This window comes from Microbacterium sp. MPR-TSA4 (genome assembly GCF_058792815.1).
The window spans coordinates 15,417-59,197 of the sequence record NZ_JBXAFF010000019.1 but is presented as its reverse complement, the minus strand read 5'-3'; the positions used below and the strand labels follow the sequence as shown (position 1 = coordinate 59,197).

38 protein-coding genes are annotated in these 43,781 nt (G+C 71.7%); 23 read left to right on the top strand and 15 right to left on the bottom strand.

The window, feature by feature from the left end:
• From AC1Q49_RS09750 to AC1Q49_RS09730, 5 genes are all read left to right on the top strand, one after another.
• Nucleotides 1-1,669: EI24 domain-containing protein (locus AC1Q49_RS09750; protein ID WP_492491890.1), on the top strand; the 1,669-nt coding region annotated here is incomplete at its 5' end.
• Nucleotides 1,669-2,136: a hypothetical protein gene (locus AC1Q49_RS09745; RefSeq protein ID WP_191008309.1), complete on the top strand. Its 468-nt coding sequence runs from the start codon at nucleotides 1,669-1,671 to the stop codon at nucleotides 2,134-2,136. The genes AC1Q49_RS09750 and AC1Q49_RS09745, both read left to right, overlap by 1 nt.
• Entirely contained in the window at nucleotides 2,133-2,795 is a 663-nt protein-coding gene (locus AC1Q49_RS09740) for a hypothetical protein (protein ID WP_060959317.1), read from the top strand. Before AC1Q49_RS09745 ends, AC1Q49_RS09740 begins: the two co-directional genes overlap by 4 nt.
• Before the next feature lie 21 nt (nucleotides 2,796-2,816).
• A complete protein-coding gene (gene hrpA, locus AC1Q49_RS09735) occupies nucleotides 2,817-6,833 on the top strand; it encodes an ATP-dependent RNA helicase HrpA (protein WP_492491888.1) in 4,017 nt (1,338 codons plus the stop codon).
• 51 nt (nucleotides 6,834-6,884) lie between these two features.
• Nucleotides 6,885-7,826, top strand: coding sequence for a quinone oxidoreductase family protein (locus tag AC1Q49_RS09730; protein WP_492491886.1), 942 nt, complete (start codon nucleotides 6,885-6,887; stop codon nucleotides 7,824-7,826).
• Nucleotides 7,827-7,836: 10 nt separating this feature from the next.
• On the opposite strand, the gene AC1Q49_RS09725 is transcribed toward AC1Q49_RS09730, so the two are convergent.
• Nucleotides 7,837-9,180, bottom strand: coding sequence for a M20/M25/M40 family metallo-hydrolase (locus AC1Q49_RS09725; RefSeq protein ID WP_191008306.1), 1,344 nt, complete (start codon nucleotides 9,178-9,180; stop codon nucleotides 7,837-7,839).
• 36 nt (nucleotides 9,181-9,216) lie between these two features.
• Here AC1Q49_RS09725 and AC1Q49_RS09720 point away from each other — a divergent pair, with 36 nt between their 5' ends.
• Both AC1Q49_RS09720 and AC1Q49_RS09715 read left to right on the top strand, forming a co-directional pair.
• Nucleotides 9,217-10,248, top strand: a complete 1,032-nt coding sequence (locus AC1Q49_RS09720; RefSeq protein WP_191008305.1) for a Gfo/Idh/MocA family protein — start codon at nucleotides 9,217-9,219, stop codon at nucleotides 10,246-10,248.
• Nucleotide 10,249: 1 nt separating this feature from the next.
• Complete coding sequence (locus tag AC1Q49_RS09715; protein ID WP_492491883.1) at nucleotides 10,250-11,143, top strand: NYN domain-containing protein; 894 nt, start codon at nucleotides 10,250-10,252, stop codon at nucleotides 11,141-11,143.
• A gap of 31 nt (nucleotides 11,144-11,174) precedes the next feature.
• Here AC1Q49_RS09715 and citH read toward each other — a convergent pair whose 3' ends face one another.
• Nucleotides 11,175-12,713, bottom strand: a complete 1,539-nt coding sequence (citH, locus tag AC1Q49_RS09710; protein WP_060959416.1) for a citrate transporter CitH — start codon at nucleotides 12,711-12,713, stop codon at nucleotides 11,175-11,177.
• A gap of 139 nt (nucleotides 12,714-12,852) precedes the next feature.
• Here citH and AC1Q49_RS09705 point away from each other — a divergent pair, with 139 nt between their 5' ends.
• The 5 genes from AC1Q49_RS09705 to AC1Q49_RS09685 all read left to right on the top strand — a co-directional run bounded on the left by AC1Q49_RS09705 (nucleotide 12,853) and on the right by AC1Q49_RS09685 (nucleotide 19,134).
• Nucleotides 12,853-14,523: a sensor histidine kinase gene (locus AC1Q49_RS09705; protein WP_492491881.1), complete on the top strand. Its 1,671-nt coding sequence runs from the start codon at nucleotides 12,853-12,855 to the stop codon at nucleotides 14,521-14,523.
• Nucleotides 14,520-15,176, top strand: a complete 657-nt coding sequence (locus tag AC1Q49_RS09700) for a response regulator (protein ID WP_492491879.1) — start codon at nucleotides 14,520-14,522, stop codon at nucleotides 15,174-15,176. The genes AC1Q49_RS09705 and AC1Q49_RS09700 overlap by 4 nt, the downstream gene beginning before the upstream one ends.
• 110 nt (nucleotides 15,177-15,286) lie before the next feature.
• The gene (locus tag AC1Q49_RS09695) at nucleotides 15,287-16,669 is read left to right on the top strand and encodes an MFS transporter (protein WP_060959413.1); all 1,383 of its coding nucleotides are present in this window, start codon (nucleotides 15,287-15,289) and stop codon (nucleotides 16,667-16,669) included.
• A 48-nt stretch (nucleotides 16,670-16,717) separates the two neighbouring features.
• Nucleotides 16,718-18,010 (top strand): DUF4921 family protein, encoded by a 1,293-nt coding sequence (locus AC1Q49_RS09690; RefSeq protein WP_492491876.1) that lies wholly within the window; start codon nucleotides 16,718-16,720, stop codon nucleotides 18,008-18,010.
• Nucleotides 18,007-19,134: a class I SAM-dependent methyltransferase gene (locus tag AC1Q49_RS09685; RefSeq protein WP_492491874.1), complete on the top strand. Its 1,128-nt coding sequence runs from the start codon at nucleotides 18,007-18,009 to the stop codon at nucleotides 19,132-19,134. Before AC1Q49_RS09690 ends, AC1Q49_RS09685 begins: the two co-directional genes overlap by 4 nt.
• A gap of 30 nt (nucleotides 19,135-19,164) precedes the next feature.
• Here AC1Q49_RS09685 and AC1Q49_RS09680 read toward each other — a convergent pair whose 3' ends face one another.
• The 6 genes from AC1Q49_RS09680 to nrdH form a co-directional block, all read right to left on the bottom strand.
• Nucleotides 19,165-19,575: a MarR family winged helix-turn-helix transcriptional regulator gene (locus AC1Q49_RS09680; RefSeq protein ID WP_060959411.1), complete on the bottom strand. Its 411-nt coding sequence runs from the start codon at nucleotides 19,573-19,575 to the stop codon at nucleotides 19,165-19,167.
• A 97-nt stretch (nucleotides 19,576-19,672) separates the two neighbouring features.
• Nucleotides 19,673-20,140, bottom strand: a complete 468-nt coding sequence (locus AC1Q49_RS09675) for a DUF3817 domain-containing protein (RefSeq protein WP_060959405.1) — start codon at nucleotides 20,138-20,140, stop codon at nucleotides 19,673-19,675.
• 164 nt (nucleotides 20,141-20,304) lie between these two features.
• Nucleotides 20,305-21,285, bottom strand: a complete 981-nt coding sequence (gene nrdF / locus AC1Q49_RS09670) for a class 1b ribonucleoside-diphosphate reductase subunit beta (protein WP_005052315.1) — start codon at nucleotides 21,283-21,285, stop codon at nucleotides 20,305-20,307.
• A 31-nt stretch (nucleotides 21,286-21,316) separates the two neighbouring features.
• The gene (gene nrdE / locus AC1Q49_RS09665) at nucleotides 21,317-23,473 is read right to left on the bottom strand and encodes a class 1b ribonucleoside-diphosphate reductase subunit alpha (RefSeq protein WP_492491871.1); all 2,157 of its coding nucleotides are present in this window, start codon (nucleotides 23,471-23,473) and stop codon (nucleotides 21,317-21,319) included.
• The gene (gene nrdI / locus AC1Q49_RS09660; protein ID WP_101305969.1) at nucleotides 23,455-23,886 is read right to left on the bottom strand and encodes a class Ib ribonucleoside-diphosphate reductase assembly flavoprotein NrdI; all 432 of its coding nucleotides are present in this window, start codon (nucleotides 23,884-23,886) and stop codon (nucleotides 23,455-23,457) included. The genes nrdE and nrdI overlap by 19 nt, the downstream gene beginning before the upstream one ends.
• Before the next feature lies 1 nt (nucleotide 23,887).
• The gene (gene nrdH, locus AC1Q49_RS09655) at nucleotides 23,888-24,121 is read right to left on the bottom strand and encodes a glutaredoxin-like protein NrdH (RefSeq protein ID WP_005052310.1); all 234 of its coding nucleotides are present in this window, start codon (nucleotides 24,119-24,121) and stop codon (nucleotides 23,888-23,890) included.
• Nucleotides 24,122-24,525: 404 nt separating this feature from the next.
• Here nrdH and AC1Q49_RS09650 point away from each other — a divergent pair, with 404 nt between their 5' ends.
• Entirely contained in the window at nucleotides 24,526-25,749 is a 1,224-nt protein-coding gene (locus tag AC1Q49_RS09650) for an MFS transporter (RefSeq protein ID WP_205282614.1), read from the top strand.
• A 180-nt stretch (nucleotides 25,750-25,929) separates the two neighbouring features.
• On the opposite strand, the gene AC1Q49_RS09645 is transcribed toward AC1Q49_RS09650, so the two are convergent.
• Nucleotides 25,930-26,334 (bottom strand): pilus assembly protein CpaE, encoded by a 405-nt coding sequence (locus AC1Q49_RS09645; protein ID WP_101305967.1) that lies wholly within the window; start codon nucleotides 26,332-26,334, stop codon nucleotides 25,930-25,932.
• Between the two features lie 218 nt (nucleotides 26,335-26,552).
• Between AC1Q49_RS09645 and AC1Q49_RS09640 the strand changes: the two genes are divergently transcribed.
• On the top strand, nucleotides 26,553-27,713 hold the full coding sequence (locus AC1Q49_RS09640) for an acyl-CoA dehydrogenase family protein (protein WP_492491867.1): 1,161 nt from the start codon (nucleotides 26,553-26,555) through the stop codon (nucleotides 27,711-27,713).
• A gap of 165 nt (nucleotides 27,714-27,878) precedes the next feature.
• Here AC1Q49_RS09640 and AC1Q49_RS09635 read toward each other — a convergent pair whose 3' ends face one another.
• Nucleotides 27,879-28,151, bottom strand: coding sequence for a metal-sensitive transcriptional regulator (locus AC1Q49_RS09635; protein ID WP_060959399.1), 273 nt, complete (start codon nucleotides 28,149-28,151; stop codon nucleotides 27,879-27,881).
• Between the two features lie 34 nt (nucleotides 28,152-28,185).
• Between AC1Q49_RS09635 and AC1Q49_RS09630 the strand changes: the two genes are divergently transcribed.
• The 4 genes from AC1Q49_RS09630 to AC1Q49_RS09615 all read left to right on the top strand — a co-directional run bounded on the left by AC1Q49_RS09630 (nucleotide 28,186) and on the right by AC1Q49_RS09615 (nucleotide 31,249).
• Entirely contained in the window at nucleotides 28,186-29,457 is a 1,272-nt protein-coding gene (locus AC1Q49_RS09630) for a DUF445 domain-containing protein (RefSeq protein ID WP_101305965.1), read from the top strand.
• A gap of 75 nt (nucleotides 29,458-29,532) precedes the next feature.
• Complete coding sequence (locus AC1Q49_RS09625; protein ID WP_101305964.1) at nucleotides 29,533-29,877, top strand: gamma-glutamylcyclotransferase family protein; 345 nt, start codon at nucleotides 29,533-29,535, stop codon at nucleotides 29,875-29,877.
• Entirely contained in the window at nucleotides 29,877-30,785 is a 909-nt protein-coding gene (locus tag AC1Q49_RS09620; protein WP_492491864.1) for an agmatinase family protein, read from the top strand. The genes AC1Q49_RS09625 and AC1Q49_RS09620 overlap by 1 nt, the downstream gene beginning before the upstream one ends.
• Nucleotides 30,782-31,249 (top strand): SixA phosphatase family protein, encoded by a 468-nt coding sequence (locus AC1Q49_RS09615; RefSeq protein WP_492491862.1) that lies wholly within the window; start codon nucleotides 30,782-30,784, stop codon nucleotides 31,247-31,249. The genes AC1Q49_RS09620 and AC1Q49_RS09615 overlap by 4 nt, the downstream gene beginning before the upstream one ends.
• A gap of 222 nt (nucleotides 31,250-31,471) precedes the next feature.
• Here AC1Q49_RS09615 and hutI read toward each other — a convergent pair whose 3' ends face one another.
• The 3 genes from hutI to hutH are packed head-to-tail and all read right to left on the bottom strand — an operon-like array spanning nucleotide 31,472 to nucleotide 36,040.
• Nucleotides 31,472-32,680 carry an imidazolonepropionase gene (gene hutI, locus AC1Q49_RS09610; RefSeq protein ID WP_492491860.1) on the bottom strand — a complete coding sequence of 403 codons (1,209 nt, stop codon included), beginning with the start codon at nucleotides 32,678-32,680 and terminating at the stop codon, nucleotides 31,472-31,474.
• Nucleotides 32,677-34,407 carry a urocanate hydratase gene (gene hutU, locus AC1Q49_RS09605; RefSeq protein ID WP_492491858.1) on the bottom strand — a complete coding sequence of 577 codons (1,731 nt, stop codon included), beginning with the start codon at nucleotides 34,405-34,407 and terminating at the stop codon, nucleotides 32,677-32,679. Before hutU ends, hutI begins: the two co-directional genes overlap by 4 nt.
• A gap of 16 nt (nucleotides 34,408-34,423) precedes the next feature.
• Entirely contained in the window at nucleotides 34,424-36,040 is a 1,617-nt protein-coding gene (gene hutH, locus AC1Q49_RS09600) for a histidine ammonia-lyase (RefSeq protein ID WP_492491856.1), read from the bottom strand.
• A 51-nt stretch (nucleotides 36,041-36,091) separates the two neighbouring features.
• On the opposite strand from hutH, the gene AC1Q49_RS09595 reads away from it, so the two are divergent.
• Complete coding sequence (locus AC1Q49_RS09595; RefSeq protein WP_061782109.1) at nucleotides 36,092-36,871, top strand: IclR family transcriptional regulator; 780 nt, start codon at nucleotides 36,092-36,094, stop codon at nucleotides 36,869-36,871.
• Between the two features lie 29 nt (nucleotides 36,872-36,900).
• Here AC1Q49_RS09595 and AC1Q49_RS09590 read toward each other — a convergent pair whose 3' ends face one another.
• Complete coding sequence (locus tag AC1Q49_RS09590; RefSeq protein WP_240191224.1) at nucleotides 36,901-37,917, bottom strand: LacI family DNA-binding transcriptional regulator; 1,017 nt, start codon at nucleotides 37,915-37,917, stop codon at nucleotides 36,901-36,903.
• Nucleotides 37,918-38,085: 168 nt separating this feature from the next.
• On the opposite strand from AC1Q49_RS09590, the gene AC1Q49_RS09585 reads away from it, so the two are divergent.
• Genes AC1Q49_RS09585 through AC1Q49_RS09570 form a run of 4 tightly spaced genes read left to right on the top strand, consistent with a single transcriptional unit; the run spans nucleotide 38,086 to nucleotide 43,256 of the window.
• The gene (locus AC1Q49_RS09585; protein WP_492491853.1) at nucleotides 38,086-39,345 is read left to right on the top strand and encodes an extracellular solute-binding protein; all 1,260 of its coding nucleotides are present in this window, start codon (nucleotides 38,086-38,088) and stop codon (nucleotides 39,343-39,345) included.
• Nucleotides 39,346-39,382: 37 nt separating this feature from the next.
• Entirely contained in the window at nucleotides 39,383-40,462 is a 1,080-nt protein-coding gene (locus AC1Q49_RS09580; RefSeq protein ID WP_492491892.1) for a carbohydrate ABC transporter permease, read from the top strand.
• On the top strand, nucleotides 40,459-41,364 hold the full coding sequence (locus AC1Q49_RS09575) for a carbohydrate ABC transporter permease (protein ID WP_492491851.1): 906 nt from the start codon (nucleotides 40,459-40,461) through the stop codon (nucleotides 41,362-41,364). Before AC1Q49_RS09580 ends, AC1Q49_RS09575 begins: the two co-directional genes overlap by 4 nt.
• Nucleotides 41,361-43,256, top strand: coding sequence for a glycogen debranching N-terminal domain-containing protein (locus AC1Q49_RS09570; RefSeq protein WP_492491849.1), 1,896 nt, complete (start codon nucleotides 41,361-41,363; stop codon nucleotides 43,254-43,256). Before AC1Q49_RS09575 ends, AC1Q49_RS09570 begins: the two co-directional genes overlap by 4 nt.
• 6 nt (nucleotides 43,257-43,262) lie before the next feature.
• Here AC1Q49_RS09570 and AC1Q49_RS09565 read toward each other — a convergent pair whose 3' ends face one another.
• Complete coding sequence (locus AC1Q49_RS09565; protein ID WP_101307190.1) at nucleotides 43,263-43,739, bottom strand: YbaK/EbsC family protein; 477 nt, start codon at nucleotides 43,737-43,739, stop codon at nucleotides 43,263-43,265.
• Between the last annotated feature and the right edge of the window lie 42 nt (nucleotides 43,740-43,781).

Here is a 43,781-nt window from a genome sequence, read left to right as displayed (position 1 = left end):
TCCCGACGCCGACACCGGGCCCGGCACCGACGCCCCCGACGGACGGAGACCGCTGATGACCCTTCCCGGCAACCCCGACGCGCTGGCCGAGCGCGCGGCGACCTACGTCTCGTCCGCCAGCCGCATCGAACGCGCCGCCGACGACCTCCGGGCGCTCGCGTATGCGAGCACCGCCCGCTCGCTGGACGCGATCCGCGAGCGCAGCGGCCAGGTGGCCGGAGACCTGAGCGCCGCCCACGGCCGTTACGCGGGCACGGCGCACGCGCTGGTCGAGTATGCGGCGGCGCTTCGCGACGCCCACCGCAAAGCCGACGAGGCCGACGCGAGCGAGGCGTACGCCGAGCGGCACGCCGGCAGCGCGGGCACGCAGGTCTCCGCGCTCGACCGGCACGTGCGCAGCCTGGAGCAGTCGGCCGCGCCCGCCGCGAACATCGAGACCGCGGAGCGTCAGCTCGCCGACGCGCGCGCCGCGGCCCGACGGTACGACGACGCCGCCTCGGCGGCCCGCGAGGCCCACGAACAGGCGCGACGCGACATGGAGGAGGCGGCGCAGCGCGCGATGGCGCTCATCGACAGCGCCATCGACGCGACCAACGAGGGGTGGCTCGATCGCGTCGGCAACTTCTTCGAGGGTCTCGGCTCGTTCTTCGCCGATCTGGCGAAGTGGGTCGGCGACTTCCTTCAGGATCTGTGGGACGAGCTCCAGCGACTCGTCTCGACCGTGCTCGCCCTGGTGGGGACCGTCCTGATCCTCGCGCTGGTCTATGCGCTGCTCTCGCTCATCCCCGTGATCGGTCCGCTCATCGCGGCCCTGGTGGTCGGACTGCTCGCGGGGTTCCTCCTCTCGAGCATCCTCTCGGACGTCCTCAAGCCCACCCCGCAGGTGAGCGAGTACGACCGCACCCGGCGGGAGAAGCGCGATTCGCAGGGCGAGCCCACCGATCTCGCGCACGCCATCAAGGATGCCGGCTACGTCGACTCCCTCGGCCACTACACCGCCGACAGCGCCGACGAGACCGTCATCAAGGTCACGAAGGTGGTCGACGCCGACGGGGTCGTGCGGTGGCGTGTCGCGCTGCCGAGCACGCAGGAGTGGCTCTCGCGGTTCAACGGCGACCAGGGCGCGGTCAACGACCTCGACAGCAACCTCGCCCTCATGCTCACGCCCTCCCTGCGCTCGCAGTACGAGCGCGCGGTCCTGCAGGCGATGCAGCAGGCCGGGGTCGGGCCGGACGACCCGGTGATGCTCGTCGGCTTCAGCCAGGGCGGGATCATGGCGGGCCACCTCGCGGCCTACAACTCCGACTACAACTGGGATGCGGTCGTGGTCGCCGGCGCACCGATCGACAGCATGCCCATCCCGTCCTCGACGACCGTGGTCTCGGTGCAGCACGACGGCGACCCGGTGCCGCGCCTCGACTCGGTGATCTCCCTCGGCACCGGCGGATACGCGCAGCAGCGGCCGAACTGGACGACGATCAACACGCCGTCGCCTCTGGCGGCTCAGGGCGTCGGCGGCATCCACAACGCCTCCGCCTACAACTCGACGCTGCAGAGCCAGATCGATCGGGTGCCGCCCGCCACGCAGGACGACCTCAACGCGTACTTCATCGGCGACGGCAGCACGTACGGTTATGACACGACCTACTACTCCTGGCAGGAGAAATGATGCCCGGAACGACTCGACTCGCCGTCGCCGCGGCCGCCGCGGTCCTCGCGGTGGCGGCGCTCACCGCATGCACCGGCGGAGGCGGCGCGCCCGCCGCGTCCAGCGCCGCACAGGAAGGAACCGACGTGGATCTGCAGAGCGTCTACGCCGCCGTCTCGGCGGCCGATCCGGGGGTCGAGGATCCGCTGGGCACCGTGAGCACCTCCGGCATGGCGAAGACCCTGTCGGTGAGCGTGCTGGTGCCCGCCGACGAGCCGGTCACCGCCGAGCGCCTCGTGGCGATCTTCGTCGCGATCCGCGACACCACGCCCGCGAGCATCGAGACGGTCACCGTGATCGCCCGCGATGCCGCGGACGAGGAGAAGATCGTCGATCTGTCCGCGGCGGTCGCGGGACTCCCCGACGATGTGACGGCGCTGCACGACGGCGGCGTCACGCTCAGTCGCGTCGACCTCGAGAAGCTGTGAGCGACGACGCCGTCCCGGAGCTCGTGTTCCGCCTCGTCGGCACCTGGTGGCCCGTGGCGCTGGACAGCGACGAGGAGGCGCGCGCCTCGGCGACCGACGTCGCCCGTGGCACGCTCGGCACCGCCGATCAGCACGCGACGGCCCGCCGTCGGATGCGCGACGACCTCGTGGAGGCGGCGCGGGCCGCGCGCGAGGCGCACGGACGACTGCTGCTGCTGCAGACGGAGCTCGGTCCCGGCGAGCCGATGTCGGCCATGCTGACGCTGTTCGACGACGATCGCCTCCGCATGAGCCCGTCGATCGGCACGAACCCGCAGCACGTGCTGGCGGTGCTCGAAGAGGCCCTGCCCACCATCGCGCCCGACATGGCCGCGACCGCCGTGCGACGCCCGTTCTCCGACGGAGAGGTCGTGCGCGCGCATCGCGTGGACGAGTCGGTCGAGTTCGAGGACGGTGCCCCGTTCACCCAGCGGCGGCTCGTCGCCCAGTACTGGTATCCCGTGCCGGACTCGAAGAAGCTGAGCCTCGTCGTGCTGTCGACCCCGCTCGGCGACATCCCGAACGCGCTCCTCGCCTACTTCGACGCGATCGTCGAGGTCTCGGGGTTTCGCCCGGCATCCGCGCCCGTCGTGGACCACGCGGGCACCGTGGCGCGCTGACGCGCAATACGATGGAGGGCTATGCCTCCCGTCGTCCCCGTGATCTCCTACCCCCCGGAGCTGCCCGTCAGCGCCGCGCGGGAGGAGATCTCGCGCGCCATCGCGACGCATCAGGTGGTCATCGTCGCCGGCGCGACCGGTTCGGGCAAGACGACGCAGCTGCCGAAGATCTGCCTGGAGCTCGGCCGCACCCGTATCGCCCACACCCAGCCGCGACGCATCGCCGCACGCACGATCGCGGAACGCATCGCGCACGAGCTGCAGGTGCCCCTCGGCGGCGCCGTCGGCTACAAGGTGCGCTTCACCGATCACGTCTCCGATGAGACGCAGGTCGCTCTGGTCACCGACGGCATCCTGCTCAACGAGATCCACCGCGACCGGTTGCTGCGCCGCTACGACACGATCATCATCGACGAGGCGCACGAGCGGTCGTTGAACATCGACTTCCTCCTGGGCTACCTCGCCCGGATCCTCCCGGAGCGTCCCGATCTCAAGGTCGTGATCACGTCGGCGACGATCGACCCGGAGAGCTTCGCACGGCACTTCGCGGATGCCGAGGGCACCCCCGCGCCGATCGTCGAGGTCTCCGGCCGCACGTACCCGGTCGAGATCCGCTACCGTCCGCACGTCCCCGAGGCCCCGGCCGTTGAGCGAGGCCCGAACGCCACCCCGGCCGCCGAGCGAGGCCCGAACGCCACCCCGGTCGTTGAGCGAGGCCCGAAGGGCCGAGTCGAAACGCCCGCCGACGGCGACGACGTCGACGCGCTGCTCGCCGCGCTGCGCGAGCTCGATCGCGAGGCCGACGGTGACGTGCTCGTCTTCCTGCCCGGTGAAGCCGAGATCCGCGACGCGATGGATGCCGTGCGCGGCATGTACGCAAGAGACACCCGCCCGACCGAGGTCCTCCCCCTCTACGGCCGTCTGTCGGCGGCGGAGCAGCACCGCGTCTTCGAGCCGTCCGGCGTCGCCGGGGTGCGGCGCCGGGTCATCCTCGCCACCAACGTCGCCGAGACGAGCCTCACCGTCCCCGGCATCCGCTACGTCGTCGACGCGGGCACCGCGCGCATCTCGCGCTACAGCGTCCGCTCCAAGATCCAGCGCCTGCCGATCGAGGCCATCTCGCAGGCCTCGGCGCAGCAGCGCTCCGGCCGTGCGGGACGCACGTCGCACGGCATCGCGATCCGGCTGTACGGCGAGGACGACTTCCGCTCGCGGCCGGAGTACACCGAGTCCGAGATCCTCCGCACGTCGCTCGCGTCGGTCATCCTGCAGATGCTCTCCCTCGGATTCGGCGACATCGAGGACTTCCCGTTCCTGACCAAGCCCGACAGCCGCGGGGTCAAGGCTGCGTTCGACCTGCTCACCGAGCTGCGCGCCGTCACGCCGTCGCGGCGGCTGACGTCGCTCGGACGCGAGATCGCACGCCTCCCGATCGATCCGCGGTTCGCGCGCATGCTGATCGAGGCGCGGCGCCTGCAGGTGTTGCCCGACGTCTTGGCCATCGTGGCCGGGCTGTCCATCCAGGACGTGCGCGAGCGGCCGTCGGTGGAGGACGGCGCCGGACGCGAGCAGGCCGATCGGCTCCACGCGCGGTTCACCGACCCGACCAGTGATTTCCTCACCCTGCTCAACCTCTGGAACCACCTGCAGCAACAGCAGCGTGAGCTCGGGTCGAGCGCGTTCCGGCGGTTGTGCCGCAGTGAGTTCCTGAACTACGTCCGCGTGCGCGAGTGGGTCGACGTGCACCGACAGCTGCGTCAGCTGATGGGCACGTCCTCGCGCACCGCCGCGGGCGACTCGCCGCGCACCGACGGGAGCGCCGCCGATCCCGCCCTGGTCCATCGCGCCATCCTCGCGGGGCTGCTCTCCCACATCGGCATCCTCGACACCCGCTCCGTGGCGGCGAAGGCCAGCGGCCGGCCCGCCGACAAGCGCAAGCCGATCCCGGTGTTCCGCGGCGCACGCGGGAGCGCGTTCGCGATCTTCCCCGGTTCGGCGCTGCGCAAGGCCACCCCCGACGCCGTCATGGCCGCCGAGCTCGTCGAGACGTCGCGTCTGTTCGCGCGCACCGTGGCGGCGATCGATCCGGCGTGGGCCGAGGAGCTCGCCGGCGATCTCGCCCACCGCCAGCTGAGCGATCCGCACTGGTCGAAGGATGCCGGCGCCGCCGTCGCCGCGGAGAAGGTCACGCTCTTCGGCGTCGAGATCATCCCCCGCCGGCGGGTGCAGCTGGCGAGGATCGACCGGCCGCTGGCACGCGAGCTGTTCGTGCGGCACGCGCTCGTCGACGGCGACTGGAACAGCCAGCACCTCGACAAGCGGCTGACGGCCTTCGAACGGCGCAACCTCGACCTGCGTCGCCGCCTCGAGAAGGTGGAGGAGCGCGAGCGCCGCCGCGACATCCTGGTCGGAGACGAGGCCGTCTTCGCCTTCTACGACTCCCGCCTGCCGTCCGACGTGTTCGATGTGCGCTCGTTCGAGTCGTGGTGGCGCGACGCCTCGGCGCGCACCCCGCGGCTGCTCGACATGACCGAGGCCGACCTGCAGGGCGACGCGTCGCGTTCCGATGAGCGCGCGTTCCCGGGCCGGTGGCATCAGGGCGATCAGGTGCTCTCCCTCGCGTACCGCTTCGAGCCGGGCGATCCCGAGGACGGCGTGAGCGTGGTCGTCCCGCTTCCGCTGCTGGCGGGGCTCCGACCGGACGGCTTCGACTGGCAGGTCCCGGGGCTGCGCGCGGAACTGACCACCGCGCTGCTGAAGGCGCTGCCCAAGGCGATCCGCCGCCACGTGGTGCCGGCCGCCGACTGGGCGGCCCGCCTCGGCGAGGAGCTCAGCGACGCCGGGCCCGAGCATCACGACGGGCTTCCGCCGCAGACGCTGCGCGCCGCCCTCGCGACCCGCATCCAGCGCATCGCGAACCAGCCGGTGACGGTCGCCGATTTCGACCTCGACCGCGTGCCCTCCCACCTGCTCGTGACGTTCCGCGCCGTCGACCACCGCGGCCGCTCGGTCGGCACCTCGCGCGATCTGGGCGAGCTGCAGGATCGGCTCGCGAGCCGTGCCCGTGAGCAGGTGGCGCGCACCCTCGCGCGCGAGACGCCGCCCGCGGCCCGCGTCGCACGGGCGGCGGCCGGCGCGCCGCCCGCCGCCGCGGCCGCCGCGGCCCCCGCTCTCGCGGAGCGCACCGGCATCCTCACGTGGGACCTCGGCACGCTGCCGGAGGTGGTCGACACCAAGGTCGCCGGCGGCGTCGTGCGCGGCTACCCCGCTCTCGTCGACGAGAAGGATGCCGTCGCCCTGCGCATCGAGGCGACGCCGGAACGGGCCGAACGCCTGACCCATGCCGGCGTGCGCCGGTTGCTGCTGCTGGCCGTCTCCTCCCCCAGCGCCTACGTGCTCGATCACCTCACCGCGGCCGAGAAGCTCTCGCTGGCCGCGTCCCCGTACCCGTCGGCCAAGGCTCTCATCGAGGATGCGCGCGTCGCGGTCGCCGACGCCGTGCGGGACCGCGTGGCCCCCGGCGGCGTACGCACGCCGGAGCAGTTCGCGGCCGTCCGCGACGCGTTCTCGGCCGCCGTGGTCGACGAGCTCTTCCAGGCGGTGTCGCTCACGGCGCGCATCCTCACGCTCCAGCGCGACGTCGACAGGGCGATCAAGGGCCAGAACTCGATGACGCTGCTCACCGCGCTGGGCGACGTGAAGGGGCAGCTGGCGGGACTGATCTTCCCGGGGTTCGTGTCGCGGTCCGGTCTCGACCGCCTCCGGCACCTGCCGCGTTACCTGCAGGGCGCGCTCGAACGAGTCCGGACCCTCGCCGACAACCCCGGCCGCGACCGGCAGCGGCTGACCGAGTTCGAGCGCGCCGCCGCGCTCTACGCCGACGCGGGGGGCACGCTGCCCCTGCCCGCCGACGCGACGCCGGCGCTGACGCACGCGCGGTGGCTGCTGGAGGAGTACCGGGTGAGCCTGTTCGCGCAGGCGCTCGGCACCGCCGAGCCGGTCTCGCTCCCCCGCATCACCAAGGCGCTCAGCGCCTGATCCGGCCGCCCCGGCGCGGAATACGGGCCGGGCGGGGCCGTTGCATCCCGCATGAGCACCGCGATCGTGTACACCGAGTTCGGAGGACCCGAGGTCCTCACCGTCGCCGACGTCGAGGTGCCCGCCCCCGGGCCCGGAGAGGTCACCGTCCGCATCGAGGCGGTTGGCGTCAACCCCATCGACCACAAGCTGCGCTCGGGCCTGCGCGCATCGGACCCGATCGTCGAGCCGCGCCGCCTGGGCTCGGATGCCGCCGGCATCGTCACGGCGGTCGGATCCGAGGTCGAGGGCTTCCGGGTCGGCGACCCCGTGGTCGTCTTCGGCGCCGCCGGCACCTACGCGAGCGCGCTGACGACCTCCGCCGCGCACGTCTCACCGCGTCCCCCGCAGGTGTCGGCCGCCGAGGGGGCCGCCCTCGGCATCCCCGTCGGGACGGCGTACCAGACGCTCCGCTCGCTCGCGGTGGGCGCCGAAGACACCGTGCTCATCCACGGCGGCTCGGGAGCCGTCGGGCAGGCCGCCATCCAGCACGCGGTGCTCTCGGGCGCGACCGTGCTCGCGACGACGAGCGACCGTCGGGCCGACCGGGTGCGGGCGCTCGGCGCGCATCCCCTGCCCTACGGCGCCGCCGTCGTGGACGACGTGCGCCGGCTCGCGCCGCAGGGCGTCACGGTCGCCATCGACCTCGCCGGCACCGACGACGCACTGCAGCAGTCACGCGAGCTCGTCGCCGATCATCGCCGCATCGCGACGCTGGTGCGCGGGAAGGATGCCGCAGCCCTCGGCATCCGGGCCTTCAGCGGCGGCAGCCCCGTGCCCTTGACGGCGCAGGAGCAGGCGTGGCGGGCCGAGGCCGTCCCGGTCACGGTCGCCCTCCTCGCGGCCGGACGGTTCCGCATCGAGCTCGGACCGCGGCTGCCGCTGGCCGAGGCGGCGGAGGCGCACCGGCTCGTCGCCGCCGGCGCCGACGGCAAGATCGTGCTGGTGCCCTGACCCTCCCGGCTCAGCTGGCCGCGATGAGGGCCCGGTAGAAGCGGATGCCGGCCAGCCACGACGCGACCCGGATGCGCTCGTTGTGCGAGTGCAGAGCGTCGCGTTCGGCGCGCGTGAGGTGGAACGGCGTGAAGCGGTAGACGTGCGCGCTGATGGCGGTGAACCACCGGCTGTCGCTCGCACCGAGCTGGATGTAGGGCGTCGTGACGACCTCCTCGCCCAGCGTCTCGCGGACCGCCGTGGCGATGCGCCGCCACGGCCGTCCGCGCCACGGCGAGACCGGCGACGGATCGGACCCGTGCCGCACCTCCACCTCGACATGCGGGTCGGCGACGACGCGGCGGATCCGCGCCGTCGCGGAGGCGACCGTGTCGCCCGTGAGCAGGCGGACGTTGACCGCGGCGCGCGCGGTCGTCGCGAGGACGTTCTCGCCCGGGGCGCCCGACAGCTCGGTGGCGACGGCGGTGGTGCGCACCATCGCGTTCATCTCCGGCCCGAGCCGGGGGAAGACCCGCGCCACCACCGGCGCCAGCAGGCCCAGATTGGCGAACACCGTCCGCAGCGGCTGAGCGGCGTGCGGGGCGAGGGTGGCGAAGAGCGCCCGCACCGGCGGCGCGATGCGGGCGGGGAACGGGTGCCGGTGGATGCGGTCGATCGCCCGGGCCAGGCGCGCCGTCGCCGGGAAGGCCGGCGGCGTCGACGCGTGCCCGCCGCCCTCCCGGGCGGTGAGACGGAGCGTCATGACGCCTCGCTCGGCGACACCCACCATCGCGGTGGGCACCGAGATCCCCGGCACGACGCCCTCCACCACGGCGCCGCCCTCGTCCAAGACGAGACCGGGCTCCACGCCGCGCTCGCGCAGCAGCGCGACGATCGCCCGGGCGCCCCCGCCGGCGGTCTCCTCGTTGTGCCCGAAGGCGAGATAGACGTCGTGCTGGGGTGAGAAGCCGTCGGCGACGAGCGCCTCGACCGCTTCGAGGATGGCGACGAGCGCGCCCTTGTCGTCGATCGCTCCGCGCGCGTGGATGGCCGCATCCGCGCCCTCGCCGGCGATCTCCGCGGCGAACGGCGGGAGATCCCACTCCTGCTCGACCACGGGCACGACATCCAGATGCGCCATCAGCACGAGCGGGTCCGCCCCGCCGCGGGCGCCCGGCCAGCGGTAGAGCAGCGAATGCCCGTCGACGACCTCGCGCTCCAGCACGGCATGCAGCGCCGGATACAGGCGCACAACCGCGTCGAGCAGCCGGTCGAAGGGCTCCCAGTCGATGAGGCCCTCGTCGGCATGCGAGACGGTCGGAATCTGCAGCAGCTCACGGAACCGGGCGATCGAGGCGGCGTTGTCGGCACTCACGGCTCGAGCCTACGCGGCCGCCGATAGGCTCGAGGCATGACCGACATCGCTCCCGGCAGCCCCGGCGCCGCCTCCCCGATCCCCGGCGCCCCCGTCCGCTGGGGCATCCTGGCGACGGGCGGCATCGCCCACGCCTTCACGAAGGATCTCCGGACCGCGGGGCTGACGGTCACCGCGGTCGGTTCGCGTCGCGCCGAGTCCGCGGAGGCGTTCGCGCAGGAGCACGGCATCCCCCGCGCCCATGGCTCGTACGAGGAGCTGGTCGCCGACCCCGAGGTCGACATCGTCTACGTCGCCTCGCCGCACAGTCATCATCGCGAGCACGCCGTCCTCGCTCTCGAGGCCGGAAAGCACGTCCTCATCGAGAAGGCGGTGACGCTCGACGCCGACGAGGCCGTCGCGATCCGCGACATCGCGGCCGGCCGCGGACTGCTCGCGATGGAGGCGATGTGGACGCGGTACCTGCCGCACATGGTGCGCATCCGCGAGCTCATCGCCGACGGGACGATCGGCGAGGTGCGCACGGTCGTGGCCGACCACACCCAGTCGCTCCCGCTCGATCCCGGCCACCGCCTGAACGCCCTCGAGCTCGGCGGCGGTGCCCTGCTGGACCTCGGCATCTACCCGGTCTCCTTCGCATGGGACGTGCTCGGACCGATGACCGAGGTGCGCGCGGTCGGTCGGCTCGGCGAGACGGGCGCCGACACCGAGGTCGCGATCGCCGCCGTCCACGAAGGAGGCGCGGTGTCGTCGCTCGTCACGAGCTCGCGCGCCGCCGGACCGAACGCGGCGCACGTCATCGGCACGGCCGCCCGCATCGACATCGACCGCGTGTGGTACGAGCCCACCTCCTTCCGCGTGACCGCGACCGACGGCACGGTCATCGAGGAGTACCGCTCCACCGTCGACGGGCGCGGCATGCAGTTCCAGGCTCTGTACGCCGAGGCGCTGCTGCGCGCGGGACGCACCGACAGCGACCTCCTCCCGTTCGACGAGTCGATCGCGATCATGGCCGCCCTCGACGGCGTGCGAGCCCAGCTCGGCGTGACCTACCCGAAGGGGCACTGACATGGCCGAGCTGCAGGGCAACCGCGTCGCGGTGTATCTCGACTTCGACAACATCGTGATGAGCTGGTACGACCGCGTGCACGGGCGCAACTCCTACGCGGCCGACCGGCAGAAGATCATCGCCGACCCCGACGCGCCCGAGATCGCCCAGCGCCTCAAGGACGCGACGATCGACGTCGGCGCGATCATCGACTACGCGGCATCCTTCGGCACCCTGGTGCTCACGCGGGCCTACGCCGACTGGTCGTCGCCGGTGAACGCGCTGTACCGCTCGCAGCTCGTCGCGCGCGCCGTCGACCTCGTCCAGCTGTTCCCGGCCGCCGCGTACGCGAAGAACGGCGCCGACATCCGCCTGGCCGTCGACACGGTCGAGGACATGTTCCGCCTGCCCGACCTCACCCACGTCGTCATCGTGGCGGGAGACAGCGACTACGTGCCGCTCGCGCAGCGCTGTAAGCGTCTCGGCCGGGTCGTCGTCGGAGTCGGCGTCGCCGGGTCGACCGCGAAGTCGCTCGCCGCGGCATGCGACCAGTTCGACGCCTACGACTCGTTGCCCGGCGTCGTTCCGCCGGCGGCGGCCGCCACCGCACAGAAGAAGACGGATTCCGCGGCCACGACGTCTTCCCGCCGCCGCAAGAAGGCGGAGGACCCGACGGCCGAGCTCCTGGGCCGCGCCCTGCGGCTGGAGCAGGAGCGCACCGACGACGAATGGGTGCATCTGTCGGCCGTGAAGAACCTCCTCAAGCGGATGGACCCCTCGTTCAGCGAGAAGGCTCTCGGCCACCGGTCGTTCTCCGACTTCGTCAAGGCGCACCCGACCGTCGCGGACATCGACGAGACCACCAACATCGTCCGCGTGCGCCCGCACACGACCGACACGGCCGACGAGGGCTGACCCCCGCCGGCCGCGCCGGACGGACGAGCGGTCAGCCGGCGAAGGGGATCGCCCCGACCAGGACGCCGACCGCGAGCATCGCGAGCGAGACGAGCGTCGCCCGCCACAGCACCTTCTTGTGGTGGTCGCCGAGGTTGACGTTCGCGAGGGACACGAGCAGCAGGATCGCCGGCACGAGCGGGCTCTGCAGGTGCACCGGCTGGCCGGTGATCGAGGCCCGCGCCATCTCGACGGGCGCGATCCCGAAGTGCGACGCGCTCTCGGCGAGCACCGGCAGGATGCCGAAGTAGAAGGCGTCGTTCGACATGAAGAACGTGAACGGGATCGACAGCACTCCCGTGATCACGGCGAGGAACGGGCCCAGCTCGGCGGGGATGACCGAGGTGATCCACGAGGCCATCGCGGTCACCATGCCCGTGCCGTTGAGCACGCCCACGAGCACGCCCGCGGCGAGCACCATCGACACCACGCCGACGATCGACGGGGCGTGGGCGACGATCTCGTCGGCCTGGCTCTTCAGCTTCGGGAAGTTCACGATCAGCGCGATCGCCGCTCCCACCATGAAGACGAACGCCAGCGGGAACAGGTCCAGGATCAGCAGCACCATCACCGCGACCGTCAGCGCGAGGTTGAACCAGATGAGCCGCGGGCGCAGCGTGGGCCGGTTCGGATCGAGCATCGTGTCGGCCATGGCGGTGTCGGCGGCATCCACGAGGGCGGTCGCCGCGACGGCCTCGCGGGCGCCGCGCACGGTCACGATGTTGCCGGTGCGCAGCGTCGCCGCGGCTCCCGGCTTGGGCTCGGCCCCGCGGAACAGGCGCGGCGCGCCGAAGATGCCGTCGCCGCGGGTCGCCTCGATCCGCGTGGTGTCGACCACGCCGGCGAGGCGGCGGCGCTCGCTCAGGCCGAGGAACCACGCGAAGGCGAGGGAGATCACGAGACCCGTCGCGAGCGAGGGCAGCATCGGCACGAAGATGTCGGTGGGCTCCAGTGAGAGAGCGGATGCCGCGCGCACCGTCGGCCCGCCCCACGGCACGATGTTCAGGGTGCCGTTCATCAGCCCCGCCACGCACGTGAGCACGACCGGGCTCATCCCCAGCCGGAGATAGATCGGCAGCATCGCGGAGGTGGTGATGATGAAGGTCGTCGATCCGTCGCCGTCCAGCGACACGGCCCCGGCGAGCAGCGCCGTGCCGAGCACGACCTTCGCGGGGTCGTCCCCCAGCACCCGCGTGATGACGCGGATGAGGGGGTCGAACAGCCCGACGTCGATCATGATGCCGAAGTACATGATCGCGAACATCAGCAGCGCCGCGGTCGGCGCCATCGATTTGATCGCGTCGATGATCATGTCGCCGAGCCCGAGACCGGCACCGGCGAACAGGCCGAAGATCGTCGGCACCACGATCAGCGCGACCATCGGCGTCAGGCGGCGCGTCATGATCAGCGCCATGAAGGTCAGCACCATCGTGAACCCGAGCACGACGAGCACCCCGTCCGAGGGCGTGAACGCCAGATCGTAGCCGTCGTCGGCGGCGGCCGCGACGAGACCGAGGGGAACAGGGGGCATCTCGACTCCTTCGTCAGCGGCCGACGTTCGTCGTCGACCGGATGCCGCGAATCTAGGGACCGCGCCGCGGCGGCGCGCGCTATCTCTCATTCCCGCGACTTCTGCGCGAAGCGCGAGTTCAGCGCATTATGCTCACCAGATGAGATTCGCGACGCGCGCGGCGCTGCTGCTGCTGGCGACGGTGGTCGCCGTCGTCGCGGTGTGCGTCGTGGTCTTCGTGATCCTCGGCGTCCAGCTGCTGCGCGCGGAGGCGGAGACCTCCGCGCTCAACATCGCCCGTACGATCGCCGTCGATCCGCAGGTGCGCGCCGAGGTCGCCGCGATCAGCGCCGATCCGGGCACGCCCGACGGTGCCGAGCTCCGCGACGGAGAGCTGCAGCGCCTGGCCGACGCCGTGACGGCGCGCACCGGGACGCTGTTCGTCGTCATCGCCGACGACCACGGCATCCGTCTCGCCCACCCCGACCCCGACCAGCTGGGCCGGCCGGTCAGCACGGACTACCGTCAGGTGCTCGCCGGCAACGAGGTCGTGACGTGGGAGGAGGGGACCCTCGGCGTCTCGGCGCGCGCGAAGGTGCCGATCCTCCCGCCCGACGGCGAGGGCACCGCCCCCGTCGGCGAAGTGAGCGTCGGATTCGAGCCCTCGAGCGTGTTCGACGACCTCCCGGCGCTGCTGGGCGGCATCGCCGCCGCGGCCGGCGCGGGGATCCTGGTGGCCGCGCTCGCCGGACTGGTGCTGCGACGGCGGTGGGAACGAGTGACGCTGGGCTTGCAGCCGGAGGAACTGGTCGCCCTGGTGCAGAACCAGGCCGCGGTGCTCGACGGTGTGGGCGACGGCGTCGTCGCGCTCGACGGGGAGGGGACGGTGCGCCTGTGCAACGAGACCGCCCGCCGGCTCCTCGATCTCGACGCCCCCGAGGGGCGCACGCTGGAGGAGCTCGGGGTCGCACCGGCCATCCTCGTCGCCGTGCGCGAAGGGACCGCGGGCGACGGGATCGTGGTGGGCGATCGGGTGCTCTATGTCGACGCCCAGCCGGTCCGTCGCGAGGGGCGCGACCTCGGGGCCGTCCTGATCGTGCGCGACCGCACCGACATCGTGGCCCTCACGGAGCGGCTCGACACCGTGCGCGCGATGACCGGCGCGCTGCGCGTCCAGCGACACGAGTTCGCCAACCGCCTGCACGTCGCGGCCGGCCTGCTCGACGCGGGGCGCGACCGCGAGGCGCGCGAGTTCCTGGGCGATCAGCTGCAGCGCGGCCCGGTGGACTATCCGGTCGAGAACCTCGATCTGATCGGCGATGCCCTCCTGCATGCGCTCATCGGCGCCCACGCGCTCGAAGCCGGCGAGCGCGGCGTCCGCGTGTCGATCGATCCCGACTCCCTGCTGCTGTCGCCGCTGCGCGACGTCGAGGACGTCGCCGCCGTGCTCGGCAATCTCGTCGACAACGCCGTGCGGGCGGCGGTCGCCGGTCCCGAGCCGCGGGAGGTGCGGATCGGCTGCTTCGGCGACGGCCCGGACCTCGTCCTCACGGTCGCCGACTCGGGCGCGGGCGTCCCCGACGACGCCGACCTCTTCCGTCGCTCCGCACGGCCCGCCTCCGATCTCGACCGCGTGCACGGGCTCGGCGTCGGCCTTCCGCTGTCGCGGGAGCTCGCCCGGCGCCGCGGCGGCGAGGTCTGGCTGATCGATCCCGGCGGACGCGGCCCCGCGGGCTCGGGCACGGGGGCCGTGTTCGGCGCGCGTCTCGTGGACGTGCTGGACGCCGGCACCGCCGCGGACCCCGCATCCGGAAAGGACTCCGCCCGATGAGCTCACCCGTCCGCGTCCTCGTGGTCGACGACGACTTCCGGGTCGCCGGCCTGCACCGCGACATCGTCGCGGAGCGTCCCGGCTACACCGCGCTGGAGCCGGTGCGCACCCTCGCCGCGGCGAGCGCCGCCGTGCGGGCCGACCGGCCCGACCTCATGCTCGTCGACGCGTACCTCCCGGACGGCGACGGCATCGGCTTCGTGCAGGCCTGCGGCGTCGACGCCGTCGTCCTGTCCGCCGCCGCGGACGCCGCGACGGTCCGCCGCGGGCTGCGCGCGGGGGCGCTGGGCTACCTCGTCAAGCCGTTCGAGCGCCGCGCGCTGACCGACCTGCTGGATCGCTATCTGCGCTTCCGGAACCTGCTCGACGAGTCGCGCACCGTCTCGCAGGAGGAGATCGACCGCGCGCTGGCGCTCCTGCGCGCCGGCGGCGAGACCCCGTCGGTGTCGCGGTCGGCGACCGAGCAGGTGATCCTCGAGGCGCTCGGCGACGACGAGTCGTCGGCGTCGGAGATCGCCGACCGTGCCGGCGTCTCGCGCGCCACCGCGCAGCGGCATCTGTCGGCGATGGCGGCCCGCGGAGTCGTGGACGTGCGTCTGCGCTACGGCACCACCGGTCGCCCGGAGCACCGCTACCTGCGCGTGCGTGCGTGAGCGCACAGGAGCTGTGCGGCACTGAACCTTGTACCTGAATCACTTTTCAGGTAGCGTCCACGTCGCGGCATCCCCCCGCCGCACCGCGCTCTACAAGGAGGTATCAGCGCATGGCTTCAGCCACCCCGCCAGACACCACGCAGCCGTCGTCCGGGCTCCGCCGGGTCGTCAGCGCCTCGATGGCCGGCACGATCGTCGAGTGGTACGAGTTCTTCCTCTACGCCACGGCCGCGACGCTCGTGTTCAACCTGATCATGTTCCCCCCGTCGGACGATCCGTACGCGGGCATCATCGCCGCCTTCGTCACGTACGCCGTCGGGTTCGTCGCGCGCCCTCTCGGCGGCATCGTCTTCGGCCACTTCGGCGACAAGTACGGACGCAAGAAGCTGCTGCAGCTCGCGATCATCCTCGTCGGCGTCGCCACCTTCCTGATGGGCTGCCTGCCCACCTTCCAGCAGGTCGGGTACTGGGCTCCGGCGCTGCTCGTGCTGCTGCGCTTCGCCCAGGGCTTCGCCGTCGGCGGAGAGTGGGGCGGCGGCGTGCTCCTGGTGGCCGAGCACTCCCCCGACAAGACCCGCGGCTTCTGGGCCTCGTTCCCGCAGGCGGCCGTCCCCATCGGCAACCTCGTCGCCACGATCGTCCTGCTCGTGCTCAGCCGCACGCTCTCCCCCGAGGCCTTCCTGGCGTGGGGTTGGCGCGTGGGCTTCTGGCTCTCGGTGGTCATCGTCGCGATCGGCTACTACATCCGCACGAAGATCACCGACGCGCCGATCTTCCTCGAGGCGCAGAAGGAGGTCGAGGAGCAGAAGCACGTGCGCTACGGCGTCTTCGAGGTGCTGCGCCGCTACCCGCGCGGCGTGCTGACCGCGATGGGCCTGCGCTTCGCCGAGAACATCATGTACTACCTCGTCGTGACGTTCTCCATCACCTACCTGAAGATCGCACTCGGCGTCGACACGGCCGAGATCCTCGGGATGCTCGTGATCGCCCACATCGTGCACATGATCGTGATCCCCCTCGTGGGCGGCCTCGCCGACCGGATCGGCCGCAAGCCCGTCTACGCGATCGGCACCGTCGGCGCCGCCGCCTGGGGCTTCATCGCCTTCCCCATGTTCAACACGACGCAGCCGCTCATCATCATCCTGGCGATCTGCCTGGGCCTGGTCATCCACTCGTTCATGTACGCCCCGCAGCCGGCGATCATGTCGGAGATGTTCCCGACCCGCATGCGCTACTCGGGCGTCTCGCTCGGGTACCAGGTCACCTCGATCGTCGCCGGCTCGCTCGCCCCGATCATCGCGACCGCGCTCCTGTCGGCCTACGGCACCTACATCCCGGTCGCGCTGTACCTCGCCGTCGCCGCCGCCATCACGCTCGTCGCGGTGGTCTCGATGCGCGAGACGAAGGGCAGCTCGCTCCACGAGCTCGACCGCGTCGACCGCGAGCGCCTGGTGGCCGAGACCGGCACGGTCCGCGTTCAGGCCGGCCGCTGACCGCGGACGTCGAGGGGCGGATGTCGGCCGCGTCGGTAGGCTGAAGGGATGAGCGACGGTGCGGCACGAGCGATCCGGCGCCTCCCCGACGGCACGGTCAAGCAGATCGGCCCGCTGACCGGGACGCGGGTGTGGACGGTCCCGGGGCGGGCGAGTCGGCCTCTGGGGCTCGCCCGCGACGACACCCGCCGGCTCGGCCCGGGCGAGGATCGGCGGCTCTGCGCCTTCTGCGTCGACCGCTACTTCGAGACCACGCCGGAGAAGGCCCGCCTGGTGGGACCGCACTTCGAGGAGCTGCGACGCGTCCCCGCCTCCGCACTGAACGACACGGTCGCCGAGTTCCGGCGCTTCGCGAACCTCTTCGAGATCGTCTCGGCGGAGTACTGGCGCGAGAACCACGGCTTCCGTCAGCCCGCGCACGTCTTCCGGTGGGCCGAGGAGTACCTGTCCGACCCCGTCGGGCGCGTCCACCTCGAGAAGCTCGCCGAGATCCGCGCGCAGGCCGCGGGCACCGAGACCAGCCTCGAAGAGGCGGCTCTGGATCTGCTCGGCGGCTCCCACGACGTCGTGGTGGCGCGACGCCATGTCGTCGACGGCGCGACCACCGACGCCGAGCTGGCCTCCTCGGGCACCCTCACGCCCGACGAGCACGCCGCGTACGTCGCCTTCACGGTGCGGGCCCTCGCGGAGATCCAGGCCGCGCAGCCGCACGCCGCCTACGTCAGCGTGTTCCAGAACTGGCTGCGCCCCGCCGGCGCCTCCTTCGAGCACCTCCACAAGCAGCTCGTCGCGATCGACGAGCACGGGCCGCAGGTCGACCACGAGCTGCGGCTGCTCTCCCACGATCGCGACCTCTACCAGCACGAGATCGCCGACCTCGCCGTGGCCGAACGCCTCGTCGTCGCCGCGAACGACGGTGCCGTCGCGTTCGCCGGCGTCGGCCACCGCTATCCCGCCTTCGAGATCTTCTCGACCTCTGACGCCAATCTGCCGCAGGACCATACGGATACCGGCATCCGCGCCGTGTCCGACCTGCTGCACGCTCTGCACGCCGCCACCGGCGTCCACGTCCCGACCAACGAGGAATGGCACTACCGACCGCCGGGTGCACCGTGGCCCATGCCGTGGCGGGTCGTGCTGAAGTGGCGCATCTCGACGCCCGCCGGATTCGAGGGCGGCACGAAGATCTACGTCAACACGATCGACCCGTGGGAGCTGCGCCGCCGCGCGGTCGCGACGCTGCACGGGCTGCGCGACGCGGGCGCCCTGGCCACCGGCATCCGCATCGGCGATGAGTGCACGCCGGACGACGCCGTGCTGCACTATGCGGACCCGGCGTGAGCTTCCCGTTCGAGCGCCTGCGTCGCGCGCCCGACATCGAGGGTGAGGGTCTGGTCGCCGCGGATGCCGCGGACCGGCTCATCCTCGACGAGTCGGCGGCGCTGCGCACCGCGGCGGGGCCGGGTGAGATCGTCGTCATCGGGGACGGCTACGGCGCCCTCGCACTCGGCGCGGCCTTCTCCGGCGCGCGTGACGTGCGGGTGCACCAGGACGCGCTCTCGGGCGAACGCGCGCTCGGCGCGAACGCGCAGGCGCTCGGCCTGGACGACCGGGTGTCGTCGGGTGCTCTGGACGCGGCGCTGGTGTCGGGGGCGCGCGTCGTGCTGCTGCGACTGCCGCGCGCGCTCGATGCGCTGCGCGACATCGCCGGGCTGATCGCCGCACACGCGGCATCCGATGTCGTCGTGGTCGCCGGCGGGCGGCTCAAGCACATGACCGTCGCGATGAACGACGTGCTGCGCAGCGCGTTCGACACTCTCGACGTCACGCATGCGCGGCAGAAGTCGCGGGTGCTGATCGCCCGCGACCCGCGCGGCGGCGGCGATCCCGTGCCGGCCGCGGCGCGCATCGACGGGCTGGAGGTGCGGGCGTTCGGCGGCGCGTTCGCCGGCGCGCGACTGGACATCGGCACGCGCGCGCTGCTGGCGGCGCTGGACGCGGCGCCCGCCGCCCCGGCGGGCGGCACCCCCGACGATCCCTGGATCGACCTCGCGTGCGGCACCGGGATCATCGGCGCCTGGCTCGCCCGGCGGCATCCGGCGGCCCACGTGTACGCGAGCGACCCGTCGGCCGTCGCCGTGGCATCCGCCCGGGCGACGGCGGCCGCCAACGGCCTCGCTGACCGCGTGATGGTCGCTCGTGCCGACGGTCTGGAGCAGCGCGCGGACGCGTCCGCGTCGTTCATCGCCCTGAACCCGCCCTTCCATTCCGGCGCCGCGCTGACCGCGGGCATCGCCGAACGCCTGTTCGCCGACGCGGGACGGGTGCTGCGCCCCGGCGGCGAGCTGTGGTGCGTGTGGAACTCGCCCCTGCGATACCGACCCGCACTGGATCGGCTGGTCGGTCCGACCCGTCAGATCGCGCGCGACGCGAAGTTCACGGTGACGGTGTCGACGAGGCGCTGATCCCGCCGGAGCGAGCGACGGGCCGCCCGCTCAGACGATGCCGGCGCGGATGCCGTCCAGCGAGTCGGCGACCTTGGGGAGGCGCTGAGCGAGCACGCCGTCGAGCTCGAACAGGCGCTCCCGGGCGTCCTGCAGGACGCGGGCGCCCTTGGAGGTGACGTGGAGGTCGCTGGCCGCTCCGGCGTGGGCCGTCGCATCCTGGACGAGGCCGTCGTCGACGAGCGTGCGGACGGCGGTGTGCGCCGACTGCACCGTGATGTGAGAGCGGCGGGCGAGCTCGGAGAAGGAGATCCCCGGCTCGGCGTAGATGTGCCCGAGGAGGCCGAACTTGCGGGTGCTGATGCCGAGGTCCTTCAGGATCGCCGCCAGCTGCTCCTCCCACATCGCCGAGACCGCGAGCAGCGCGATGACCGGACTGAAGCGGGGGCTCTCTTGGGTCATGGCCCCATGCTAGCGAGCCACCGGCGTGCCAGAGGGTCGCCGTACCGTGACTGTTCCCGACCGATCCTCGCCGTTCGCGACTCACCCCTCCGGATCGTCAGCCCTTCGCGCCGCCGGGAGGGCCGAGGATCAGGAGCACCGCGAAGATCGCGACGACCGCGACGAGGATGCCGACGAACAGCAGCCAGGGGCGGCGCAGGAACCACGCCAGCGGCGCGTCGTACCAGCGCGCATCGGTCGCGTCAGCGGCCTGCTCGACACGCCAGGTACCCGCGAGCAGGCCACGACGATGCACCCACAGCTCCGTCGGGACCGTCGCGTAGGGGATGATCGCGGAGATCAGGGCGACGGCCGTCGGACCCGCCGGCCAGCGGTTGTTCAGCGCGACGAGCACGACGGTCGCGCCGTAGGAGAGGAACACGAATCCGTGGATGCCGCCGCCGATGGTGACCGCCGGCGCCCAGCCGGTGGTCGCGCGGACGATGAGCCCCGCGATGAGCAGCGTCCACGACACGGCTTCGGCGAACGCGAGCGTGCGGAACAGGGACAGGGGTGTGCGGAGCATTCCTTCAGCATAACTGAAGGCGGGGTCGGTGCCTGAGCGCTCCCTGTGAGGCCCGGCCGGACGCCGCCGAGTCGTGACACGACGACGCCCCCTGCCGAGATGCTCAGGGAGCAGGTCGGCAGGGGGCGTGCGCGGGGCTCGGCATCCACCTCACGGTGACGCGATCAGAAGTCCCAGTCGTCGTCCTCGGTCGCGACGGCCTTGCCGATGACGTACGACGAACCCGAGCCGCTGAAGAAGTCGTGGTTCTCGTCGGCGTTCGGCGACAGGGCCGACAGGATCGCGGGGTTCACGTTGGTCAGCTGCGACGGGAACATCGCCTCGTAGCCGAGGTTCATCAGCGCCTTGTTGGCGTTGTAGTGCAGGAACTTCTTGACGTCCTCGGTCAGGCCGATGCCGTCGTAGAGGTCCTGCGTGTACTGCACCTCGTTGTCGTACAGCTCGTACAGCAGCGAGAAGGTGTAGTCCTTGATCTCGTCGCGCTCGGGCTGGGTGAGCTTCTCGAGCCCCTTCTGGAACTTGTAGCCGATGTAATAGCCGTGCACGGCCTCGTCGCGGATGATGAGGCGGATGATGTCGGCGGTGTTCGTCAGCTTCGCCTTGCTCGACCAGTACAGCGGCAGGTAGAAGCCCGAGTAGAACAGGAACGACTCCAGCAGGGTCGAGGCGACCTTGCGCTTGAGCGGTTCGTCGCCACGGTAGTAGTCCATGACGATGTGGGCCTTCTTCTGGAGGTTCGGGTTCTCCACCGACCACCGGAACGCGTCGTCGATCTCCGGCGTCGAGCACAGGGTCGAGAAGATCGACGAGTAGCTCTTCGCGTGCACCGACTCCATGAACGCGATGTTGGTGTACACCGCCTCCTCGTGCGGCGTGATCGCGTCGGGGATGAGCGACACGGCGCCGACGGTGCCCTGGATGGTGTCCAGGAGCGTCAGCCCGGTGAACACCCGCATCGTGGTGGTCTGCTCGTCGGGGGTGAGCGTCGCCCACGACTGGATGTCGTTGGACAGCGGCACCTTCTCGGGCAGCCAGAAGTTGTTCACGAGGCGGTTCCAGACCTCGAGGTCCTTGTCGTCCTGGATGCGGTTCCAGTTGATCGCCTGGACGTGATCGATGAGCTTGAGCGGCTCAGAGGGGGTCATGATTTTCCTTCAGCGGTCGTTGAACGCAGCGTCACAGCATGCAGCTGACGCACTCGGACAGGTTCGTGCCCTCGAGTGCCATCTGACGCAGGCGGATGTAGTAGATCGTCTTGATGCCCTTGCGCCACGCGTAGATCTGCGCCTTGTTGATGTCGCGCGTGGTGGCGGTGTCCTTGAAGAACAGCGTCAGCGACAGGCCCTGGTCGACGTGCTGCGTGGCCGCGGCATACGTGTCGATGACCTTCTCGTAGCCGATCTCGTACGCGTCCTGGTAGTACTCCAGGTTCTCGTTCGTCATGAACGGCGCCGGGTAGTAGACGCGGCCGATCTTGCCTTCTTTGCGGATCTCGATCTTCGACGCGATCGGGTGGATCGAGCTCGTCGAGTTGTTGATGTACGAGATCGAGCCGGTCGGCGGCACCGCCTGCAGGTTCTGGTTGTAGATGCCGTGCGCCTGGATCGAGGCCTTCAGCTCACGCCAGTCGTCCTGGGTCGGGATGTGGATGCCCGCGAACAGCTCGGCGACCCGATCGGTCTGCGGCACCCACTCCTGCTCGAGGTACTTGTCGAAGAACTCCCCCGACGCGTACGTCGAGTCGGCGAAGCCGTCGAAGGCCGTGCCGCGCTCGATCGCGATGCGGTTCGAGGCGCGCAGGGCGTGGAACAGCACCGTGTAGAAGTAGATGTTCGTGAAGTCGATGCCCTCTTCCGACCCGTAGTGCACGTGCTCGCGCGCGAGGTAGCCGTGGAGGTTCATCTGACCCAGGCCGATCGCGTGCGAGCGGTCGTTGCCGTCCTCGATCGAGCGGACCGAGCGGATGTGGCTCTGGTCGCTGACCGCCGTGAGCGCACGGATCGAGGTCTCGACCGTTCCCGCGAGGTCCTTGCCGTCCATCGCGAGGGCGATGTTCATCGAGCCCAGGTTGCAGGAGATGTCCTTGCCGATCTGGTCGTAGGACAGGTCCTCGTTGTACGTGGTCGGCGTGTTCACCTGCAGGATCTCGCTGCACAGGTTGGACATGTTGATCCGACCCTTGATCGGGTTGGCCTTGTTCACCGTGTCCTCGAACATGATGTACGGGTAGCCCGACTCGAACTGGATCTCGGCGAGGGTCTGGAAGAACTCGCGCGCGTTGATCTTCGTCTTCTTGATGCGCGCGTCGTCGACCATCTCGCGGTACTTCTCGGTGACCGAGATGTCGCCGAACGGCACCCCGTAGACCTTCTCGACGTCGTACGGCGAGAAGAGGTACATGTCCTCGCCGTTGCGGGCGAGCTCGAACGTGATGTCGGGGATCACGACGCCGAGCGAGAGCGTCTTGATGCGGATCTTCTCGTCGGCGTTCTCGCGCTTGGTGTCGAGGAAGCGCAGGATGTCGGGGTGGTGCGCCGAGAGGTAGACGGCGCCGGCGCCCTGACGCGCACCGAGCTGGTTGGCGTAGCTGAAGCTGTCTTCGAGCAGCTTCATCACGGGGATGATGCCGCTGGACTGGTTCTCGATCTGCTTGATCGGCGCGCCCGCCTCGCGGATGTTGCTCAGCAGCAGCGCCACGCCGCCGCCGCGCTTGGACAGCTGCAGTGCGGAGTTGATGCCGCGGGCGATCGACTCCATGTTGTCCTCGATGCGCAGCAGGAAGCAGCTGACGAGCTCGCCGCGCTGGGCCTTGCCGGTGTTGAGGAACGTGGGGGTCGCCGGCTGGAAGCGGCCGGAGATGATCTCGTCGACGAGCTTCTCGGCGAGCTGCTGGTCGCCGTCGGCGAGCCCGAGGGCGGTCATGACGACACGGTCCTCGAAGCGCTCGAGGTACCGCTTGCCGTCGAAGGTCTTCAGCGTGTAGCTCGTGTAGTACTTGAAGGCGCCGAGGAACGTCTCGAAGCGGAACTTCGCGCCGTACGCCCGGTCGTTCAGGCGCTGGATGAACGCGAACGGGTACTTCTCCAGCACCGCGCCCTCGTAGTACTCCTTCTCGACGAGGTAGTCGAGGCGCTCCTGCAGCGAGTGGAAGAACACGGTGTTCTGGTTGACGTGCTGCAGGAAGTACTCCCGCGCGGCGCGCTTGTCGGCGTCGAACTGGATCTGGCCGTTCTCGCCGTAGAGGTTGAGCATCGCGTTGAGGGCGTGGTAGTCCATCCCCTCGAAGCGCGCGTCTGTCTTGAATGTCGCCGGGCTCACTGCAGCTTCCACCATCGTTCCAATCCGTCGCTCACACGAACGACGTCGTCAGGCGTGCCGAAAAGTTCGAGCCGATACAAGTGCGGCACGGTGCACTTGCGGCTGATGATGTCACCGGCGCGACAGAACGACTCGCCGAAGTTGGTGTTGCCCGCGGAGATCACTCCGCGGATGAGGTGACGATGGTGCTCGACGTTGAGGAACCGGATCACCTGTTTGGGGACGGCCCCCTTCTCCTCGCCACGCCCCTGGCCGCCCCCGTAGGTCGGTGTCACGAGCACGAACGGCTCGTCGACCTCGAGGGGGGCGTCGCCAGGGGTGAGCGGGATGCGGGCGGCCGGCAGGCCGAGCTTCTCGATGAAACGCGCCGTGTTGCCCGACACACTCGAGAAGTAGACGAGCAGCGGGGCGCTCGTCAGCGTCGGCATCTCAGGCCAGACGGCTCGCGAGCTCGTCGATCTTGTCGGGACGGAAGCCCGACCAGTGGTCCTCGTCCGTGACGACGACCGGCGCCTGCAGGTAGCCGAGCGACTTCACGTGCTCGAGGGCCGCCGGGTCTTCGGAGAGGTCGAGGACCTCGTAGTCGATGCCCTTGGAGTCCAGCGCGCGGTAGGTCGCGTTGCACTGCACGCAGGAGGGCTTGGTGTACACCGTGATTGCCATGTCGTTCTTTCTCTCCCCTTGATCCCAGCGGATCGATCTCTGCGGTTGTCGTCGTCTTGTCGCCTGTGGTCCCGGCCCTGCCCCCGCCGGGAGTCCAATACTACATATGGGTACGGACGTTGGATAGCACCACAAGGGCTAGTAGTTACATCCGTGTAGTTTTGCACCGTTCTCCCCATGTACAACACAGGTTGTCCACCGTTTCATCCACAGGATGCCGAGCGATCCGGCGTCGGGAAAAAGCCTGAATCACGGGCATTTCCCCCGGGCCGCGCCCGCTCATCCACAGTTCGGACGCTAGCCGCCGCCTCCGACACTCCCGGGCCTGTGGAATGGGGTCGTCGGCGTGTCGCGGCATCCCTCGGGCGTGTCGCGATGTCGCCCCCGACGGGTAGCGTGGAGGGGTGGCGGGATACCGGGAATTGCTGCGCACGCAGGGCGTGGCTCGCATCATCGCGGCTCAGCTGACGGCACGGTTCCCGAACGGCATGACGAGCCTCGCGATCCTGCTGCACGTCGAGCAGATGACCGGGTCGTACGGAGCCGCCGGTCTCGTGCTGGCGGCGGCATCCGTGGGTCAGGCGACGGCCGGCCCCGTGACGAGCCGGTGGATGGGCCGATGGGGCATGCGCCGGGTGCTCACCCTCACGACGACCGTCTGCGCCGCCGCTCTGCTCGCCCTCGCCCTGATCCCCATGGGCGTCGTGGGTTACATGGTGTTCGGCCTCATCGCGGGCCTGTCCACGCCGCCCGTGCAGTCCGCGGTGCGCACGATCTACCCCAAGCTCGTCAACGCACGGCAACTGACCGCCCTGTTCTCGCTCGATGCGAGCCTGCAGGAGATCATCTGGATCCTGGCGCCCGTCGTCATCACGGTCGTCGCCACGCAGGTCGGCACGGTGCCGGCGCTCCTGCTCATCGTCACGATCCTCGCTGCCGGCGGCGCGTGGTTCATCCTCTCCCCCGAGGTCGGCCGGGTGCGCATACCGCGCAGCCGTCGCGCGTTCGGGAAGGTGCTCGGCAAGCCCGTCGTGCTGCTCGCCACCGTCATCGGCTTCCTCCTCATCGGCGCCTGCGCCGCGGTCGAGGCGGCCGTCGTCGCGACATTCGGACACGGCGGCCTCGAAGCCGGCCTCGTGCTCGCCGTCTTCTCCGTCGGCAGCCTCGCCGGCGGCCTGGCGTTCGGCCACATCCCCATGGGGCCGTGGGCGATGGCGCGCCGCATGAGCGTCGTCGCGGTCGGACTCGTCGCGGCGGTCTTCGTCGTGGGCGGCATCGGCGCCTCCACGCCGTGGTGGATCGGGGCGTGCCTCGTGATCGCGGGCGTCGGCATCGCGCCGGCGCTGGCCGTCATGTTCGCGATGACCTCGGCATCCGTGAAGTTCAGCGAGACCGCCGAGGCCTACGGATGGATCGGCACCGGACAGCTCATCGGCGCCGCGCTCGGCTCCGCCATCGCCGGGTTCCTCATCGACGGCACCGGCCATGCCGGGGCGTACGCGGCGGCCGCCGCCTTCGCGATCGTCGGGGCGCTGGTCGCGACCGCCTTCGTCCGCGGCTTCCCCGACCTGCGCGGCCGCGACGCGAGCCCCATCCCCGACACCGAGCCGGTCCCCGTCATCACCTGACGCCCCGCCCTGCTCGCGCGTACGAGGGTGCGGCGCCTCGCGCGTGCACGGCCGCTGACACGCGCCCGAACTGCAAGGGATGCTGCGAGACACGCCGCATCCGTGTGCGCGGAGTCGGCGTGTCGCCCGCGGGACCTTGCCGTTCGGTCGGCGCGACCCGGGCGCCGCGGCACCCGCGGCTCAGGCGATCCGGCGGAGGATGTGCAGGAGCGCGAGGGCGTACGCGTCCTCGGGCTGCGGATGCTCGAACACGTGGCGCTCGCCCGCGAACTCGATCTCGACGCGATGGGTGTCGGCCAGCCGCTCCAGGCGGCGGAACGCGCCGCGCAGCAGCTCGCGCAGCTGATCCTCGCGCGGCAGCCACAGCGCGTCGGTCTGCGCGACCGAATCCAGCGCCCACTCCGTCGTCCCGTTGAACGCGAGGATCGCACCCGTCGCGTACTGGCGGGGTTCGATCGTCATCTCACTGACGGTGAACACGTCCGCTTCGAACTCCGGCTCGTCGAGCTGGAAGCGGTCACCGGATGCCGGGCGCCACACGAGCCCCGCATCGCGGAGGGCGACGGCCAACTCGGTCGAGATCATGCCCCCATCCTCCCCCGCCCACGCCGCGGCCGGGCCATCCCGCGACGCCCCGGCCGCGCCGGGCATCGCGGCACGCCGGACCGAACTCCTCCAATCTCGTACGCCCCGGCCGCCTCACCGGCACTTGGGCCCCGGCCCGGCCCCAAGCGGAGGAGTTCGGGACACGCGACCTCGACGCCGAACGGCCCGACTCCCGCGGCGAGGGGCAGGATGGAAGGGTGAGAGACTTCGACCCGACCCCGTACCTCCCCGACGACCTGCTCGAGCGCATCCGCTCGCGCGCCGCGGCGGTGGATGCCGAGAACCGGTTCCCCGACGAGGACCTCGCCGAGCTGAGGGATGCCGGGTATCTCGCGATCCTCGTCCCGACGGCGCTCGGCGGCGCGGGACTGGGTCTCGCCGAAGCGGCGGTGCTGCAGCAGCGACTCGCGAGCGCCGCGCCGGCGACCGCTCTCGCGATCAACATGCACCTCGTGTGGACGGGGGTGGCGAAGGTCATGTCCGACCGTGGCATCGACGACCTGCGGTTCGTGCAGACCGGCGCGGTCGCCGGCGAGGTCTTCGCCTTCGGCATCAGCGAGGCGGGCAACGACCTCGTGCTCTTCGGCAGCGACACCGCCGCCGTCCCCCGACCCGACGGTTCGTACACGTTCACGGGGACGAAGATCTTCACCTCGCTCGGCCCGGTCTGGACCCAGCTGGGACTGCACGGACTCGACACGACCGACCCGGCGAACCCGAAGATGGTCTACGCCTTCGTTCCCCGCACCGACGCCGTCGACACCCGCGACGACTGGGACACCCTCGGCATGCGCGGCACCCAGTCGCGGACGACGGTGCTGAGCGGCGTCGTCGCCCCCGCCGACCGGGTCGTGCGCCGTGTCGACCCGGGCCCGAACCCCGATCCCATCGTGTTCGGCATCTTCAGCGTGTTCGAGGTGCTCCTGGCATCCGTCTATACCGGCGTCGCACGTCGGGCGCTCGATCTGGCCGTCGCCGCCGCCAAGACGCGGAGCTCGAAGAAGACCGGCCGTCCCTACAGCGACGACCCCGACATCCGGTGGCGGATCGCCGAGATGGCGCTCGCCTACGACGGCCTGCTCCCCCAGGTCGCGGCGATCGCGCACGACGTCGACGCGCTCATCGACCACGGCGGACTGTGGTTCCCGAAGCTGTCGGGCCTGAAGCATCGGGCGGTGGTGTCCGCCAAGCAGATCGTCGACGAGGCGATGCTCGTCGCGGGCGGCTCGTCCTACTTCACCCGCAACGAGCTCAGCCGCCTGTACCGCGACGTGCTGGCCGGCATGCTCCACCCGTCCGACCCCGAGTCGGCGCACGCGACCGTCGCCGCGGCCTGGCTCGGTCCGGTCGGCGCCTAGCCTCCCCGACCGCGCCCGCCGCGGCATCCACCCCGCCGCATCCGACCGAACTGCAAGGGATGCTGCGCGACGCGCCGTCGGCGGCGCGCCGGACCCCGCGTGTCGCACCGACGGCCTTGCAGTTCGGGCGCCCGACCCGGCCCGACAGCCCCGCCGACGACGCGGTCAGCGGGTCTCGAGGTCGTATGCCTTGAGCAGTTCGGCGACGGCGAGGTCGCGCTGATCGCCGCCCTCGGCGAACATGTGGGCGACGTGCGTGCGCAGGTGGTTCTCGATCAGGAGCTTGTCGAGCGAGGCCAGCGCCTTCTGGATCGCCCGGGACTGGGCGATGATGTCCATGCAGTACTCCTCGCCCTCGATCATCCGCGCGAGCCCGCGCACCTGTCCTTCGAGGATGCTGGTGCGGTGCAGGGCGCGCTTCTGGATGTCTTCGATCACGCGGCCAGGATACGCCGCGTGCGAGACTACGGGGATGGCGCCCACTCCCACGCAGCTGCTCAGCCCGGCCGATCAGGAGCGCCGGCGAGCTCTGCGGGTGATGAAGGGCGTCGCGCTGGGCGCGCTCGTGCTGATGGCGGTCGTGTTCGTCGTCGCCTTCATCCTCCAGGAACGTTATCCCTGGCTGGAATACGTCCGCGCGGCGGCGGAGGGCGGCATGGTCGGCGCCCTGGCGGACTGGTTCGCGGTGACGGCGCTGTTCCGCCACCCGCTCGGCATCCCCATTCCGCACACCGCGATCATCCCGCGGCGCAAGGACGAGATCGGCCGCACCCTCGGAGAGTTCGTCGAGACCAACTTCCTCGAGGCCGAGGTCGTGCGATCGAAGCTCGAGTCGACCCCCATCGCCCGCACCGCCGGCACGTGGCTGAGCGAGCCCGCCCACGCCGAGACGGTGGCGGGCGAGGCGTCGGCGGTGGCCTCCGGCATCCTGCGCGCCCTCAGCGACGACGAGGTGCAGGACCTCATCAGCGACCTGGCGCGCGAGCACCTGCTGAGCCCCGAATGGGGTCCGACCGTCGGCGCGTGGCTCGGGCGGGTCGTCGCGGCCGACGCGCATCGCGGCGCCGTCGACCTCGGCGTCGACAGCATCGCGACGTGGCTGCGGGCGAACCACGAGGCCTTCAGCGGGCTCGTCTCCCGGCGCCTCCCCTCGTGGGTGCCGTCGGTGGCCATGCGCCTCGTCGACGACACCGTCTACAACGAGGCGGTCAAGTTCGTCGCGGCCATCCAGGCCGACCCCGATCACCCGGCGCGGCGCGCCGTCGACGGCTACCTGACCCGTCTCGCCGAGAACCTGCAGAGCGATCCGACGACCATCGCACGCCTCGAAGACGCGAAGACCGCGGTGTTCGACAGCCCGCGCGTGCGCGAGCTCGCCGCCGACGCGTGGAACACCGCGAAGACGGGACTGCTCGCGGCGCTGGCCGACCCCGAGAGCGGTCTGCGCCGGCGCGTGACGGCGGCGCTGGTCGAGATCGGCGAGCGTCTGGCCACGGATGCCGCGCTGCAGCACCGTGTCGACGACCGGATCGCGGACGCGGCCGTCTTCGTCGTCGACCGCTACCGCCACGACATCGCCTCGATCATCACCGACACCGTCGAGAAGTGGGATCCGGCCGAAACGACCGAGAAGATCGAGCTGATGGTCGGCCGCGACCTGCAGTACATCCGTCTCAACGGCACGATCGTCGGCGCCCTGGCCGGCCTCGCGATCTTCGCGGTCGCCCACGCGCTGCTCGGCTGAGCACCCCTTTTTGACGGCGCCGACGTCGGCGGTGCCATCTGGATGCGGGCACCCGGCGCGCAGTAGCCTGACGGCATGGACGATCCGGCCGACGATCTTCTCTTCACCTACGGCACCCTGCAGTACGCCGAGGTGCAGCTGGACACGTTCGGACGCCTCATCGCCGGCGAGCCCGACGTGCTCCCGGGCTACACGATCGACTACGTCGAGATCGAGGACCAGCGCGTGGTCGACCTCTCCGGAGCCTCCGTGCATCCCGTGCTCCGCGAGACGGGCAACACCGTCGACAAGGTCGTCGGACGGGTGCTGCACCTCACGGCCGACGAGATCGACGCCGCCGACGAGTACGAGGTGTCGCTGTACCGCCGCGTCCGGGTGAGGCTCGGCAGCGGCCGGACCGCGTGGGTGTACGTCGGCTGATGGCGCTCTCCCACGATCCGCTCTGGCCGCGCGCGGGCGACTGGCCCACGATCGGCGACCTCGCCGCCGGTGATCGCCTCGACGCCGCACTGCTCGGCGCCCCCGCCTTCCGCACCTCGCTGTCGCCCACCGGGGCGCACGCGACGCCCGCGGCCGTGCGCGACGCGCTCCGCCGCTTCAGCCCGACGCTCATGGGTCCCCCGCCCGTCGACCTCGCCGACGCGCTCCGGCTCGCCGACGCGGGCGACGTCGCCGAGCCCGACGGTCCCGACGGAGAGGCGCTGCTGCGTGCGCGCGTCGGCGAGCTGCGGGGGCGCAGCGAGCTGGTGATCGCGATCGGCGGCGACAACTCGATCACCTACGCGGCGGCCCAGGGCGCGGATGCCGCCGGTCTCATCACCCTCGACGCCCATTTCGACCTGCGCGACGGCGTGTCCAACGGCTCTCCCGTGCGGCGGCTGGTCGACGGCGGGCTCGATCCGCGCCGCGTCGTCCAGGTCGGCATCGCCGACTTCGCCAACTCCGCCGCCTACGCCCGGCGCGCCGCCGACCTCGGCATCCGGGTGATCACCCTCGACGAGGTGCGGCGCCGCGGGATCGACGACGTGGTGACGGAGGCGCGCGAGATCGCGGGACGCGGGGGCGGCGGCATCCACCTCGATGTCGACGTCGACGTGTGCGACCGCGCGGTGGCGCCCGGGTGCCCGGCCTCCGTGCCCGGCGGGCTGCAGGCGTGGGAGCTGCGGGCGCTCGTGCGCGGCATCGCCGCCGCCCCCGCGGTGCGCAGCGCCGATATCGTCGAAGTGGATGCCACGGCCGATGCCCCCGACGGGCGTACGGTGCGGCTGGCCGCCCTGTGCGTGCTGGAACTGCTGACGGGCCTCCACACACGAAAGGTGTCCGCATGACGACGCTCGTCCTCGTCCGCCACGCGAAGAGCGACTGGGGAGATCCCGGCCTCGACGACCACGACCGCCCCCTCAACGCCCGCGGCCTGCGCGATGCGCCCGCCCTGGCGGCGCGGCTGGCCGGCACCGGCATCCGGCTCGAGGCCATCCTGTCGTCGACGGCGCTGCGTGCCCGCACGACGGCATCCTTCTTCGCCGAGGCGTTCGGCCTCGACGCGGAGCTGGACGGCGACCTGTACGGGGCTGCGGCGGCCACGCTCCTGCGGGCGGCCGCCGACCGCGGCGTTCCGGCCGTCATGGTCGTCGCGCACGACCCGGGGATGACCGCGCTCGCGGAGCGGCTCTCCGGCGGCGGGATCGGTCATATGCCGACCTGTGCCGTCGCGACGTTCGTGTGGGCCACCGACGACTGGGATGTCGCGACGGCGACGGATCCGGAGCAGTGGAGCTTCGACAGCCCCTGACGCGACGGGGCGCAGGGCGTTTCGACTCGCGGCGCAGCCGCTCGCTCAACGACCGGGGGCGAGACGGGGCGCAGGGCTTTTCGACTCGCGGCGGCGCCGCTCGCTCAACGACCGGGAGGCGGACGGGGCGCGGGGCGTTCGACTCGCGGCGGCGAACGACCGGGAGCGGGCGAGGATGGGACCCGGACGTTGAGCGAGGCGCGCAGCGCCGAGTCGAAACGCCTAAACGATCAGCTCCCCGCCGCGGTAGACGGCGCGCACGAGCGGCACCCCCGGGCGGTACGCGAGGTGGGTCCGGGTCGGCGCGTCCAGCATCACCAGGTCGGCCCGCGTCCCGAGGGCCAGGGTGCCGACGTCATCGCGGTCGAGGGCCCGGGCACCGCCCGCCGTCGCCGCCCATACGGCCTCGGCGACCGTCATCCCCATCTCGCGCACGGCCAGCGCGATCATGAGCGGCATCGAGCTCGTGAAGCTCGTGCCCGGGTTGCAGTCGCTCGCGAGCGCGACCGTGACTCCCGCATCGATGAGCCGGCGCGCATCGGGGTACGGATGCCGGGTCGAGAACTCCACACCGGGCAGCAGGGTCGTGACGACCCCGGCCTCGGCCAGCCGGGCGACGTCGTCGGGGTGCAGGTAGGTCGCGTGGTCGAGCGAGAACACACCCAGCTCGGCCGCGATCCGCGCCCCCGGACCGTGTCCGAGCTGGTTGCCGTGCAGCCGGGTGCCGAGACCCGCGGCCGCGCCGCCCCGCAGGATGCGGCGGGTCTCCTCCGCGGTGAACGCGCCGCGCTCGCAGAACACGTCGATCCACCGGACGTACGGGCGTACCGCGGCGAGCATCGGTCCGCAGACGAGGTCGACGTACGCCGCGCGGTCATCGACGAACTCGGCCGGCACGACATGAGCCCCGAGAAAGGTGACCTCGTCCGTCACCTCCCGGGCCAGGCGGGCGAGCCGCGCCTCGCCCTCCACCGTGAGGTCGTAGCCCGTCTTCACCTCGAACGTGGTCGTCCCCTGCGCGTGCAGCTCCGCCGCGAGGCCGGCCAGTCGCGCCCGCAGCTCGTCGTCGGATGCCGCGCGGGTCGCCGCCACCGTCCGTCGTATGCCGCCCGCGGCATAAGGTTGTCCGGCCATCCGCGCCTCGAACTCGTCCGCCCGGTCGCCGGCGAACACGAGGTGCGTGTGGCTGTCGACGAAGCCCGGGAGGATTGCGCGGCCGCCGGCATCCACGACCTCGACCTCCGGCGTCGCCCCTGTCTGCGGCCCATCGAGACGCGGCTCTTCGGTGCCGCGGCCGACCCAGGCGACGCGCCCGTCGACGACGGCGAGGGCGGCGCCGCGGATCAGTCCCGTGGGGTCGCGGGGGTCGTCGCCGAGCCCGGTGACGTTCGTCGTCAGCTCGCCGATGCCGGTGATCAGCAGCGTGCTCACGGGGCGACATCCCCGAGCATCGGAACGATCAGCCCCCGCTCGCGGGCGACCTCCCGCGCCCGGTCGTAGCCGGCGTCGACGTGGCGCATGACACCGGTGCCGGGATCGTTCGTCAGCACCCGCGCGAGCTTCTCCGCCGCCAGGGCGGTGCCGTCGGCGACCGTGACCTGGCCGGCGTGGATCGAGCGGCCGATGCCGACACCGCCGCCGTGGTGGATCGACACCCAGGACGCCCCCGACGCCGTGTTCAGCAGCGCGTTCAGCAGCGGCCAGTCGGCGATCGCGTCGGAGCCGTCGGCCATCGCCTCCGTCTCGCGGTACGGGGAGGCCACCGAGCCGGCGTCGAGATGATCGCGGCCGATCACGATCGGGCCGGCGAGCTCCCCCGAGGCGACCATCTCGTTGAACCTCAGTCCGGCGAGGTGGCGCTCCTGGTAGCCGAGCCAGCAGATCCGGGCGGGAAGCCCCTCGAAGTGCACGGTCTGGCCCGCCTTGTCCAGCCAGCGGCGCAGCGCCGCGTCCTGCGGGAACAGCTCGGCGACCGCGCGATCGGTCTTGGCGATGTCTTCCGGATCGCCCGACAGCGCCACCCAGCGGAACGGTCCCCGCCCCTCCGCGAACAGCGGGCGGATGTAGGCGGGCACGAAACCGGGGAAGGCGAAGGCCCGGTCGTAGCCGCCCAGCTCGGCCTCCCGGCGGATCGAGTTGCCGTAGTCGAACACGGCGGCCCCGGCATCCTGGAACCCGACCATCGCCGCCACCTGCGCAGCCATCGCGGCGCGGGCGCGCACGGTGAAGCCCTCGGGGTCGGATGCCGCGGCGTCCTTCCAGGCGGCCACGCTCACCCCGATCGGCAGGTAGGCGAGCGGGTCGTGGGCGCTGGTCTGGTCGGTGACGATGTCGATCGGCGCGCCGCCCGCGTGGCGGCGTCGCAGGAGCTCCGGGAAGACTTCGGCGGCGTTGCCGACGAGACCGACCGAGAGCGCCTGCCCCGCCGTGCGGGCCGCGACGACGCGCGCCAGGGCCGCGTCGAGGTCGTCGGTGTACTCGTCGAGGTAGCCGTGTGCGACTCGGCGCTCCAGCCGCGACGCATCGACGTCGACGATCAGCACCGCTCCCCCGTTGAGGGTCACCGCGAGGGGCTGCGCCCCGCCCATGCCGCCGGCACCGCCCGTGAGGGTCAGGGTGCCGGCGAGGGAGTCGCGCCCCAGCGAGCGGGCCACCGCGGCGAACGTCTCGTACGTGCCCTGCAGGATTCCCTGGGTGCCGATGTAGATCCACGATCCGGCGGTCATCTGCCCGTACATCGTGAGCCCGAGCTCCTCGAGCCGGCGGAACTCGGGCCACGTCGCCCAGTCGCCGACGAGGTTCGAGTTCGCGATGAGCACGCGCGGTGCCCACTCGTGCGTGCGGAAGACGCCGACCGGCTTCCCCGACTGCACGAGCAGCGTCTCGTCGGGCTCCAGCTCGTCGAGGGTGCGGACGATCGCGTCGTAGGCCTCCCACGACCGGGCGGCGCGCCCCGTACCGCCGTAGACGACCAGGTCCTCCGGATGCTCCGCGACCTCGGGGTCGAGGTTGTTCATGAGCATCCGCTTCGCGGCCTCCGCTCCCCAGCTCTTCGCCGTGCGCTGCGCTCCGCGCGGGGCGCGGATCGGGCCGCGCGGTGAGACGGCCGCGCCGGTCTCCGCGGCGGCGGAGTCGGGGGTCTCGGCATGGGATGTCATCGTGGATCTCCTTCGATCAGGCCGGGTGGGCGGAAGTGGCGAACGCGGCCGCGGCGACCTCGCCGGAGAGCACGAGTGCCGTCGCGGTCTCGAGGTCGGGGCTGACGAACCGGTCGGGTCCGGGGCCGGCGACACCCGCCGCGCGCACCCGGTCGCGCACCGCGGCGGTCGCCGGCCCCGGGCGCAGCGGGGCGCGCAGGTCGAGGGCGCGGCATCCGGTGACGAGCTCGATCGCGAGCACCCGAGCGAGCCCGTCGATTCCCCGTCGGAGCTTGCGGGCCGCCGACCACCCCATCGACACGTGGTCCTCCTGCATCGCCGACGAGGGGATCGAGTCGACGGATGCCGGGACGGCCAGGCGCTTGAGCTCCGAGACGATGCCCGCCGCGGCGTACTGGGCGATCATGAGGCCGGAGTCGACGCCCACCTCGTCGGCGAGGAACGGGGGCAGGCCGTGGCTGCGCGTGCGGTCGAGAGCGCGGTCGGTGCGCCGCTCGGCGATGGAGGCGAGGTCGGCGACGGCGATCGCGAGGAAGTCGAGCACGTACGCCACCGGCGCACCGTGGAAGTTCCCGTTCGACTCGACGCGGCCGTCGGACGTGACGACGGGGTTGTCGATCGCCGAGGCGAGCTCGCGGGCGGCGATCGCCCGCGCGTGCTCGACGGTGTCGCGGGCCGCACCGTGCACCTGGGGTGAGCACCGGAGGGAGTAGGCGTCCTGCACCCGGGTGCAGACGGCGGGGTCGCGGTGGCTCGCGACGATCGGCGAGTCGGCGAGGAGCGCGCGGAGATTGGCGGCGGAGGCCGCCTGCCCGTGCTGCGGACGCAACGCCATGAGGTCGGCGGCGAAGACGGCGTCGGTGCCGAGCTGGCTCTCGATCGAGATCGCCGCGGTCACATCGGCCACCGCGAGCAGGTTGTCGAGATCGGCGAGCGCGAGCGCGAGCATCCCCAGCATCCCGTCGGTGCCGTTGATGAGCGCGAGTCCTTCCTTCTCCTCGAGCACGAGCGGGGCGACGCCCGCGGCGTCCAGGGCGTCGGATGCCGGGACGAGGACGCCCGCGGCATCGCGCACCTCGCCTTCGCCCAGGGCGGCGAGGGCGATGTGCGACAGCGGGGCGAGGTCGCCGGAGCAGCCGAGCGAGCCGTACTCGCGCACCACGGGGGCGATGCCGGCGTTCAGCATCGCGACGTAGGTGTCCACGACGACCTCGCGCACGCCGGTGTGTCCGGTCGCGAGGGTCTGCAGCCGCAGGAGTTGCAACGCGCGGACGACCTCGCGCTCGACCTCGGCGCCGGTGCCGGCGGCGTGGGAGCGGATGAGGCCGGCCTGCAGCTGACGACGCCGCTCGGGGGCGATGAACGTCGTGGCCAGCGCGCCGAACCCGGTCGAGATGCCGTAGTGCGGCTCGGGGTCGCCCGCCAGCCGCTCGACGAGCCGGCGCGCGTCGCGGATGCGCGCGGCGGCGGCGGGTGCGAGCTCGACCCGTGCGCCGTGGCGCGCCACCGCGCCCCCCCCGGCGACCACCTCGGACACCTGCAGGGGGCGCTCTCCGACGACGACGGAGCCCGCCTCGGCCGGGCCGTCGTGGGGGCGGAGGGGCAGGGCGGTCGCGTCGGGCGGTGTCGTCATGCCCCGATTCCATCGCGGCGACGGCGCGCCGAACAGGGGCTGTGGCAATCTGTGTCTGTGATCCCAGACACATCGGTGAGCGCGCCGCAGGTGCCGGCCGCCGATCAGACGTTGCGCATCCTGTCGTACCTCGGGCGCCAGCGCGGACCGGTGGCGGCGCGGACGATCGCCGAGACGCTCGGCATCGCACGCTCGAGCGTCTACCACCTGCTCGCGGCGATGGCCGAGCACGGCTTCGTCGTGCACCTTCCCGACGAGCGGCGCTGGGGCCTGGGCACGGCCGCGTTCGAGCTCGCCGGCGGCTACGCGCGCCAGCAGCCGCTCGCCCGGCTCGGCCGTCCGCTGGTCGCCGCCCTGGCCGACCGCTGGGGCGAGAGCGCCCATCTCGCCGTCATGACGGGACGCGACGTGCTGTACATCGTGGAGGAGCGCGCGCCGCGACGGCCGGCGCTCATCACCGATGTCGGGGTGCGTCTTCCGGCCCACCTGACCGCGACGGGACGCGCGATGCTCGCCGCTCTCCCCCGCGAGCAGGTGCGAGCCCTCTACCCGGATGCCGCGGCTTTCGCCGACCGCACCGGGCGCGGCCCGCGCCGGCCCGGCGAGCTGCGCGACGTGCTGCGGCGGACGCGCCGGCAGGGGTTCGCCGACGAGGACGGCGAGGTGACGCTCGGCTTCCGCTCCGTGGCGGTCGCCGTGCACGATCACGCCGAGTGGCCCGTCGCCGCGATCGCGATCACGTGGCCCGCCGATTCGGCACACGACGCGGCATCCCTCGCTCCCGCCGTGGCCGTCGCGGCGGGCGAGCTGCGGCGCCGCCTCTACGGCTGAGCGCGGCGCGGGGGATCGCGGCGCGGGCCTCAGCGCACGACGAGGCGCGGCTCGACCAGCACGTGCGCGCGGCCCGGCTCGGCGTCGCGCGGGTCGATCGAGGACGCGCCGCCCAGGAGCAGGTCGAGCGCACCGACCGCGACCTCTTCGGGCAGCTGCTCGACGCTCGACAGCCCGAGGGCCTCGACCGCGGGGGTGTTGTCGAAGCCGATGATCGGCAGCCGCGGGCGCCCGGCGGCGACGGCGGCCAGGTGCGCGCCGACGGCGAGCGAGTCGCTGACGCAGACGAGCGCGTCGATGTCGTCGCGGGCGACGACCGGGGCGGCGATGTCGCGCGCCCGCGCGACGTTCTCCTCGCTGGTCAGGCGTACGGGCGCCCAGGTGCTGCCCGCGTCGGCGGCGGCGAGGGCGCGGCGCCAGCCGCTCTCGCGATCGTCGCCCGTCGCCGACCCGGCCGGCCAGCCGAAGAACGCGACCCGCGCCCCCGCCGTCGCGAGGGCGTGCGTCGTGGCCTGGGCGGTGCCCGCGGCCCCGTCGACGTCCACCCAGTGATGCGTCGGCGCGCCGACGTCGTCGCGCCCCCAGGGCCTGCCGAAGGAGACGAACGGCACGCCGCGGGCGAGGAGCCACTCGGCGCGCGGATCGCCGGGGAAGGTGCCCGTGATCACGACCGCGTCGATCTCGCCACCCTCCCGCAGATCGCCCATGCGGCGGATCTCCTCGTCGGGCGTCCGGGCGGCGTAGAGCATGACGCGGAGCCCGCGCTCGCCCGCCTGCTCGGTGAGCGCGTGCACGAAGCGGTCGAGCACCACGCCGGAGATGCCGCCCGCGTAGGGGTCGAGGTGGATGCCGATCGTCGAACTGCGTCGGGTGCGCAGCCGGCGCGCCGAGGCGTGGGGCGCGTAGTTCAGTCGCGAGATGGCATCCGTGACGCGCGCCCGCGTCTCCTCCCGCACGATCTGGGGCGAGTTGATGACGTTGCTGACGGTCTGTCGCGAGACGCCGGCGGCGCGCGCGACGTCCTCGATCGTCGCCGATCTGTTCACGCGGACCTCCCTTGACGCTCTCGGCATCCTCGTCTATCTTTTCAAGCATCCCACAATTTGAACGATCAAATGATCGATCCAACGGCGGACCGTTTCGACGTTCCGACACCGGGATGGCACCATGAGGCCGCGCCCGAAGGCGCAGGCCACGCGATCGAAGGAGATGCGATGAAGCGACAGACAGCACGGACGCTGCTCGCGGCGGGAGGCCTGGCCGTTGCCACGAGCCTGCTGCTGACCGGCTGCGGCCAGGGATTCAGCGGCTCGGGATCGGCCGGCTCAGCGAGCGCGGGCGACCTGACCTCGTCCGACAAGCCCTTGACCATCATGATCGGCTCGTCCGGCGACGCCGAGACCACGGCGGTGCAGGATGCCGTGGCCGCCTGGTCGTCGTCGTCCGGCGTGTCCGCGTCGGTGGTGGCCGCCACCGACCTCGCCCAGCAGCTGTCCCAGGGCTTCGCCGCCGGCTCGCCGCCGGACCTCTTCTACCTCAGCACCGACCAGCTCGCGGGCTTCGCGAGCAACGGGTCGCTCAAGGCCTACGGCGACCAGCTGAGCAACAAGGGCGACTTCTACCCGTCGCTCGTGAAGAACTTCACCGTCGACGACACGTTCTACTGCGCCCCCAAGGACTTCTCCACGCTGCAGCTCGTCATCAACGAGAACCTGTGGACGCAGGCGGGACTGACCGACGCCGACATCCCGACCACGTGGGACCAGCTCGCAGAGGTCGCCGCGAAGCTCACGAACGGCACCACGAAGGGACTCGTCTTCGGCGGCGAGTACGCCCGCCTCGGCGCCTTCATGGCCCAGGCCGGCGGACGGCTCGTCTCGGAGGACGGCACGACCGCCGAGGCGAACAGCGACGCCAACGTGGCCGCGCTCACCTACGTGCAGCAGCACCTGCAGGACGGCACCTTCGCGTACGCCTCCGACGTGGGCGCCGGCTGGGGCGGTGAGGCGTTCGGCAAGCAGCTGGGCGCCATGACGATCGAGGGCAACTGGATCACCGGTGCCCTCGGCGACTACCCCGACGTGAAGGCCAAGGTCGTGGAGCTGCCCGCCGGCAGCGCCGGCAAGGGCACCCTGCAGTTCACCAACTGCTGGGGCATGGCCGCCGACAGCCCCAACCAGAAGGCCGCGCTCGACCTCGTCGAGTACCTGACGAGCGCCGAGCAGCAGCTCGCGTTCTCGAAGGCGTTCGGCCCGATGCCGTCGGTGCAGTCCGCCGCCGAGACCTGGAAGAGCGATAACCCCTCGCTCGTCGCGTTCCTCGAGGGCGCCGACTATGCGCAGGGCGTTCCCACCAACAAGGGCGCTGCCGACGTCATCAAGGACTTCAACGCGCAGCTCGAGTCGCTGAAGACGGGCGACCCGAAGAAGATCCTCGACTCGGTGCAGTCCAACCTCGAGGCCGTCGTCGGCTGATCATGTCCGCCGCTCCCGTCGCTCCGGCGCGGGCTGGCTGTTCGTGTCGCCCGTCATCCTGATCCTCGGCGTCTTCCTGCTCGTCCCCGTGCTGATGGCGCTCTGGGTCAGCTTCTCGGACTGGTCGGGGCGCGGCAGCCCCCTCTCCCCCTCCGTCGGCTTCGTCGGCCTGGACAACTACGCCGCCATCACCACCGGCGGCGGGCTCGCCGAACGCGACTTCGGCACGGCGCTGCGCAACAACGCGTGGTACGTGCTGCTCGTCGTCCCGCTCCAGACCGTGCTGTCGCTCTTCCTGGCCGTTCTGGTCAGCCGCCGGATCCTGCGCGGTCGCGGCTTCTTCCGCACCGCATTCTACTTCCCGTCGGTGACGAGCTCGGTCGCCATCACCGTGCTGTGGCTGTTCCTCTTCTCCTTCGCGGGTCCCGTCAACCAGATCCTGTCGGCGATCGGGCTCGCCGCCCCCAACTGGTTCAACGACCCGCGCGGCATCGTCCACGTCGCCCTCGGCGCGCTGGGCGTGTCGGACGGACCCGACGCGCTCACCGGCAGCGGCCTCCTCGGCGTCTCGTGGTGGGACTGGCTGTCCGGCCCGTCCGTCGCGATGTCCGCGTTCGTCCTCATGGCGGTGTTCACGACCAGCGGCACCTTCATGCTGCTGTTCATCGCGGCGCTGCAGAACATCGGATTCGAGCTCACCGAGGCCGGCATGATGGACGGCGCGAACGGCTGGCAGCGCTTCTGGCACATCACGCTCCCGCAGCTGCGCCCGACGCTGTTCACCGTGATCACGCTGGGCCTGATCGGATGCTGGCAGGTGTTCGATCAGATCTACACCGGAACCCAGGGCGGCCCCGCCAAGACGACCGTGACGCCCGCCTACCTCTCGTACACCTCGGCCTTCCAGAACCAGGACTGGGGCGTGGGCGCCGCGATCGCGTTCATCCTCTTCCTGATCATCATCGCCTTCACGCTCCTCCAGCGCTGGGTGCTGCGGGACCGGCCCGTCTCGAAGCGGCGCATCCGCGCCTACCAGTCGCGCGCAGCCTCGGCATCCGGTGCAGCCTCGGCATCCGGCGCGGTCTCATCCTCATCCTCGAAGGAGGCCCGATCATGACCACCACGCTGACCACCGTGGAGGTGCAGGCCGCGGCATCCGCACCCCCGCCGCGCCGACGCCGACGGCTGACGCCGCGCAGCGTGACGGGACAGGTGCTGCTCTACGGCATGCTCGCCGCGCTGGCGATCGTGTACGTCTACCCGTTCCTCGTGCAGGTCGCCACCTCGTTCAAGACCGAGCCGGATGCCGCGGCGGACCCGATCTCGCTCATCCCCGCCACCTTCTCGACGGCGGCGTACGAGCGGCTGTTCCTGCACAGCGACTTCCCGCTCTGGTTCGCGAACTCGGCCGTGGTCACCGTCTGCGTGACGGTCGGGCGCGTGTTCTTCGTCTCGCTGGCGGGCTACGCACTGGCCCGCCTGCGCTTCCGGGGACGCGGGGTCGTGTTCGCGCTCGTCGTGGCCGTGATGGCGGTGCCGACGGTCGTGCTCCTCATCCCCAAGTTCCTCGTGCTCAACCAGCTCGGCCTCTACGACTCGTACGCGGGCATGATCCTGCCGCTGCTCGTCGACGCGGCAGGCGTGTTCATCATGAAGAACTTCTTCGAGTCGATCCCCGACTCGGTCGAGGAGCAGGCGCGCATCGACGGCGCCGGCACCTTCCGCGTGTTCTGGTCGATCGTGCTCCCGATGGCACGACCCGCCCTGATCACGATCGTGATCCTGTCGTTCCAGGGATCGTGGAACGAGCTGAGCCACTTCATCGTGTCGACCCAGTCGCCTGAGCTGACCACGCTGACCAAGGGCGTCGCCTCGCTCGCGTCGGGCCAGCTCAGTCAGGGCACGCAGTACCCCCTCAAACTCGCGGCCGCGGCGATCATGACGATCCCCGTCGCCGTGATCTTCTTCCTCTTCCAGAAGAAGATCATGAACACCAGCGAAGGAGCAGTGAAGGGATGACGGCCGGCTTGCAGCCATTCCTCTCCGACCGGATCGTGGCGCTGACGGCGCCCACGCAGGCCTGGTCGGGCCGTGACGGCGACATGGGATCCGCCGTCATCGACGGGATCTACCACGGCGACACGCGTTTCGTCCGGACGCTCCGCGTCGACTACGCCGCCGCGGACGGGACCTATCTCGCCCCGGAGCACGTCGCGACCGACATCGTCGGTGCCGGGCAGGTCCGCATCGACGCGCTCCTCCGCGGCGTCGACGACCCCAGCCCCGACCCGAAGGTGCGCCTCGTGCGCGAGCGCCGGGTGGCCGACGGCACGATGTCCGAGACGCTGACCGTGCGCACCCACCTCGAGAAGCCCGTGCGCGTCCGCCTGCGCGTGCGCATCGGTATCGACATCGGCGCGCTGCAGGAGGTCAAGGCGGGCACGCCGACGGGCGATCCCGGCGACCCCACCGTCACCGAGGCCGGTGTCACCGCCCGGCGGGGCGGAGCGACGCTCGAGATCGACGCTCCGGAGGCGGCGATCGACCTCGCCGACGGCGGAGAGATCACGCTGGTCTGGGACCTCGACGGCGATGGACGCGACGCGGCGAGCGTGTCGTGGACCGCGCGCCTCGACGACCGCTCGCTCGTGGTCCGCGGCGCCCGGACTCCCGCGCCGTGGCCGCGTCCGATCGCCCCCGCGGGAGCCGACCCCCGGCTCCAGCGCTGGCTCGACCGCGCTCTCGACGATCTCCGTGCCCTCCGCCTCGCGCTCCCCGACGCCCCCGACGACGAGTTCTTCGCGGCCGGCGCACCCTGGTTCTTCACCCTGTTCGGCCGGGACTCGCTGTGGGCGGCGCGCCTCATGCTGCCCGTGGATGCGACCGTCGCGGCCTCCACGCTGCGCGTCCTGGCGCGACTGCAGGGCACGCGGGACGACCCCGCCACCGCGCAGCAGCCCGGGAAGATCATGCACGAGCTGCGCGCGTCCACGCTGTCGATGCCCGGGGAGGGCATCGTGCTGCCGCCGCTGTACTACGGCACCGTCGACGCGACGGCGCTCTGGGTCACCCTCCTGGCCGATGCGGCCGCGCAGCTGCCGGCCGCCGAGGTCGAGAGCCTGCTGCCCGCCCTGGAGAGCGCGCTCGGCTGGATCGTCGCGTCCGCGGAGCGATCGGGCTTCCTCGAATACGTCGACGAGACGGGCCACGGACTGTCGAACCAGGGCTGGAAGGATTCCGGCGACTCCATCCAGTGGCAGGACGGCACGCTCGCGAACGGCCCGATCGCGCTGTGCGAGGTGCAGGGCTACGCCTACGAGGCGGCGCTCGGCGGGGCCGCACTCCTCGACCGGTTCGGGCGTCCGGGCGGCGGGGAGCTGCGGGACTGGGCCGCGGGGCTCAAGCGCCGCTTCGCCGCGCGCTTCTGGGTGACCACGCCGTCCGGACGCTTCCCCGCGATCGCCCTCGACCGCGACGGCCGACCGGTCGACACACTGACCTCGAACATCGGCCACCTCCTCGGCACCGGCATCCTCCACCCCGACGAGGAGAAGGCCGTCGCCGACCTGCTCGTCGACCCGCGGATGTCGTCCGGTTTCGGCATCCGCACGCTGTCGACCGATGCCGGCGGCTACTGGCCGCTCAGCTATCACGGCGGAAGCGTGTGGATCCACGACACGGCGATCGTCGCGCGCGGCATGGCGCGCGCGGGTCTGCACGGCCACGCGCGCCGGGTCGTGGCCGAGATGCTCGCCGGCGCGGAGGCCTTCTCCTACCGCGTGCCCGAGCTGTATGCCGGCGACGGGGCGGACGAGGTGTCGGCGCCCGCACCGTACCCCGCCGCGTGCCGCCCGCAGGCGTGGACGGCGGCGGCGGCCGTCACGGCGTGGGAGGTGCTCCGCGCGGACTGAGCGCGCTCAGTCGACGGCGCTGACCGTGCCTCCGGTGAGGCGGACGAGCTCGTCGAAAGTCAGGGGGAAGACGGTGTGGGGCGTTCCGCCCGCGGCCCAGATCTCGTCGAAGGCGGCGAGCGCCTCGTCGACGACGGTGGGCAGCGGCGCGGGGTGGCCGGTCGGAGCGACGCCGCCGATGGCCTGCCCCGTGGCCGCGCGCACCTGCTCCGGCGTCGCTCGCACGATGCTCCGGCGCCCGAGGCGCGCCGCGAGCGCCGCCGTGTCGACGCGGTGGGCGCCGCTGGTCATCACCAGGAGCGGCTCGCCGTCCGACCAGAACACCAAGCTGTTGGCGATGGCTCCGACCTCGATGCCGAGGGCGGCGGCGGCGAGCGCGGCGGTGGACGCGGCATCCGGGAGCGTGATGATCTCGCCCGAGACGCCGGCGGCGCGGAGGGCGTCGTGGACGATGCGGCTGCGCGGTGAGAGGTTCTCCGTCATGGCACGAGCGTAGCGGCGGCGGGCCGGGGGGGGGGGGGGGGG

Coding starts and splice junctions, on each gene's coding strand:
- AC1Q49_RS09745 (WP_191008309.1), top strand. CDS start 1,669: ATGCCCGGAACGACTCGACTCGCCGTCGCCGCGGCCGCCGCGGTCCTC.
- hrpA (WP_492491888.1), top strand. CDS start 2,817: ATGCCTCCCGTCGTCCCCGTGATCTCCTACCCCCCGGAGCTGCCCGTC.
- AC1Q49_RS09730 (WP_492491886.1), top strand. CDS start 6,885: ATGAGCACCGCGATCGTGTACACCGAGTTCGGAGGACCCGAGGTCCTC.
- AC1Q49_RS09720 (WP_191008305.1), top strand. CDS start 9,217: ATGACCGACATCGCTCCCGGCAGCCCCGGCGCCGCCTCCCCGATCCCC.
- AC1Q49_RS09715 (WP_492491883.1), top strand. CDS start 10,250: ATGGCCGAGCTGCAGGGCAACCGCGTCGCGGTGTATCTCGACTTCGAC.
- citH (WP_060959416.1), bottom strand. CDS start 12,713: ATGCCCCCTGTTCCCCTCGGTCTCGTCGCGGCCGCCGCCGACGACGGC.
- AC1Q49_RS09705 (WP_492491881.1), top strand. CDS start 12,853: ATGAGATTCGCGACGCGCGCGGCGCTGCTGCTGCTGGCGACGGTGGTC.
- AC1Q49_RS09700 (WP_492491879.1), top strand. CDS start 14,520: ATGAGCTCACCCGTCCGCGTCCTCGTGGTCGACGACGACTTCCGGGTC.
- AC1Q49_RS09695 (WP_060959413.1), top strand. CDS start 15,287: ATGGCTTCAGCCACCCCGCCAGACACCACGCAGCCGTCGTCCGGGCTC.
- AC1Q49_RS09690 (WP_492491876.1), top strand. CDS start 16,718: ATGAGCGACGGTGCGGCACGAGCGATCCGGCGCCTCCCCGACGGCACG.
- AC1Q49_RS09680 (WP_060959411.1), bottom strand. CDS start 19,575: ATGACCCAAGAGAGCCCCCGCTTCAGTCCGGTCATCGCGCTGCTCGCG.
- AC1Q49_RS09675 (WP_060959405.1), bottom strand. CDS start 20,140: ATGCTCCGCACACCCCTGTCCCTGTTCCGCACGCTCGCGTTCGCCGAA.
- nrdF (WP_005052315.1), bottom strand. CDS start 21,285: ATGACCCCCTCTGAGCCGCTCAAGCTCATCGATCACGTCCAGGCGATC.
- nrdE (WP_492491871.1), bottom strand. CDS start 23,473: ATGGTGGAAGCTGCAGTGAGCCCGGCGACATTCAAGACAGACGCGCGC.
- nrdI (WP_101305969.1), bottom strand. CDS start 23,886: ATGCCGACGCTGACGAGCGCCCCGCTGCTCGTCTACTTCTCGAGTGTG.
- nrdH (WP_005052310.1), bottom strand. CDS start 24,121: ATGGCAATCACGGTGTACACCAAGCCCTCCTGCGTGCAGTGCAACGCG.
- AC1Q49_RS09645 (WP_101305967.1), bottom strand. CDS start 26,334: ATGATCTCGACCGAGTTGGCCGTCGCCCTCCGCGATGCGGGGCTCGTG.
- AC1Q49_RS09630 (WP_101305965.1), top strand. CDS start 28,186: ATGGCGCCCACTCCCACGCAGCTGCTCAGCCCGGCCGATCAGGAGCGC.
- AC1Q49_RS09625 (WP_101305964.1), top strand. CDS start 29,533: ATGGACGATCCGGCCGACGATCTTCTCTTCACCTACGGCACCCTGCAG.
- AC1Q49_RS09620 (WP_492491864.1), top strand. CDS start 29,877: ATGGCGCTCTCCCACGATCCGCTCTGGCCGCGCGCGGGCGACTGGCCC.
- AC1Q49_RS09615 (WP_492491862.1), top strand. CDS start 30,782: ATGACGACGCTCGTCCTCGTCCGCCACGCGAAGAGCGACTGGGGAGAT.
- hutU (WP_492491858.1), bottom strand. CDS start 34,407: ATGACATCCCATGCCGAGACCCCCGACTCCGCCGCCGCGGAGACCGGC.
- hutH (WP_492491856.1), bottom strand. CDS start 36,040: ATGACGACACCGCCCGACGCGACCGCCCTGCCCCTCCGCCCCCACGAC.
- AC1Q49_RS09585 (WP_492491853.1), top strand. CDS start 38,086: ATGAAGCGACAGACAGCACGGACGCTGCTCGCGGCGGGAGGCCTGGCC.
- AC1Q49_RS09575 (WP_492491851.1), top strand. CDS start 40,459: ATGACCACCACGCTGACCACCGTGGAGGTGCAGGCCGCGGCATCCGCA.
- AC1Q49_RS09570 (WP_492491849.1), top strand. CDS start 41,361: ATGACGGCCGGCTTGCAGCCATTCCTCTCCGACCGGATCGTGGCGCTG.
- AC1Q49_RS09565 (WP_101307190.1), bottom strand. CDS start 43,739: ATGACGGAGAACCTCTCACCGCGCAGCCGCATCGTCCACGACGCCCTC.